The organism is Geodermatophilus sp. SYSU D01036 (genome assembly GCF_054050435.1).
Window position 1 is genome coordinate 1 of sequence record NZ_JBJGZJ010000022.1, and the last position, 55,817, is coordinate 55,817.

55 protein-coding genes (1 of these 55 running past the window's edge) are annotated in these 55,817 nt (G+C 76.6%); 25 read left to right on the plus strand and 30 right to left on the minus strand.

Annotated elements, in window-relative coordinates:
* Positions 1-129: 129 nt before the first annotated feature.
* From ACI8AR_RS18600 to ACI8AR_RS18610, 3 genes are all read right to left on the minus strand, one after another.
* On the minus strand, positions 130-1,011 hold the full coding sequence (locus tag ACI8AR_RS18600; protein ID WP_457052310.1) for a polysaccharide deacetylase family protein: 882 nt from the start codon (positions 1,009-1,011) through the stop codon (positions 130-132).
* 83 nt (positions 1,012-1,094) lie between these two features.
* Positions 1,095-2,081, minus strand: a complete 987-nt coding sequence (locus ACI8AR_RS18605) for an asparaginase (protein ID WP_457052311.1) — start codon at positions 2,079-2,081, stop codon at positions 1,095-1,097.
* A 99-nt stretch (positions 2,082-2,180) separates the two neighbouring features.
* Positions 2,181-2,888 carry a class I SAM-dependent methyltransferase gene (locus ACI8AR_RS18610; protein WP_457052312.1) on the minus strand — a complete coding sequence of 236 codons (708 nt, stop codon included), beginning with the start codon at positions 2,886-2,888 and terminating at the stop codon, positions 2,181-2,183.
* A gap of 175 nt (positions 2,889-3,063) precedes the next feature.
* Between ACI8AR_RS18610 and ACI8AR_RS18615 the strand changes: the two genes are divergently transcribed.
* Together ACI8AR_RS18615 and ACI8AR_RS18620 are read left to right on the plus strand one after the other, a co-directional pair.
* The gene (locus ACI8AR_RS18615; protein WP_457052313.1) at positions 3,064-4,764 is read left to right on the plus strand and encodes a PHP domain-containing protein; all 1,701 of its coding nucleotides are present in this window, start codon (positions 3,064-3,066) and stop codon (positions 4,762-4,764) included.
* Positions 4,757-5,359 (plus strand): hypothetical protein, encoded by a 603-nt coding sequence (locus ACI8AR_RS18620; RefSeq protein WP_457052314.1) that lies wholly within the window; start codon positions 4,757-4,759, stop codon positions 5,357-5,359. The genes ACI8AR_RS18615 and ACI8AR_RS18620 overlap by 8 nt, the downstream gene beginning before the upstream one ends.
* Before the next feature lie 57 nt (positions 5,360-5,416).
* Here the strand turns inward: ACI8AR_RS18620 and ACI8AR_RS18625 are convergent, their stop codons facing one another.
* The 3 genes from ACI8AR_RS18625 to ACI8AR_RS18635 all read right to left on the minus strand — a co-directional run bounded on the left by ACI8AR_RS18625 (position 5,417) and on the right by ACI8AR_RS18635 (position 9,562).
* Positions 5,417-6,835 carry an NAD(P)/FAD-dependent oxidoreductase gene (locus tag ACI8AR_RS18625; RefSeq protein ID WP_457052315.1) on the minus strand — a complete coding sequence of 473 codons (1,419 nt, stop codon included), beginning with the start codon at positions 6,833-6,835 and terminating at the stop codon, positions 5,417-5,419.
* Between the two features lie 201 nt (positions 6,836-7,036).
* The gene (locus tag ACI8AR_RS18630; RefSeq protein ID WP_457052316.1) at positions 7,037-8,539 is read right to left on the minus strand and encodes a diguanylate cyclase domain-containing protein; all 1,503 of its coding nucleotides are present in this window, start codon (positions 8,537-8,539) and stop codon (positions 7,037-7,039) included.
* Positions 8,540-8,623: 84 nt separating this feature from the next.
* On the minus strand, positions 8,624-9,562 hold the full coding sequence (locus ACI8AR_RS18635; RefSeq protein ID WP_457052372.1) for an alpha/beta hydrolase: 939 nt from the start codon (positions 9,560-9,562) through the stop codon (positions 8,624-8,626).
* 78 nt (positions 9,563-9,640) lie between these two features.
* Here ACI8AR_RS18635 and ACI8AR_RS18640 point away from each other — a divergent pair, with 78 nt between their 5' ends.
* Positions 9,641-10,438: an alpha/beta fold hydrolase gene (locus ACI8AR_RS18640; RefSeq protein ID WP_457052317.1), complete on the plus strand. Its 798-nt coding sequence runs from the start codon at positions 9,641-9,643 to the stop codon at positions 10,436-10,438.
* 15 nt (positions 10,439-10,453) lie between these two features.
* Here ACI8AR_RS18640 and ACI8AR_RS18645 read toward each other — a convergent pair whose 3' ends face one another.
* On the minus strand, positions 10,454-12,427 hold the full coding sequence (locus tag ACI8AR_RS18645) for an alpha-amylase family protein (protein ID WP_457052318.1): 1,974 nt from the start codon (positions 12,425-12,427) through the stop codon (positions 10,454-10,456).
* Between the two features lie 176 nt (positions 12,428-12,603).
* Between ACI8AR_RS18645 and ACI8AR_RS18650 the strand changes: the two genes are divergently transcribed.
* Entirely contained in the window at positions 12,604-13,461 is an 858-nt protein-coding gene (locus ACI8AR_RS18650; RefSeq protein WP_457052319.1) for a patatin-like phospholipase family protein, read from the plus strand.
* Between the two features lie 141 nt (positions 13,462-13,602).
* On the opposite strand, the gene ACI8AR_RS18655 is transcribed toward ACI8AR_RS18650, so the two are convergent.
* Positions 13,603-14,886: a PP2C family protein-serine/threonine phosphatase gene (locus ACI8AR_RS18655; RefSeq protein ID WP_457052320.1), complete on the minus strand. Its 1,284-nt coding sequence runs from the start codon at positions 14,884-14,886 to the stop codon at positions 13,603-13,605.
* Positions 14,887-15,024: 138 nt separating this feature from the next.
* Here ACI8AR_RS18655 and ACI8AR_RS18660 point away from each other — a divergent pair, with 138 nt between their 5' ends.
* Positions 15,025-15,387, plus strand: coding sequence for a thioredoxin family protein (locus tag ACI8AR_RS18660; RefSeq protein ID WP_456928508.1), 363 nt, complete (start codon positions 15,025-15,027; stop codon positions 15,385-15,387).
* A 398-nt stretch (positions 15,388-15,785) separates the two neighbouring features.
* Here the strand turns inward: ACI8AR_RS18660 and ACI8AR_RS18665 are convergent, their stop codons facing one another.
* The 3 genes from ACI8AR_RS18665 to ACI8AR_RS18675 are packed head-to-tail and all read right to left on the minus strand — an operon-like array spanning position 15,786 to position 18,711.
* Complete coding sequence (locus tag ACI8AR_RS18665) at positions 15,786-16,406, minus strand: LutC/YkgG family protein (protein ID WP_457052321.1); 621 nt, start codon at positions 16,404-16,406, stop codon at positions 15,786-15,788.
* Entirely contained in the window at positions 16,403-17,914 is a 1,512-nt protein-coding gene (locus tag ACI8AR_RS18670) for a LutB/LldF family L-lactate oxidation iron-sulfur protein (RefSeq protein WP_457052322.1), read from the minus strand. The genes ACI8AR_RS18665 and ACI8AR_RS18670 overlap by 4 nt, the downstream gene beginning before the upstream one ends.
* Positions 17,911-18,711 carry a (Fe-S)-binding protein gene (locus tag ACI8AR_RS18675; protein WP_457052323.1) on the minus strand — a complete coding sequence of 267 codons (801 nt, stop codon included), beginning with the start codon at positions 18,709-18,711 and terminating at the stop codon, positions 17,911-17,913. The genes ACI8AR_RS18670 and ACI8AR_RS18675 overlap by 4 nt, the downstream gene beginning before the upstream one ends.
* 182 nt (positions 18,712-18,893) lie before the next feature.
* On the opposite strand from ACI8AR_RS18675, the gene ACI8AR_RS18680 reads away from it, so the two are divergent.
* The 4 genes from ACI8AR_RS18680 to ACI8AR_RS18695 all read left to right on the plus strand — a co-directional run bounded on the left by ACI8AR_RS18680 (position 18,894) and on the right by ACI8AR_RS18695 (position 23,010).
* Complete coding sequence (locus tag ACI8AR_RS18680; RefSeq protein ID WP_456928512.1) at positions 18,894-19,067, plus strand: hypothetical protein; 174 nt, start codon at positions 18,894-18,896, stop codon at positions 19,065-19,067.
* Positions 19,068-19,153: 86 nt separating this feature from the next.
* Positions 19,154-20,332: a hypothetical protein gene (locus ACI8AR_RS18685; protein WP_457052324.1), complete on the plus strand. Its 1,179-nt coding sequence runs from the start codon at positions 19,154-19,156 to the stop codon at positions 20,330-20,332.
* A gap of 57 nt (positions 20,333-20,389) precedes the next feature.
* The gene (locus tag ACI8AR_RS18690; RefSeq protein WP_457052325.1) at positions 20,390-20,785 is read left to right on the plus strand and encodes a hypothetical protein; all 396 of its coding nucleotides are present in this window, start codon (positions 20,390-20,392) and stop codon (positions 20,783-20,785) included.
* Positions 20,782-23,010, plus strand: coding sequence for a glycoside hydrolase family 3 C-terminal domain-containing protein (locus ACI8AR_RS18695; RefSeq protein ID WP_457052326.1), 2,229 nt, complete (start codon positions 20,782-20,784; stop codon positions 23,008-23,010). Before ACI8AR_RS18690 ends, ACI8AR_RS18695 begins: the two co-directional genes overlap by 4 nt.
* A gap of 48 nt (positions 23,011-23,058) precedes the next feature.
* Here the strand turns inward: ACI8AR_RS18695 and ACI8AR_RS18700 are convergent, their stop codons facing one another.
* The 5 genes from ACI8AR_RS18700 to ACI8AR_RS18720 form a co-directional block, all read right to left on the minus strand.
* Positions 23,059-24,738 carry an MDR family MFS transporter gene (locus tag ACI8AR_RS18700; RefSeq protein WP_457052327.1) on the minus strand — a complete coding sequence of 560 codons (1,680 nt, stop codon included), beginning with the start codon at positions 24,736-24,738 and terminating at the stop codon, positions 23,059-23,061.
* Between the two features lie 70 nt (positions 24,739-24,808).
* Positions 24,809-25,411: an acyl-CoA-like ligand-binding transcription factor gene (locus ACI8AR_RS18705; RefSeq protein WP_457052328.1), complete on the minus strand. Its 603-nt coding sequence runs from the start codon at positions 25,409-25,411 to the stop codon at positions 24,809-24,811.
* Between the two features lie 101 nt (positions 25,412-25,512).
* Complete coding sequence (locus tag ACI8AR_RS18710) at positions 25,513-26,082, minus strand: hypothetical protein (protein ID WP_457052329.1); 570 nt, start codon at positions 26,080-26,082, stop codon at positions 25,513-25,515.
* A 29-nt stretch (positions 26,083-26,111) separates the two neighbouring features.
* The gene (locus ACI8AR_RS18715) at positions 26,112-26,930 is read right to left on the minus strand and encodes an IclR family transcriptional regulator domain-containing protein (RefSeq protein WP_457052330.1); all 819 of its coding nucleotides are present in this window, start codon (positions 26,928-26,930) and stop codon (positions 26,112-26,114) included.
* Between the two features lie 9 nt (positions 26,931-26,939).
* Complete coding sequence (locus ACI8AR_RS18720; protein WP_457052331.1) at positions 26,940-28,433, minus strand: amidohydrolase family protein; 1,494 nt, start codon at positions 28,431-28,433, stop codon at positions 26,940-26,942.
* 212 nt (positions 28,434-28,645) lie between these two features.
* Here ACI8AR_RS18720 and ACI8AR_RS18725 point away from each other — a divergent pair, with 212 nt between their 5' ends.
* The 5 genes from ACI8AR_RS18725 to ACI8AR_RS18745 are packed head-to-tail and all read left to right on the plus strand — an operon-like array spanning position 28,646 to position 32,846.
* A complete protein-coding gene (locus ACI8AR_RS18725; RefSeq protein ID WP_457052332.1) occupies positions 28,646-29,827 on the plus strand; it encodes a CaiB/BaiF CoA transferase family protein in 1,182 nt (393 codons plus the stop codon).
* A complete protein-coding gene (locus ACI8AR_RS18730; RefSeq protein ID WP_456928522.1) occupies positions 29,824-30,645 on the plus strand; it encodes a citryl-CoA lyase in 822 nt (273 codons plus the stop codon). Before ACI8AR_RS18725 ends, ACI8AR_RS18730 begins: the two co-directional genes overlap by 4 nt.
* Positions 30,638-31,501 carry a DODA-type extradiol aromatic ring-opening family dioxygenase gene (locus ACI8AR_RS18735; protein ID WP_457052333.1) on the plus strand — a complete coding sequence of 288 codons (864 nt, stop codon included), beginning with the start codon at positions 30,638-30,640 and terminating at the stop codon, positions 31,499-31,501. The genes ACI8AR_RS18730 and ACI8AR_RS18735 overlap by 8 nt, the downstream gene beginning before the upstream one ends.
* Complete coding sequence (locus ACI8AR_RS18740; RefSeq protein WP_457052334.1) at positions 31,498-31,857, plus strand: hypothetical protein; 360 nt, start codon at positions 31,498-31,500, stop codon at positions 31,855-31,857. The genes ACI8AR_RS18735 and ACI8AR_RS18740 overlap by 4 nt, the downstream gene beginning before the upstream one ends.
* A gap of 17 nt (positions 31,858-31,874) precedes the next feature.
* Entirely contained in the window at positions 31,875-32,846 is a 972-nt protein-coding gene (locus tag ACI8AR_RS18745; RefSeq protein ID WP_457052335.1) for a quinone oxidoreductase family protein, read from the plus strand.
* A 28-nt stretch (positions 32,847-32,874) separates the two neighbouring features.
* Here the strand turns inward: ACI8AR_RS18745 and ACI8AR_RS18750 are convergent, their stop codons facing one another.
* Entirely contained in the window at positions 32,875-33,468 is a 594-nt protein-coding gene (locus ACI8AR_RS18750) for a helix-turn-helix domain-containing protein (protein WP_457052336.1), read from the minus strand.
* A 59-nt stretch (positions 33,469-33,527) separates the two neighbouring features.
* Between ACI8AR_RS18750 and ACI8AR_RS18755 the strand changes: the two genes are divergently transcribed.
* The gene (locus ACI8AR_RS18755) at positions 33,528-35,126 is read left to right on the plus strand and encodes an FAD-dependent oxidoreductase (RefSeq protein WP_457052337.1); all 1,599 of its coding nucleotides are present in this window, start codon (positions 33,528-33,530) and stop codon (positions 35,124-35,126) included.
* Here the strand turns inward: ACI8AR_RS18755 and ACI8AR_RS18760 are convergent.
* From ACI8AR_RS18760 to ACI8AR_RS18775, 4 genes are all read right to left on the minus strand, one after another.
* Positions 35,096-35,878, minus strand: coding sequence for an esterase/lipase family protein (locus ACI8AR_RS18760; protein WP_457052338.1), 783 nt, complete (start codon positions 35,876-35,878; stop codon positions 35,096-35,098). The genes ACI8AR_RS18755 and ACI8AR_RS18760 overlap by 31 nt on opposite strands.
* A 102-nt stretch (positions 35,879-35,980) precedes the next feature.
* Positions 35,981-37,003 carry an acetamidase/formamidase family protein gene (locus ACI8AR_RS18765; RefSeq protein WP_457052339.1) on the minus strand — a complete coding sequence of 341 codons (1,023 nt, stop codon included), beginning with the start codon at positions 37,001-37,003 and terminating at the stop codon, positions 35,981-35,983.
* A 73-nt stretch (positions 37,004-37,076) separates the two neighbouring features.
* Positions 37,077-38,522, minus strand: a complete 1,446-nt coding sequence (locus tag ACI8AR_RS18770; RefSeq protein ID WP_457052340.1) for an APC family permease — start codon at positions 38,520-38,522, stop codon at positions 37,077-37,079.
* Positions 38,523-38,599: 77 nt separating this feature from the next.
* Entirely contained in the window at positions 38,600-39,640 is a 1,041-nt protein-coding gene (locus ACI8AR_RS18775) for an ABC transporter substrate-binding protein (RefSeq protein WP_457052341.1), read from the minus strand.
* Positions 39,641-39,660: 20 nt separating this feature from the next.
* Here ACI8AR_RS18775 and ACI8AR_RS18780 point away from each other — a divergent pair, with 20 nt between their 5' ends.
* Positions 39,661-40,128, plus strand: a complete 468-nt coding sequence (locus tag ACI8AR_RS18780) for a MarR family winged helix-turn-helix transcriptional regulator (RefSeq protein ID WP_457052342.1) — start codon at positions 39,661-39,663, stop codon at positions 40,126-40,128.
* A 144-nt stretch (positions 40,129-40,272) separates the two neighbouring features.
* Here ACI8AR_RS18780 and ACI8AR_RS18785 read toward each other — a convergent pair whose 3' ends face one another.
* Positions 40,273-40,578, minus strand: coding sequence for a hypothetical protein (locus tag ACI8AR_RS18785; RefSeq protein ID WP_387984944.1), 306 nt, complete (start codon positions 40,576-40,578; stop codon positions 40,273-40,275).
* A 134-nt stretch (positions 40,579-40,712) separates the two neighbouring features.
* On the opposite strand from ACI8AR_RS18785, the gene ACI8AR_RS18790 reads away from it, so the two are divergent.
* Complete coding sequence (locus tag ACI8AR_RS18790) at positions 40,713-40,982, plus strand: hypothetical protein (RefSeq protein ID WP_457052343.1); 270 nt, start codon at positions 40,713-40,715, stop codon at positions 40,980-40,982.
* A 9-nt stretch (positions 40,983-40,991) separates the two neighbouring features.
* Here the strand turns inward: ACI8AR_RS18790 and ACI8AR_RS18795 are convergent, their stop codons facing one another.
* Positions 40,992-42,173: an acyl-CoA dehydrogenase family protein gene (locus tag ACI8AR_RS18795; RefSeq protein WP_457052344.1), complete on the minus strand. Its 1,182-nt coding sequence runs from the start codon at positions 42,171-42,173 to the stop codon at positions 40,992-40,994.
* 38 nt (positions 42,174-42,211) lie between these two features.
* Between ACI8AR_RS18795 and ACI8AR_RS18800 the strand changes: the two genes are divergently transcribed.
* Positions 42,212-43,336: a glycerate kinase gene (locus ACI8AR_RS18800; RefSeq protein ID WP_457052345.1), complete on the plus strand. Its 1,125-nt coding sequence runs from the start codon at positions 42,212-42,214 to the stop codon at positions 43,334-43,336.
* Here the strand turns inward: ACI8AR_RS18800 and ACI8AR_RS18805 are convergent.
* On the minus strand, positions 43,309-43,815 hold the full coding sequence (locus tag ACI8AR_RS18805; protein WP_457052346.1) for a mycothiol transferase: 507 nt from the start codon (positions 43,813-43,815) through the stop codon (positions 43,309-43,311). The genes ACI8AR_RS18800 and ACI8AR_RS18805 overlap by 28 nt on opposite strands.
* 99 nt (positions 43,816-43,914) lie before the next feature.
* Here ACI8AR_RS18805 and ACI8AR_RS18810 point away from each other — a divergent pair, with 99 nt between their 5' ends.
* Positions 43,915-44,964, plus strand: a complete 1,050-nt coding sequence (locus ACI8AR_RS18810) for an NAD-binding protein (RefSeq protein WP_456938371.1) — start codon at positions 43,915-43,917, stop codon at positions 44,962-44,964.
* Here ACI8AR_RS18810 and ACI8AR_RS18815 read toward each other — a convergent pair.
* From ACI8AR_RS18815 to ACI8AR_RS18825, 3 genes are all read right to left on the minus strand, one after another.
* The gene (locus ACI8AR_RS18815) at positions 44,935-46,143 is read right to left on the minus strand and encodes a serine/threonine-protein kinase (protein WP_457052347.1); all 1,209 of its coding nucleotides are present in this window, start codon (positions 46,141-46,143) and stop codon (positions 44,935-44,937) included. The genes ACI8AR_RS18810 and ACI8AR_RS18815 overlap by 30 nt on opposite strands.
* Before the next feature lie 40 nt (positions 46,144-46,183).
* Positions 46,184-46,312 (minus strand): hypothetical protein, encoded by a 129-nt coding sequence (locus ACI8AR_RS18820; RefSeq protein ID WP_457052348.1) that lies wholly within the window; start codon positions 46,310-46,312, stop codon positions 46,184-46,186.
* 91 nt (positions 46,313-46,403) lie between these two features.
* Positions 46,404-47,120 (minus strand): hypothetical protein, encoded by a 717-nt coding sequence (locus tag ACI8AR_RS18825; protein ID WP_457052349.1) that lies wholly within the window; start codon positions 47,118-47,120, stop codon positions 46,404-46,406.
* 147 nt (positions 47,121-47,267) lie between these two features.
* On the opposite strand from ACI8AR_RS18825, the gene ACI8AR_RS18830 reads away from it, so the two are divergent.
* Genes ACI8AR_RS18830 through ACI8AR_RS18845 form a run of 4 tightly spaced genes read left to right on the plus strand, consistent with a single transcriptional unit; the run spans position 47,268 to position 53,353 of the window.
* Positions 47,268-49,283 carry a sensor histidine kinase gene (locus tag ACI8AR_RS18830; RefSeq protein WP_457052350.1) on the plus strand — a complete coding sequence of 672 codons (2,016 nt, stop codon included), beginning with the start codon at positions 47,268-47,270 and terminating at the stop codon, positions 49,281-49,283.
* Positions 49,280-49,933: a response regulator gene (locus tag ACI8AR_RS18835; RefSeq protein WP_457052351.1), complete on the plus strand. Its 654-nt coding sequence runs from the start codon at positions 49,280-49,282 to the stop codon at positions 49,931-49,933. The genes ACI8AR_RS18830 and ACI8AR_RS18835 overlap by 4 nt, the downstream gene beginning before the upstream one ends.
* A 26-nt stretch (positions 49,934-49,959) precedes the next feature.
* Entirely contained in the window at positions 49,960-53,118 is a 3,159-nt protein-coding gene (locus ACI8AR_RS18840; protein WP_457052352.1) for a carboxyl transferase domain-containing protein, read from the plus strand.
* Between the two features lie 37 nt (positions 53,119-53,155).
* Positions 53,156-53,353: a hypothetical protein gene (locus ACI8AR_RS18845; protein ID WP_456938345.1), complete on the plus strand. Its 198-nt coding sequence runs from the start codon at positions 53,156-53,158 to the stop codon at positions 53,351-53,353.
* Positions 53,354-53,355: 2 nt separating this feature from the next.
* Here ACI8AR_RS18845 and ACI8AR_RS18850 read toward each other — a convergent pair whose 3' ends face one another.
* The gene (locus ACI8AR_RS18850) at positions 53,356-53,859 is read right to left on the minus strand and encodes a DUF2505 domain-containing protein (RefSeq protein ID WP_457052353.1); all 504 of its coding nucleotides are present in this window, start codon (positions 53,857-53,859) and stop codon (positions 53,356-53,358) included.
* Positions 53,860-53,913: 54 nt separating this feature from the next.
* Here ACI8AR_RS18850 and ACI8AR_RS18855 point away from each other — a divergent pair, with 54 nt between their 5' ends.
* Entirely contained in the window at positions 53,914-54,384 is a 471-nt protein-coding gene (locus ACI8AR_RS18855) for an N-acetyltransferase family protein (protein ID WP_457052354.1), read from the plus strand.
* 16 nt (positions 54,385-54,400) lie between these two features.
* Here ACI8AR_RS18855 and ACI8AR_RS18860 read toward each other — a convergent pair whose 3' ends face one another.
* Complete coding sequence (locus ACI8AR_RS18860; protein ID WP_457052355.1) at positions 54,401-54,904, minus strand: hypothetical protein; 504 nt, start codon at positions 54,902-54,904, stop codon at positions 54,401-54,403.
* A 184-nt stretch (positions 54,905-55,088) separates the two neighbouring features.
* Between ACI8AR_RS18860 and ACI8AR_RS18865 the strand changes: the two genes are divergently transcribed.
* The gene (locus ACI8AR_RS18865) at positions 55,089-55,448 is read left to right on the plus strand and encodes a hypothetical protein (protein WP_457052356.1); all 360 of its coding nucleotides are present in this window, start codon (positions 55,089-55,091) and stop codon (positions 55,446-55,448) included.
* Positions 55,449-55,611: 163 nt separating this feature from the next.
* On the opposite strand, the gene ACI8AR_RS18870 is transcribed toward ACI8AR_RS18865, so the two are convergent.
* On the minus strand, positions 55,612-55,817 hold the final stretch of the coding sequence (locus ACI8AR_RS18870) for an EamA family transporter (protein WP_457052357.1). 709 nt of this gene lie beyond the right edge of the window; 206 of the gene's 915 nt are visible here — the last part of the coding sequence; its start codon lies beyond the right edge, outside the window; it ends in the stop codon at positions 55,612-55,614.

Below are 55,817 nucleotides of genomic sequence, written 5' to 3' on the forward strand. Positions count from 1 at the left end.
CCTAGGCGGGGTGGGGGGGTGGGCCCGTGGCCGGGCGCGGGCGCGCCCGCCCCCCCCCCCAGCCGGGGGCACCGCGGGGGGGGGGGGGGGGGGGCGGCCCCCCCCGGCGGCGGGTGGGGGAGCCGGCCGTCAGGCCGTGCGGGGTCGGCGCGCCACGAAGTCGTCGGCGATCTGGTCGAAGGTCGTCCAGCGGACGCCCTCGTGGCCGTTGACGTGCTCGATGAGGCGCTCGAGCATGAGGAGCACCTGCGGCCGGCCGGACACGTCGGGGTGCACGGTGAAGGTGACCACCGCGTAGTCCATCTCCCGGTGGACCCAGTCGAACTGGTCCTGCCACATCTCCCCGAGGTGGCGGGGGCTGACGAACCCGTGGCTGTTCGGGCTGGCCTTGACGAACATCATCGGCGGGAGGTCGTCGAGGTACCAGTTCGCCGGGATCTCGACGAGGTCGGTCTCCCGGCCCCGGACGAGCGGCTCCATCCAGGTGTCGGCCGGCTGCGAGTAGTCGATCTTCGTCCAGCTGTCGCCGACCCGGACGTAGTAGGGCTCGAAGTCCCGGTGCATCAGCGAGTGGTCGTACTTGATGCCGCGCTCGAGCAGCAGCTCGTTGGTGACGGGGGAGAACTCCCACCACGGGGCGACGTAGCCGGTGGGACGGCGGCCGGCCCGCTCCTCGATCAGCTCGATGCAGCGGTCGAGCACCGCGGACTCCTGCTCGCGGCTCATGGCGATGGGGTTCTCGTGGCTGTAGCCGTGGACGCCGATCTCGTGCCCGGCGGCCACACAGGCGTCGAACTGCTCGGGGAACGTCTCGATGGAGTGCCCCGGCCAGAACCACGTGCTCGGCATCCCGTTGCGGCGGAAGAGCTCGAGCATGCGCGGGACGCCGACCTCGCCGGCGAAGATGCCGCGCGAGATGTCGTCCGGCGAGTCCTCGCCGCCGTAGGAACCCAGCCAGCCGCCCACCGCGTCGACGTCGACGCCGAACGCGCAGAGGATCTCCTTGGGCATGACCTCTCCTCTCGGGTCCCCCGGGCCGCGACCTGCGGCCGGGTCGTTCCTGCCGGCCGGTGCCGGTCAGCCGCCGGTGCCGGTCAGCCGCCGGTGCGGGCCCGCCAGCCGGCGCGGACGGCGTCCGGGTCCCGGTCCAGCCCCAGCAGGACGGCCAGCAGCACCCTCGCCTGGGAGGGGCGCAGCAGGCCGGCGGGGAGCGCCCCGGCGGCGAGCAGGTCGGTGCCGCCGCCGTCGCCGTAGAGGGCGGCGACCGGGCCGGCCGCCACCCGCGTCGAGGTGACCACGACGACGCCGGCGTCGGTGAGCTCGCGGACGGCCCGGCAGACGACGGGGTTGGCGTTGCCGGCGCCGGTGGCCTCCAGGACGATCCCCCGGGCGCCGGCCGCCGCGAACGCGTGCAGCGCCGTGGCGTCGGCGTCCGGGTGGCAGGCGACGACGTCGACGCGGACACCCGCCGGATCGACGCGGGCGAGGTCGAGGGGAGCGGGGCGGCGGGCCGAGCGCTCGAGGAGGAGGGCGCTGTCCCGGACCCATCCCAGCGGACCCGCGTCCGGCGCGGTGAAGGTGTCGGCCGCCAGCGTGTGGCCCTTGCGCGTGCCCCGTGCCGGGAACACCCGCCCGCCGAAGGCGATCAGGGCGCCCTGGTCCCGGGCGGCCGGGCTCGCGGCGACGGTGACCGCGTCTGCGAGGTTGCGCGGCCCGTCGCTGTCAGGAGCGTCCGCCGGCCGCTGGGCGCCGGTGAGCACGACCGGCCGCGGATCGCGGTGGACGAGGTCGAGGAAGAACGCCGTCTCCTCGGTCGTGTCCGTGCCGTGCGTGACGACGACCCCGTCGACCTCCGGGTCGGCCAGCTCGCCGGCCACCGCGGACGCGACGGCGTGCATGCGCTCGAGCGTCATGAGGTAGCTGCCGACCCGCAGCACGTCCCGGACGCGCAGGCGGGTGCCGAGGTCCCCGGCCAGCCGGGCGACCAGGTCCGCCCCGCTGTCCTGTGCCGTCGACACCCCGCTCGCGTCGGCGCGGGTCGCGATCGTGCCGCCGGTCGCCAGCACCGTCACCAGGGACACGGGAGACCTCCGGGGCGCGGGTGTCGGGGACCTGGACGTGGTGCGCTGACGCCGTGTTCGGTGCGCCGGGACGCGGCCCCGGCGCACCCGCTCCGGTGGCTAGACGGCGACGGCGGTGACGAAGGTGCAGACGCCGTCGCCGGAGGTTGCCCGCTGCCGGATGCCCAGCAGCCGCAGGACCGCCATCTCCACGCGGTAGGCCAGCCGCATCGGCCCGGTGTAGAGCGTGTCGCCGGCGGTGGTGACCTCGATCCGGTCGAACCCGGCCAGCCGCACGTGCTCGGTGAGCATCCAGTCCGGCAGCAGGGTGATGTGGCCGGGGGAGTGGTAGTGGCTCGGGCCGAAGATGTACGGGGCCCCGCGCAGCAGGGTGAGCAGCCGCGAGTGCGGGTGCGTGACGTTCGGCGTGCTCACCAGCAGCCGGCCGCCGGGGCGCAGCAGGGCCCGGATCGAGCGCAGCACCTGCCGCGGGTTCTCCACGTGCTCGAGGGTCTCCACGCACACGACCAGGTCGAACGGGCCGCGGGTCTCCTCGGTCCAGTCCGGGTCGTCGAGGTCGAGCCGGGCGATCCAGTCGTGCGGCGGATCGAGGTCGGTGGGGACGACGTCGACGCCCGCGTCGCGCAGCCGCAGCGCCAGCGCGCCGCAGCCGGAGCCGACCTCGAGCACCCGCCCGCCGTCGGGGAGCAGCGTCCGGGCCAGGCCCGCGGCGTACTCGTGCACGCCGGGGGCCGCGTGGATGCCGTGCCCCTGGTAGGTGCGGACGGCGGCCGTGCGGCGGCCGTCGCGGTGCTGGACGTCGGTCACCCGTCCACCCTGGCATCCCCGCGCACGTCCCGCAGACGGCGCGCAGACGTCACGCCGGGCACCACGGTGTGTCACCGGGAGGCCACCCGTCGGTCACCTCGGTCCTGAGTACTGGCCGGGGCCGGACCGCTCCCCGCGGCCGGCCCCTCCTGCCGCCGCTCCCCGAGGAGATGACGTGTCCGGTCCGCACCACCACCACGACCACCACCACGACCACCACCACGACCACCACCACGACCACGACCACGAGCCCGCCGCCTGGACGCCCTACAGCGACGTCTCGGTCCCCGACCAGGACCTCGCGCCCGGCGACCTCTCGCGCCGGCGGTTCCTGCAGGCGGCCGGGGTCCTCGGCCTGGCGGTCGGCGCGACGGTGGCCGGTGCACCGCGGACCGCGCAGGCCGCCCCCCGTGCGGGCAGCGGCAGCGGCGGCGGGTACACCTGGCTCAACGGCGACCACCACATCCACACGCAGTACAGCTCCGACGGCCTCTACACCGTGCGGGACCAGGTGGAGCAGGCCCGCCGCAACGGCGTGGACTGGCTGGTCGTCACCGACCACGGGTCCGCCACCCACGCGCGCCTGGGCGTCGACCTGGTCAACCCCGACGTCCGCGCCGCCCGGACGGCCCACCGGGACGTGCTGGTGTTCCAGGGCCTGGAGTGGAACATCCCGGCCGCCGAGCACGGCACCGTCTTCGTCGCCCCGGGCGACCACGAGGTCACCGTGCTCAAGGAGTTCGAGAACCAGTTCGACGGCGCGGTCCGGAGCACCTCCGCCAGCTCGCCGGCCAACGAGGCGCAGGCCGTCGCCGGCATCCGGTGGCTGGGGCAGCAGATGCTCGCCGGTCGCACCCCGAACGCGCTGTTCCTCGCCAACCACCCGGCCCGCAACGGCCTGGACTCGCCGCACGAGATCCGCGCCTGGCGCGACGCCGACCCGCGGGTGGCGATCGGCTTCGAGGGCGCGCCCGGGCACCAGGCGGCGGGCATCCCCACCCCGCAGGGCCCGGGTGACGCGCGCGGCTTCTACGGCAACTCCCCGAACGCCAACAGCTGGCCGGGCTACCCGCCCGAGTCCTACCGGACCTTCGGCGGGTTCGACTGGATGACGGCGAAGGTCGGCGGGGTCTGGGACTCGCTGCTGGCCGAGGGCCGGCCGTGGTGGATCACCGCCAACTCCGACTCGCACTCCGTCCACCTCGACCGGCTGGTCCGGCCCGCCGGCCAGGACACCAGCGCCTGGTTCGCCGCCGACGGCCGGTACGGCGACCCGGTGGACAGCGGCACCCCGCAGGTCGACCGCGGCGACTACTTCCCCGGCTACTACTCGCGCACCTGGGTGGGGTCGACCGCCCGCGACTACGGCGCCGTCATGGACGGCCTGCGGGCCGGGCGGGCGTTCGTCGTCCACGGCGACCTGATCGACGGCCTGGAGGTCACCGTCCGGGGCGACGGCGGCGGCAACGCGCCGGGGACCCTCGGCGAGCAGGTGCGGGTGGACCGCGGCGAGAACGTGCATGTGCAGATCCGCATCACCCAGCGGCGGCAGCCCAACGCCCACGGCGACGTGCCGCAGCTGCGCCGCGTGGACCTGATCACCGGCCCGGTCACCGGCCCGGCCGCCGACCGGGACACCCAGGCGGCCCCGGAGACGCGCGTCGCGGAGTCCTTCGAGGTCCGCGGCAACGGCCAGGTGGTCATCAACCACGTGATCCGCCGCGTCGACCGGTCGTTCTACCTGCGGCTGCGGGGGACCGACGGCAACGTCAGCGCCCCCGGCAGCATCGAGCCGCGGCAGGACCCGGTCGGCAACAGCGACCCGTGGACCGACCTGTGGTTCTACTCCAACCCGGTGTTCGTCACCGTTGGCTGAGTCCTCCTCCGGCGACTGCTGGGTCGCGCTCTGCGGCGACACCGGCAGCTCGTGGAGCGCGCTGGCCGAGGTCGAGCACCGGCTGCTCGACCTCGGCCGGCGGGTCGGCGCCACGGAGGTCGCCACGCACGTCGTCCGGTCGGCCGAGGGCGGTCACCACGCCGGCACCCTCCGCGCGCCTCGGTCGGCCGGGCTGGCCGACGCCGTCGCCGGCTGGGTCAGCCCCGGTGAGACGGTCGTGCTGGCCGACGCCGACGGCGAGGTCCGGCTCGGCGGGGACGCCCGGCACGGCGACCACGCGGCCGGCGTCGCCCGGGCGCACCGGGACCGGGCCTCCGGACGGCTGGTCCGCTTCCCCGGCCAGGAGGCCCTGCCCGACCGGTTCCCGCTGGCCGAGCTGACCGCGCGGTGCACGATCGAGGCGGTCGACCTGCTCGGCGTGACCGACGCCCCGGACCTGGTCCTGCGCACCCGCGGGCACGTGCGCCCGGAGTACCGCGACGGCGTCCTCGTGCTCACCGTGAACGCGTGGGACGACCGCGAGGTCTGCCCGTTCGAGTCGCCGACCCCGCGGGCCTGCTGCAGCGACCACTGAGGGACGGTGGCCCGAGGCGGACTCGCGATCGACGGGACAGGGAACTCGCCGCCGGGATCAGGCCCGGCCGCCGACAGGACGCGCGGTTCCGTCCCCGGCCTCGGCGGACCCTCCCTCCGGCACCTCACGTGGCCGGGGCACCTCGACGACGGATCTCGGCCGGTCGGCGACGGGTGCAGCGCCCTGGACGGCGCGCCGCTGCGCCAGGAGCACCCTGGCCGCGAGCCGCGGCCGCAGCAACGACTCGGGCCGGTCGATCAGGTTGGCCACCCGGAGGAACGCCGAGCCCACCCCGGCGTCGACCGCAGCAGCGGCCTGGACCCGTGCGACGTAGGCGTTGACCACGCGCACTCTCGCCGAACGCCGTCCGCGGACCGAGGGCTGCCGCAGGTCACTGCCGGCAGCGATGTCCCACGGAACGTCGACGAGACGCGCGGCGCGACGGAAGAACTGCCGGGCGAGGTCGTCGACGCCGGCGTCGAGCAGCTGCCGCAGGACGAGGGCCTCCATGGCCGCCACCGTCATGCCCTGGCCGTAGACCGGGTTGAAGCTGCTCAAGGCGTCACCGGTGACCAGCAGGCCCTCCGGGAACCGGGTCAACCGCTCGTAGTGCCGTCGCGTGCTCCCGACGAAGTGGTACACGTGCGGGCCCTCGATCGGTTCCCGGTCCGCCATGAGCCGGGCGACCTCCGGTGCGGGCAGGCGGGCCGCAAAGGTCCGGAAACCCGCCAGGTCCGTCGGCGCGGCGTCGGGTCGGTAGGCACCCGCGCTGACGATCCAGCGTCCCCCCTCCAGCGCCAGGGCGGCGCCGAACCGGGGGACTGCGGTGGTGGCCCCGATGAGGCAGGCGCGGTCGCCGTCGAGGTCGTCGTCGTACCGGGGGACGACCCAGGTCGTGTAGCGGACGTCCACGTCGATCCGCGACTCCGTCGGCCGGCTGAAGCCGTGCGACTCGAGCCAGGACGGGGTGTGCGATCCGCGCCCGGTCGCATCGACCACCAGGTCGGCGCGGAGTGACTCCTCCTCCGTGCTCCTGGCGACGGGATCGGAGCGACGCACCCGCACCCCGGACACCCGCCCGTCGACCGCTGTCAGGTCGAGCAGTTGCGCCGGCGCGAGCACCTCGACCCCGGGGAGGTCCAGGACGCGGGCCCGGACCCGGTCCTCCACCAGCGGGCGGCTCATGGCGAGACCCTGCATCCCGATCGGGGACCGGTACAGCAGGTGCCCGTCGTTGTACCAGCGGGCGTCGCGCTGCATGTCGCCGATCTCGGCTCCGTGCTGCACCAGTTCCTCGGTGAGGCCGGGGAAGAACTCCTCCAGCACCTCCCGGCCGCGGGCGAGCAGCCCGTGGGGATGCCGTCCCTGGGGTACGCCTCGCCGTGCGGCAGGCTCGCCGGGCAGCACGTCCCGGTCGACCACCGTCACCCGGTCGAACGCCTCGGTGAGCACCCTGGCGGTGAGGAGCCCGCTCATGCTCGCCCCGATGACGACCGCTCGTCCGCCCATCCGTGGCACAGCGATCGCCCCCTGAGTCGTCGTGTCGTCCCGACGCGACGGTCCTCCCGGGGGGCCGGGGACCGACAGGGGCCATGGGCTCTCCGATCGCGCGACGGCCCGAGCAGCCGCCGGGGCACCCCTGACGGCAGTGGCGGAGCCGCAGTCGGGAGGGCGGGCCTAGGCGGCGGCGCCGTGGTGGACGACGCGGCCCTTGCCCGTGCGCTTGGCGGCGTACATCGCCGCGTCGGCGCGGGCCATGAGCTCGTCGGCGCCCACCGCGGCGTCGCCGGCGGTCAGCGCCACCACGCCGGTGCTGGCGCCGACGGCGCGGGTGCGGCCGGCGACGGCGAACGGCACGGCCATCGCCGCCGTGAGGCGGGCGGCGGCCTCCAGCGGGTCGCCGCCGTCCTCGAGCAGCGCGGCGAACTCGTCGCCGCCGAGCCGGGCCACCGTGTCGCCGCCGCGCAGCGCGCCGGTGAGCCGCTCGGCGACCCGCAGCAGCAGCTCGTCACCGGCGGCGTGGCCGAGGGTGTCGTTGACCGCCTTGAAGTCGTCCAGGTCGAGGAAGACGACGGCGACCGGCCGCATGTCCCGGGCGTGCAGGGCCAGGGCGTGCCCGAGCCGGTCGAGGAACAGCGACCGGTTGGCCAGCCCGGTCAGCGGGTCGGAGAAGGCCAGGTGCCGCAGCTGCGCCTCGCGGGCGGCGAGGTCGGCCGCCAGCCGCGCGTTCTCCCGCACGGTCACGTACTGCCGGACCATGAGCGCGGCGATCACCACGGTGGCGGCCAGCATCTCGCCGAGGGACAGCGGCGTGCCGGCGAGGCTGCGCAGCAGGGCGGTGGCCAGCGCGGCCACGACCGGGACGTAGGGCAGCAGCGACGCCGCGGTGCCGGTGTCGCGGACGCCGCCGGTGCGGCCGTCGGGACCGGCGCCCGCGAGGCCGGTGCGGCACAGCCCGGCCACGGCGAGCAGGGCGAACGCGGCCGTCCAGCCGACGTCGGCGGTCCCGCCGTCGTAGGCGCCGGTGGCGGACAGGTAGGTGAAGGCGCTGTCGGCGACGGCCAGGGCGCTGACGCCGGCCGCGACCAGGTTCAGCGGGCGCCGGTCGCCGCGGGTGCGGGTGACCAGCAGGACGGCCAGCACGACCAGGACGACGTCGGTGACCGGGTAGGCGGCCAGCAGCAGCCGGGCGCCGACGGGGTGGCCGGCGTCGTCGCGCAGCACCGCGCCCAGCGCCGTCTGCCAGCTGACCAGGCCGACCGCGCCGGTGGTCATCACCGCGTCGAGGAGCCGCTGCAGGCGGCCGGTCCGCCCGCCGCCGGCCGGGTGCAGGACCAGCGCCGGCACGGCGAACAGGCAGAAGCCGAGGAACCCGACGTCGGCCAGCGACGGGAACGGCGACTCGCCGCGGGCGGCGAGGACGGTCCAGTACGCCTGGCCGGCGCCCCACGACGAGCAGGCCAGGGCCAGCAGCGCCCAGGCCAGCCGCAGCCGCAGCCCGGTGCTGCGGACGGCGAACCGCGCGGTCGCGGCGCCGGCGGCGAGCGCGGCCAGCGTCTGGGTCAGGTCGGAGGCGAGCGCGGCGCCGGACGGCCCGAGGAGCGTGGTGGCCAGCGTCCCGGCGGCGGCGAGGACGACGACGAGCGCCGCCAGGCGCGGGTGCGCCGTCGACCGGACCATGCTGCCGCCCTCGTGCTCGGGAAGGGGTTCTCCTCCTCTGCATCGACCGGTCCGGCCCGCGGGCCCATCACCCGGAGGGGGTGGTCAGCGGCTGAACACCGCCGCCTGCTCCGCGCACAGCTCCGCCAGCGCCTGCGGCGCCGACCGGCACAGCCGCGGGAAGGCGAGGAACCCGTGCGGCATGCCGACGTACTCGGTCAGCCGGACGGGCACGCCCGCGTCCCGGAGCACCGCGGCGTAGCGCACGCCGTCGTCGCGGATGGGGTCGTGCTCGGCCACCTGCACCAGCGCCGGCGGGAGGCCCGCGTGGTCGGTGGCGTACAGCGGCGAGGCGTGCGGGTGGTGCGGGTCGCGGTCGCCGAGGTAGTGGTCGCGGAAGACGAGGCAGTCGGCCCTGGTGAGGATCGGCGCGTGCGCGTTCTCGTCGATCGACGGGCTGCTCATCGTCAGGTCGACCGAGGGGTAGACCAGCCCCTGGTGGGCGATCCGCGGGCCGGAGCGCTCGCGGGCCATCAGGCAGACGACGGCGGCCAGGTTGCCGCCCGCGCTGTCGCCCATGACCGCGACCCGATCGGGGTCGGCGCCGAACTCGGCGGCCCGCTCCACGACGTCGGCCAGGGCGGCGTGGCAGTCCTCGGCCGCGGCCGGCCAGCGGTGCCCCGGGGCGAGCCGGTACTCCACCGAGACGACGACGGCGCCGACGGTGGCCGACACGGAGCTGCAGAGCCAGTCCGCGGAGTCGAGGTTCCCGAGCGCCCAGCCGCCGCCGTGGAAGTTGACGACCAGCGGCAGCGGGCCGGTCGCCCACTCCGGCCGGTACGTGCGCACCGGCACCTTGCCGACCTCGCCGCGCGCGGTCCCGTCGGCGAGCCGCACCCCCGGGGCCACGCCGCCGAGCAACAGATCGGTGACCCGGTTGTGCGGCACACGCCGCTGCTGCGCCTTCCGCAGCCGCTCGTCGTCCATCCTCGTGACCGACGCCCGCGCGGCCAGCCGGCCGAGCAGCCGCACCCTCAGGTCCATCCGTGCCACGTGTCCTCCTCCGTGTCGTGCCGGTCAGTGGTGCCGATGAGTGGTGCGCCGTCCGCCGGTCCCCCCGGCATGACGTACGAGACGGTCCGCTCGGCGGACGGGACGCCCGTCGCCTACGAGGTGTGGGGCTCCGGGCCGCCGCTGGTGACGGTGTGCGGCGCGACCTGCGACCGCGCGCTGATGCGCCCCACCGCCCGGGCGCTGGGCGAGCACGCCACGGCCGTGGCGTACGACCGGCGCGGCCGCGGCGACAGCGGGGACACCCTGCCGTACGCGGTCGAGCGGGAGGTCGAGGACCTCGCCGCGCTGGTGGACGCCGTCGGCGGGCGCGCGTCCCTGTACGGGCACTCCTCCGGCGCCGCCCTGGCGCTGCGCGCCGTCGCCGCGGGCCTGCCGGTGGACCGGTTCGTCCTCCACGACCCGCCCTTCGCCCCCGACGACCCCGCCCTCCGGGACGAGAGCCGCACCTTCGCGGCCGGGATCCTGGACCTGCTGGCCGCCGGGGAGCGGGACGAGGCGGTGGACCGGTGGTGCCGCGGCACCGGCATGCCCGGGGAGGTGGTCGACGCGGTGCGGTCGACGCCGCGGTGGGCGGAGCTGGTCGCGCTCGCCCCGACGCTGGCGTACGAGATCGCGGTGCTCGACTCCGTCGAGACCGGCGGCGCGGTGCCCGAGGACGTCGCCCGCCGCGCGGCGCGGCCCGGCCTCGTGCTGGTCGGCGGCGACAGCCCGCCGTTCATGCAGGAGGTGGCCCGGCGGGTGGCGGAGCTCCTCCCGGCGGGCGCGCTGCGGGTGCTCCCCGGCTCCGGCCACGTCGTCGCGCCGGAGGTCCTGGCGCCGCTGGTCGCGGAGTTCCTCCGCGGCTGACGTCGTCCGCACCGGTCAGGGCTCGGCGAACCAGGCGTGGCCGAGGCCGGGGACCAGCAGCAGGCCGTCCCGGACCGGCAGGGGACCGTCGCTGCCGTGCACCTGCGCGAACGCGCCGAACCCGGTGACGGTGTCGGCGTCGACCCGCTGCGGGTGCGGCGAGAAGTTGGCCACCCCGACGAACGCGCCGCTGCGCGGGTGCTTGCGCCGCCAGACCAGCACCGCGTCGTTGCCGACGTCGACCACCGTCGACTCCACCCCGCCGCGCAGCGCCAGCAGCGACCGGCGCACCTCCCCGAGCCGGCGGATCCCGGCCCACACCCGGCCCTCCACCGTGGTGGGGTCGCCGCGGCGGGCCGCGGCCGCCCAGTCCATGGGCGGGCGGTGCATCCAGCGGTTGTCCGGCGCCCGCTCGGGCTCGGCCAGGTAGGAGGCGTCGTTGCGCTGGGCGAGCTCGTCGCCCATGTAGAGCAGCGGGACGCCGCCGAAGGCGTAGGCGACCGAGTAGAGCAGCAGCAGCCGGCGCACCCCGGCGTCGAGGGCGACCGGGTCGTCGCGGTCGAGGGCGTCCTCGATGCCGCACAGGGACGCCGCCGACCCCGAGATCCGCGCGTCACCGGTGGCCTCGTTCTCCTGGAACAGCGCCCCGCGGGCGAACGAGCCGGGGAAGCGGCCGGCGTAGAAGTCGTTGAGGAACCGGCGGTGGGCGAACCCGTCGAGCCCGACCGCGGCGGCGTCCTCGTCGGTGACCGCCCAGCCGATGTCGTCGTGGCCGCGGACGTAGGTGCACCAGGTGGCGGTGGGCGGGATCGGCCGCATCCGGCGCAGGGCCTGCCGGGCCAGCCGGACGTCCTGGGTGGCCAGGCTGCTCCACAGCAGCACCATGAGGGAGTTGTGGTAGGCCAGCTCGCACTCGGGCCGGTAGCGGTCGTGGCCGCCGAGGTAGGCGACCAGGTCGTCGGGGGAGACGATCGCCTCGGCCTTGAACACCACGCCCGGCGCGGCCAGCCGGGTCAGCGCGTGCAGCAGCTGCAGGAGGGTGTGCCCCTCGGGCTGGTTCTGGCAGCTGGTGCCCAGCCGCTTCCACATGAACGGGACGGCGTCCATGCGGAAGACGTCGACGCCGCGGTTGGCCAGCCAGGCGATCTCGCCGGCCATCGCCAGCGTCACCTCGGGGTTGGTGTAGTCGAGGTCCCACTGGTACGGCCAGAACGTCGTCCACACCCAGCCGCCGGCGCCGCCGCGCGCCTCGGGCACCCAGCTGAACGAGCCCGGCGCCCGGTCGGGGAAGACCTCGGGGATCGTCGCGTCGTAGGCGTCGGGCATCTCCCGGTCGGGGAAGGCGGTGTAGAAGCCGGCGTACGCGGGGTCGCCGGCCAGCCAGCCCTGCGCCCAGGGGTGCTCGCGGGCGGTGTGGTTGAGCACGAGGTCGATGCACAGCGCCATCTCCCGCTCGTGCAGTGCCGCCGCCACCGCCTCGAGGTCGGCCATGGTGCCCAGCCGCGGGTCGACGGCGCGGTAGTCGGCCACCGCGTAGCCGCCGTCGTTCTCGCCCTCGCGCGGTCGCAGCAGCGGCATGAGGTGCAGGTAGGTGGTGCCCAGCTCGGCGAGGTGGCCGAGCCGGCCGGGCAGCTCGGCGAGCGTGCCGCAGAAGCGGTCGACGTAGCAGACGTAGCCCTGCACCCGGGCGCGCTGGAACCACGCCGGGTCGATCTCCCGCCGCCGGTCGATCCGCCGCAGCCGCTCCGGGCGCTCGGCCGCCGCGGCGAGCGCGGCGCGCAACCCGCGGGCGAACAGGTCGTCGGCGGCGTCCCCGTAGAGGATCGCCAGCGGCTCGTGGACGTCGTACAGCGCCAGGTCGGCGCGGGCGAGGAAGGCGTCGGCCTCCGCCTCGCCGAGGGCGGCGACCGCTTCGTCCGCGAGGACCGGCCGCAACTCCGCCCACGCCCGCCGGGCCCCGGCCCGCAGCTGTTCGGCCCCCGCGCTCATGTGCCCTGCGTATCGCGTCCAGGCCCCGCGTGCACCTCGGTGGGGCGGCCCGCACCCCGACGGCGTCGCCGGGTCCCGCAGACTGGCGCCCGTGTCCGCCACCCCGCTGCCCGTGCAGTCCACCTGGCCCGGGGACGTCGCCGACGTCCTCCCGTTCCTCGCCCCGGAGTCCTGAGGTGAGCGGTTCCACGGTCAGCAGGGCACTCGTCCTCGGCGGCGGTGGCATCGCCGGGATCGCCTGGGAGATCGGGCTGCTGTCCGGGCTGGCCGACGCCGGGGTCGACGTCCGGGACGCCGACCTGGTGGTGGGCACCTCGGCCGGCTCGATCGTCGGCACGCTGCTGCGCACCGGTCACGACCTCGAGGAGCTCTACGCCGCCCAGCTCGGCCCGGTGCCGGCGACCGAGCGGGCGGTGGAGTTCGACGGCGCGGCCTTCCTCGCCTCGTTCGCCGCCGCGCTGGCCGGCGCGGCCGGCCAGCAGGACGCCCGCGCCCGGATCGGCGGGCTCGCGCTGCGGGCGCAGACCATGCCCGAGTCGGAGCGGCGCGCGGTGATCGGCGCGCGGATCGGGTCGCCGGAGTGGCCCGCGCAGCGGCTCGTGGTGACCGCCGTCGACACCGCGGACGGGGAGTTCCTCGCCGTCGACCGCGACACCGGCTTCCCGCTGCTCGACGCCGTCGCCGCGTCCTGCGCGGTGCCCGGCGTCTACCCGCCGATCACGATCGGGGAGCGGCGGTTCATGGACGGCGGGATGCGCTCGGCCACCAACGCCGACCTCGCCGCCGGCTGCGACACGGTGCTCGTCGTCGCGCCGATGGCGGGGATCGCCGGCAGCACGCTGGGCCCGTCGCTGGACGACGAGCTGGCGGCGCTGCGCCGCGGGGGGAAGGCGCACCTGGTGCTCGCCGACGAGGACGCGGTGCGCGCCTTCGGCACCAACCCGCTCGACCCCGCCACCCGGGAGCCCTGCGCCCGCGCCGGCCGCGCCCAGGCCGCGCGGGTCGCCGACGAGGTCCGCGCGTTCTGGGGCTGACGCCGCCCGTCGTCGACCTGGTGTCTCCTTCCGCGGCGCGAGGCGACACCAGGTCGACATCCGGCGTCCAGTGGTCGTCCAGCGGGGTCACCGCGGCCCGGTGACACCGGCAGCCGACCACTCGAGGGACGTCGGGCGGCGTCAGTCCAGCAGGACGCGGACGGCGAGCACGGCGACGTCGTCGTCGGAGCGGCCGGGCAGGGCGCGGGTGAGCAGCCGGTCGCACAGGGCGTCCGCGGTCAGCCCGGACAGCCCGGACAGCGCCTCGGCGGCGGCCGCGAGCCCCTCGTCGATGCCCTGCCGGCCCACCTCGACCAGCCCGTCGGTGAGCAGCAGCAGCGTCTCGCCGGGCGCGAGCGCCGCCTCGTGGTCGCGGCGCAGGCCCGGCTCGTCGGTGCCGAGCAGTCGCTCGGGCGGGGTGTCGAGCTGCCGCACCGCGTCGTCGGCACCGAGCACCAGCGGCGGCAGGTGACCGGCCGACGACCAGCGCAGCACCCGGCCGGAGCCGCCGGGCGCGGGCGCCAGGTGGGCGACCAGCGCGGTGGCCAGCGTGCCGACGTGCAGGCCGGCCAGCACCCGGTCGACGCGGTCGAGCGTCCGCGCCGGCCCGTCGGGGGAGTCGTAGGCGAGGGTCCGCACCGCGCTGCGCAGCTGCGCCATCGCCGCGGCGGCCTCGACGCCGTGCCCGGCCACGTCGCCGATGACCAGCACCGTGGTCCCGTCGGGACGGGGGAACGCGTCGTACCAGTCGCCGCCGACCAGGTGCTGCGACACCGCGGGCCGGTAGCGGACGGCGACCTCGAGGCCGGGCGGCTGCGGCGGCGGGGTGAGCAGGCTGTGCTGCAGCGTCTCGGCCACCCGCAGCTGGCGGCCGTAGAGCCGGGCGTTGTCCAGCGCGAGCGCCCCGCGGCGGGCGACCTCGACGGCGAGCGCGACGTCGGCGGGCCCGGCCGGCGGCCGGTCACCGCACCGGACGAGGGACAGGACGCCGAACCCCGTCCCGCGCGCCTGCAGCGGCACGAACAGGCTCGACCGGGGGTCCAGCCGCTCCCAGGCCGCGCGCACCGGGCCCTCGGGCATCGACTCCGGACCCAGGTCCGCCTCGATGCGCTCCAGCTGCACGGGCTCGCCGGACGAGAGGACCGAGGCGAGCGCGGCCTGGTCGCGCGGGGCGGTGACCCGGCCGGCGAGGTAGGTGTCGACGTCGGCGAGGCGCTCGGGGTCCCGGTGCGCGCGGGCGGAGCTGCCGGGGGCGCCGTCGCCGGCGAGCAGGGTGACGGTGGCCCAGTCGGCGAGGACGGGCACGACCAGGCGGGCGAGCCGGTCGGCGGCGGTGCCGGTGTCCAGGCTCTGGGTCAGGGACTCGGTGACCTCGGCGAGGTAGCGGTAGCGCTCGACGTCACCGGTCCCGTCGTGAGTGCTCACCCCGGCTCCGTCCCGGCTCCCTGTGCGAGGGTGCCGAGTACGGAGCGTACGGCAGCCGTCACCCGCGGATCCGCAGGTCGCACCCGCTGTGCGGCGGTGCACCCCGGGCCACACTGGGGGAGGGGGCGGGAGGCGGACATGGCGACGGCGAGCATCGGCGCGGCGGACTTCGCGACGACGGTGTCCGCGCCGGGCATCGTGCTGGTCGACTTCCGGACGTCTCGGTCGGGCACCAGCCGGGCGTTCACCGCGGTGTTCGACCAGGCCGCGGCGCGGCACCCGGACCTGCGCTTCACCGCCGTCGACACCGAGGCCGAGGCCGCGCTGGCGGCCGAGCTGGGCGTGCGGTCGGCGCCGACGCTGCGGGTCTACCGCGACGGCGTGCTGGTCTTCGCCGAGCCCGGCTGGATCCCCGCGGACTCGGTCGACCTGCTCGTGGACACCGTCCGGGCCCTGGACATGCAGGCGGTGCGGGCGACCTACCCCGAGCCGCTCGACTGAGCGGGGCCCGCAGCACCGGGTGGCGCTGCGGGCTGCGGCCCCACGCCGGCCGGTTCGTCGAGCGCGGTGTCGACGAACGCGGCCCCGCCGAAGCCGAGGACGGCCGCGACGACCGCGGCGGTCGCCCGTCCGGCCCGGTTCGCGTGCCAGCCGCCCGGACCCTCCGGTCCTGCCGTCGCCATCCGGCTGCCCTCTCGCCGTCCGTGCGGACGCCGGAGGGACGCCGCTGACGGGCGGGACCCTCACACGGGCCGGGGCCATCCGTATCTGGACGAACACGTCCGGTGACTCGGACGGGGGACAGCCGGTCCTCTCCGCGCCGGGTGTCGACCTGCTGCTGCCCCCGGGCGCGGGAGACGACCGCAGGTCGACGACGGGCACGTGACCGGGCGGCCGGGTCAGCCGGCGAGGACGACGACCAGGGTGCGCGGGCCGTGCACGCCCTCGACCCGCTGCAGCTCGATGTCGCTGGTCGCCGACGGGCCGCTGACCATCGTCAGCGGGGCGACCGGGTCCAGCCGGGCCAGGGCGTCGGGCACGTCGGGCACCACCTGCGCGGCCTCGACCACGCAGACCAGGACGTCGGGCAGCAGCGACAGCGCCCGCCGCCCCGACAGCGGCGACCCGTCGAGCACCAGCGTGCCGGTCTCGGCGACCGCCGCCGCCACGCCGGTCAGCGTCGCGGCGAACGCGGCGAGCTCGACCGCCGGCCGGCCGTCGTCCTCGGCCGCGCCGGCGGGCCGCCACGCGGCCGGCACCCCGGGGGCGACGACGACGCCCCCGGGGTCCCAGCCGACCCCGAGCGCCGCATCCAGGCCGCGGACGACGGTCGCCGGGACGTCGGCCGGGGCGCAGCGGAGCACCGTGGCGCGGTAGTCCTCCACCCGCTCGGCGAGCAGGTCCAGCAGCTCGGCCACCGGCAGCTCGCGCGGCGCCGGCACCGGCGGGACGGCGACCGGCGGCCGCTCGGGGCCCAGCGCCGTCCGGATCCGGCCGAGCACCTCCTCGCGCGCGCTCACCGGCCGCGCTCCTCGTTCCACTGCTGCACGAACGTCCTCGCGGGCGGGGTGGGCAGGTCGCGGGTGCGGGTCCAGGCGCTGGCCGGGGGCGGCAGCGCGGCCGGCAGCGTCGGCTTCCCGCGCGCGAACAGCCGCCCGAGCCCGGCCGCGCGCTGGGCGAGGTGCCACAGCCGCGGGTTGCTCATCACCCGCGCCAGCCCCCGGAAGGCGACCGCCTCTGCCGTCGGCCGCTCCTGCGCCTCGACGTGCTCGGCGCGCAGGTGCACGAGGATCGAGGGGATGTCGATCGCCACCGGGCACACGTCGTAGCAGGCGCCGCACAGCGACGACGCGTACGGCAGGGAGGCGTTGTCCTCCACGCCGGTCAGCTGAGGGGACAGCACCGCGCCGATCGGGCCGGGGTACACCGAGCCGTAGGCGTGCCCGCCGGTGCGCTCGTACACCGGGCAGACGTTGAGGCAGGCCGAGCAGCGGATGCAGTGCAGCGCCTCGCGGCCCACCTCGTCGGCGAGCACCGCCGTCCGGCCGTTGTCGAGCAGCACGAGGTGGAACTCCTGCGGCCCGTCGCCGGGGGCCACGCCGGCCCACAGCGAGGTGTAGGGGTTCATCCGCTCGCCGGTGGAGGAGCGGGGGAGCAGCTGCAGGAAGACGCCGAGGTCCTCCCAGCGGGGCACGACCTTCTCGATGCCCATGACGGTGATCAGCGTCTGCGGCAGCGTCAGGCACATCCGGCCGTTGCCCTCGCTCTCGACGACGGCGAGCGTGCCGGTCTCCGCGACGGCGAAGTTGGCCCCGCTGACGGCGACCCGGGCGCGCAGGAAACGCTCGCGCAGGTGGGCGCGGGCGGCCATGGCCAGCTGCCGCGGCTCGTCGGTCAGGCCGTGGGAGGCGCCGGGACCTTGGAGGTGCGGCAGGGTGCGGCTGAAGATCTCGCGGATCTCCGAGCGGTTCTTGTGGATCGCCGGCACGAGGATGTGCGAGGGCGTGTCCTCGCCGAGCTGCACGATCAGCTCGGCCAGGTCGGTCTCGATCGCCTCGATGCCGGCGCTCTCCAGGGCCTCGTTGAGGCCGATCTCCTGGGTGGCCATGGACTTGACCTTGACCACCTCGGAGCTGCCGGTGGCCCGCACCAGGTCGGTGACGATGCGGTTGGCCTCGGCGGCGTCGCGCGCCCAGTGCACCGTGCCGCCGCGCGCGGTGACCTGCCGCTCGAGCTCCTCGAGGTGCTCGTCGAGCCGGGCCATGGTGGCGGCCTTGAGCGCCTTCCCGGCCTGGCGCAGCTGCTCCCAGTGCGGCACCTCGGAGACGACGGCGGCGCGCTTGCCGCGGATCGTCGTCGTGGCGCGGCCGAGGTTCGCGCGCAGCTGCCCGTCGCGCAGGGCCGTGCGGGCGGCGTCGGGGAAGGGCTGCGTGCCGCGCAGGTGGCCCACGCCGCGGGGCGCCGTCGGCAGGCCGAGGAACGTCGTCCCGGAGCGGGGGGCGCCCGGCGCGAGCGGCGTCGCGCTCACGCCCGCACCGCCGGCCGGGTGGACTGGGAGGGGCTCACGTCGGCCGCCGGGGTGGTGGGGTGGGTGGACTGCTCCGTCGAGGCGAGGATCTCGGCCAGGTGGACCGTGCGGGTGCCCGAGCGCAGCCGGGACAGCCCGCCGCCGATGTGCATCAGGCAGGACGCGTCCCCGGCGGTGCACACCTCGGCGCGCGTGGAGAGCACGTCGGCCATCTTGTCGGTGAGCATCGCCGTCGAGGTGTCGGCGTTCTTCACCGCGAACGTGCCGCCGAACCCGCAGCAGGACTCCGCGCCCGGCAGTTCCACCAGCTCCAGCCCGCGGACGGCGCGCAGCAGCTGCAGCGGCCGGTCGCCCACCCGCAGCAGGCGCAGCGAGTGGCAGGTCGGGTGGTAGGTGACCCGGTGCGGGTAGTAGGCGCCGACGTCGGTCACGCCGAGCACGTCGACGAGGAACTGCGACAGCTCGTACGTGCGCGCGGCCAGCGCCTCGGCCTCGGCGGCCAGCCCCTCCTCGCCGGCGCGGCGGGCGACGGCGGCCTGCTGGTGGTGGATCGAGGCCACGCACGACCCCGACGGCGCCACGACCGCCTCCGCGCCGGCGAACGCCCGCACGTGGTTGGCCACGATCGGCACCGCCTCGCGCCGGTAGCCGGTGTTGACGTGCATCTGCCCGCAGCAGGCCTGCGTCGGCGGCACGACCACCTCGTGGCCCAGCCGCTCCAGCAGCCGCGCGGTGGCCAGGGCGACCTGCGGCACCACCGTGTCCACCAGGCAGGTGGCGAACAGCGCGACCCTCACCCGGTCCCCCTCCCTGTCCCGCACGACCATGCTCGACTCCTGCACCGGTGCGCAATGCGCTGCGGGTCCGGCCCGCCGCCGGTACCCGCCGGCTCGGGGGAGCCGCGGCGGCGGCCCTTGCCCGCGTCCCGGCCGGGCGCGGACCATCGGCCGCACGTTCCCGACGGCGTGGAGGAGGGGCCGTGACCCAGCCGGCTGAGCGTTCCGACGGCGACTACGGCTACGACATGGCCCACGAGGCCGCGGCCGGGGCGGCCCGCGCGCCGGTGCCCCCGGTGGGCGCGGAGCCGGCCGACCGGACCGGGCACGACGACCCCGGCGGCGACTACGGCTACGACGAGGTGCACAGCTCCTGAGGTCCGTGGGTTCCCCTGAGCGGGTGCCGCCGGACGCCGGCGTGTCCCGCGAGTGAGTCGCGCTCCCGCGCGGGTAGTGGGGGCCAATGCGCCTGCCCGACCCCGCGGACCTGTTCGACCTCCCCCGGACCCTCGTCGAGTCGGTCCGCACGCTCGGCGCCGCCCTGCCGCGCGCGGAGAACCTGCTGCCGATGGCCGACGACGTGCTCCGGAGCACCCGGGCCCTGCTCGACGGCGTCGGCCCCGCGGTGGTGCGGGCCGCGGCCGCGGCGCCCGACGTGGTCGACACGGCCACCGGCGTGGTGCAGCGGCTCTCCGGCGTCCTGACCCCCGAGCGGGCGGCCGCGGTGGCCGCGTTGACCGACCGGCTGGTCGCCGTCCTCACCCCCGACCGGATCGCGGGGATGTCCCGGGTGGCCGACTCGGTCCGGGCGCGGGCCGACGTCGTGCCGCGGGCCCTCGACGCGCTGGACGGGCTGCTCTCCTCGGGCCGGCTGCAGCGGCTGGGCGCCGGGATCGACCGCCTCGCCGCCCCGGACCGGGTGGACCGGCTCGACGCCCTGCTCGAGCTCGTCACCGGCGACCGGGTCGCCAAGGCGCTGGACCTGGCCAACGACGAGCGCATCGGGCGGCTGCTGGACCTGGCGGCCGACGAGCGGATCGGCCGGCTGCTGGACCTCCCCGCCGACGAGCGCTTCGGCCGGCTGCTCGCCCGGCTCGACCTGCTGCTCGCCGACGACCGCCTGCCGCGCGTCGTCGACCGCGCCGGCGAGGTCCTCGACGACGGCCGGGTGGAGCGGGTGGCGGCCGGCCTGGACCGGGTGCTGGCCGAGGAGAACCTCGACCAGGCCGGCGAGCTGCTCGGCAACGGGCGCGGCGCGGCCGCGGTCCGGGCGCTGCTGCGCGTCGGCCGGGCGCTCACCGGCCAGGGGCCGCAGGCGGTCGCCACGCTGCTCGAGCGGCTGCCCGACCTGCTCACCGAGGAGCGCGTGGAGTCGCTCGGGGCGCTGGCCGACCGCGCGCCGGAGGACATCGACACCGCCCTGGACGTCCTCGAGGACCTCTACACCGTCATGGCCGGCCCGGCGGACGAGTACGAGGACGAGGCGGGTGAGGACGAGGCGGGCGAGGACGAGGCGGGCGAGGACGAGGCCGGCGACGGCGGGCAGCAGGACGACGAGCCGGCCCAGGACGACCAGCAGGGCGACGACGAGCAGGGCGACGAGGACGAGGACGACGACGAGGAGGAGGAAGCGGCCAGCTGAGGCCGCTCAGCCGCCGGGGCGCTCCCGCCACTGCCGCACCCAGGCGCGGCGGTGCGGGTGGACGGCGTCGGCGGGCTCACGCTGCGGATCGACGCCCGGCACCACCTCGACGTCGAGGTCGACGGCCACCGGGTGCGGGCCGTGGCGCAGGTCGGCCCGCTGCCCTCGGTCCTGGGCGAGGCGGCCGCGGGGCCGGAGGCGGTGCTGGAGATCCGCACCGGACCGGCCGCCGGCCACTTCTCGTCGACCGCGCCCGGCCCGGACGTCGTCGTCGCCGGCGTCGTCCGGCCCGGCGGGTCCGCCGAGCTCGGCCGGCTGGACGGGCGCTACCTCTCCACCGAGGTCGCCGGCGGGATGACCGGCCGGCTGGGCGGCGTGTGGTGCGCCCGCGGCTCGCTCGTGGTGCGCTCGTTCGCGTACGCCGGCGCCGACGACCCGCAGGAGCTCCCGTGACCGACCTCGACGGCCTGCCCCTCGAGCGGAGGGCGACCCTGCTCTCCGGTCAGGACTTCTGGTCGACCCCGCCGGTCGAGGAGGCGGGGCTGCCCTCGCTCGTCCTGACCGACGGCCCGCACGGCGTGCGCCGCCAGGAGGGCGACTTCGGCGGCCCCGGCATCACCCGCAACCTGCCGGCCACCTGCTTCCCGCCCGCGGTGGCGGTGGGCAACAGCTGGGACCCCGCGGTCGCCGAGCGGATCGGCGCGGCGATCGGCCGGGAGGCGCGGGCGCTGGGCGTGCACGTGGTGCTCGGGCCGGGGGTCAACATCAAGCGGTCACCCCTGGGCGGGCGGAACTTCGAGTACTACTCCGAGGACCCGCTGCTGTCCGGGGTCCTCGGTGCGGCGCACGTGCGCGGGCAGCAGGCCGCGGGCGCCGGCGCCTCGGTCAAGCACTTCGCGGCGAACAACCAGGAGACCGAGCGCATGCGGATCAGCGCCGAGGTCGACGAGCGGACGCTGCGCGAGATCTACCTGCCGGCCTTCGAGCGGGTGGTCACCGAAGCGGCGCCGGCCACGGTCATGTGCGCCTACAACAAGGTCAACGGCGTCTACGCGTCGCAGAACCGGTGGCTGCTCACCGAGGTGCTGCGGGAGCAGTGGGGCTTCGACGGCGTCGTCGTCTCCGACTGGGGCGCCGTCGACGACCGCGCCGCGGCGCTCGCCGCCGGGCTGGACCTGCAGATGCCCGGCGACCGCGGCGCCGGCAACCGGCGGGTGGTCGAGGCGGTGCGGGCCGGGGAGCTCGACGAGGCGCACGTCGACGCGAGCGCCGCCCGGGTGGCCGCCCTCGCCCGCTACGCCGGCGGGCCCGCCGGGGAGGTCGACGTCGAGGCGCACTGCGCCCTGGCCCGCGAGCTGGCCGCGGAGTGCGCGGTGCTGCTGCGCAACGAGGACGGCACCCTGCCGCTGGCCCCGGGCACTCGCGTGGCCGTCGTCGGGGAGCTCGCCCGCACGCCGCGCTTCCAGGGCGGCGGCAGCTCGAACGTCACCGCCACCCGGGTCGAGTCCGCGCTCGACGCGATGCGCGCGCTCGCCGGCCGGGAGCTCCCGTTCGCGCCCGGCTTCGGACCAGGCGACGACGCCGCGGCGCTGCGCGAGGAGGCCGTGGCGCTGGCCCGCGACGCCGAGGTCGCCGTCGTCTTCCTCGGCCTGGCCGACGCCGACGAGTCCGAGGGCTTCGACCGGACGACGATCGACCTCCCCGCCGAGCAGGTCGAGCTGGTCCGCGCGGTGGCCGCCGCGGCGCCGCGGACGGTCGTCGTCCTCTCCCACGGCGGGGTGGTGTCGCTGGAGGGCTGGCACGACGACGTCGACGCGGTCCTCGACGGCGCGCTGCTCGGGCAGGCCGGCGGCGGCGCGCTGGCCGACCTGCTCTACGGCGTCGCGAACCCGTCGGGCCGGCTGGCCGAGACCGTGCCGCTGCGGCTGGAGGACTCCCCGAGCTCCCTGTCCTTCCCCGGCGAGCAGGGGCGGGTCGTCTACGGCGAGGGCGTGCTGGTCGGCTACCGCGGGCTGGTCACGCAGGGCCGCGCGGTGCGGTACCCGTTCGGGCACGGGCTCTCGTACACGTCGTTCGCGACGTCGGACCTGCGGGTCGAGGTCACCGGCGCGGACACCGCCACCGCCGCGGTGACCGTGACCGACACCGGCGACCGGGCCGGGAAGCACGTCGTCCAGGTGTACGTGTCGACGACGGCCGGGCCGGTGCGCCGCCCGCTGCGGGAGCTGCGCACGTTCACCAAGGTGGCGCTGGAGCCGGGGGAGAGCCGCGAGGTGACGCTGGAGCTCGGCCGGCGGGCGTTCGCGTACTGGGACGTCGTCGAGTCGGGCTGGGTGGTGGCGCCGGGGGAGTACGCGGTGCAGGTCTGCGCCGACGCGGAGACCGTGCTCGCCGCGGAGACCGTGACGCTGGCCGGGGACGACCTGGTGCGGGTGCTGACGATGGAGTCCTCGGTCGGCGAGTGGTTCACCCACCCGGCCGCCGGCCCCGCGCTGGTGGAGGCGCTCACCGCGACCATGCCCGCCGACGCCGCCTCACCCGCCGAGCAGGCGGTGGTGCTGCAGATGATCGGCTCGATGCCGATGCGCCGGTTCGCCACCGACTTCGGCGCCGCGCTGCCGCAGGACCTGCTCGACCGGCTGATGGCCGAGACCGCCGCCGCCCGCGCGAACCGTTGACGTGCACTTCCGCGGATGTGCACGGAGCACATCCGCGGAAGTGCACGGTCAGACGGGCAGCGGGTCGTCGTCCCGCTTGGACAGCGTCGGCTCGGGCGCCGGGACGGCGGCCTGCGCGCCAGACCGCAGCAGGGTCGCGAGCTCCTCCTCGGACTCCACCGCCTCGCCGCGGGCGACCATGCCGGCGTGCTCGGAGAGCGGGATCTCCCGCAGCACGAACGACAGCAGCAGTGCGACGGCGAGGATCGGCACCAGGTACCAGAACACCGGCGCGAGCGAGTCCGCGTACGCGTCGACGATCGCCGTCCGCAGCGGGTCGCCGGCGGCGTCGACCGCCGACGGCACCAGCGTGTCCGGCGAGGTGATGCCCGCGGCGGCCGCCTGCTCGGCGTTGCCGGTCAGCGCGCCGGTGAGGTTCTCGGCCAGCCGGCTGGTGAACAGCGTCCCGAAGACGGCGACGCCGAGGGTGGCGCCCACCTCGCGGAAGTAGTTGTTGGTCGAGGTGGCGGTGCCGATCTGCGTGGCCGGGACGGCGTTCTGCGCGGCCAGCACGACGTTCTGCATGATCAGCCCGAGCCCGCAGCCGAGCGCGAAGAACATCGCGCCGATCGTCCACAGCGAGGTGTCCCCGGCCAGCGTGGTCATCCAGACCATCGTCGCGAGGATGACCGCGACCCCGGCGATCGTGAACCGCTTGTACCGGCCGTCCTCGAGGATCAGCGCGGCCGAGGACTGGATGGTCAGGATGATCCCGGCGGTCATCGGCAGCATGAGCAGGCCCGAGTTCGCGGCCGAGAGCCCCGAGCTCATCTGCAGGAACGTCGGCATGAACGCGATCGCCGAGAACATGCCGAGGCCCACGGCCATGCCGAGCGCGGTGGCGACGACGAAGGTGCGGTTGCGGAACAGCGACAGCGGCACGATCGGCTCGACCGCGCGCCGCTCGACCAGCACGAAGACGACGGCGCAGACGGCGAACGCGGCGGCCAGCGCGAGGGTCAGCGGGTCGGTCCAGCCGTCGCTGCCGCCGAGGTCGGTGAACAGCACCAGCGACGTCGTGGTCGCCGACAGCGCGACGATCCCGGCGATGTCGAGCGGGGTGGTGCTGCGCCGGCGCGGCAGCGACAGCGCGAACCAGCCGACGAGGAAGGCGCCCACGCCGACCGGCACGTTGATCCAGAAGCACCACTCCCAGCCCAGGGCGGCGGTGTCGGTGAAGAAGCCGCCGACGAGCGGCCCCGCGACGGCCGACAGGCCGAACAGCGCGCCGATCGGGCCCATGTACTTGGCGCGTTCCCGGGCCGGGACGATGTCGGCGATGATCGCCTGCGACAGGATCATCAGCCCGCCGCCGCCGAGGCCCTGCACCCCGCGCCAGACGACGAACCAGGTGAAGTCCGGCGCGAGCGCGGCGCCGACGCTGGCCACGGTGAACAGGCCGATGGCGACGAGGAACAGCGTCCGCCGGCCCCACAGGTCGCCGAACTTGCCGTAGACGGGCATGACCAGCGTGGTGGCCAGCAGGTAGGCGGTGGTCACCCACGCCATGTGCGAGACGCCGCCGAGCTCGCCGACGATGGTCGGCATCGACGTCGCGACGATCGTCTGGTCGAGCGCGGCGACGAGCATCCCGGCGAGCAGCGCCGAGAAGACCAGGTTGATGCGGCGCCGGGTCAGGACGATGGGCGGGGCGGTGCCGTCGGGCGGCGGGTTCACGTCGTTCTCCACGGGTCGTTCGGCGGTGCCGCGGGCGCGCGGCACCGAGGGGGAGCGGACGGCGCCGGCCGCTCGGGAGGGGTCAGGAGCGCGGGGCGGGGAGCCCGGCGGCGAGCGCGTCCCAGGCCTCGTCGACGAGGCGGGGGAGCGGCACGGCGAAGTCGGCGGCCAGCCAGCGGTGCAGCGCGGTGCGCAGGGCGGCACCGGCGACCGCGGCCAGCAGCGTGGGGTAGGCGTCGACGCCGACCCGCGTGCCGGTGCGGGCGGCGACGGCGTCGGCCAGCGCGCGCTCGGACGCGCCGAAGGCGGCGTGCAGCCGGGCGAGCAGCACGGGGTGCTCGTCGATGACCCGCAGCCGCAGCGGCCACACGCCCGCGGGCTCGTCGGCCATCGCGGCGGCCTGCTCGGCCTGCACGGCGCGCAGCGCGGTGACCGGGTCCTCGTCGGCCGGGCGCGCGGTGAACCGCTCGGCGAGGAGCGCGGCGTCGGCGGGATCCAGGCCGAGGACGGCGTCGTCCTTGGTGGGGAAGTAGTTGAAGAACGTCCGCGGGCTGACGCCGGCGCGCTCGGCGACGTCGTCGACGGAGACGCCGTCCAGCCCGCGCTCGGCGACCAGGTGCAGCGCCGCGGCGTGCAGCGCCGAGCGGGTGGCGAACTTCTTGCGCTCGCGCAGGCCGGAGGTCACCGGGCCATGGTCACGCGGAACGTGCAGTTCGTGCAAGCTTGCGCGTGGTGCAGGGCGTGTCGGGGCGGCGGAAATGGCCATTTCTGCCGCCCGGGCCCGGGTCAGTTGCGGTCGCGCTGCCGTTCGATCGCCTCGAGCACCGTCTTGCGGCCCTTGCCGAGGTCCCGTTCCGCCTTCTCGGCGCGGTCGAGCTGCGAGTCGCCGCGCATGCGGCCCACCTGCCGGCGGGCCTCGTCGGCCTTCGCGTCGAGCAGCTCCGCGGCCTTCCGGGCCTCCCTGGCGGCGTCGGTGTCGGCCACGTGCTGCTCGTCGGAGCCGCGCTTGCGCGCGTCGGTGGCGCGCTTCTCCTCGTCGGAGAGCAGCTCCCACGCGGCGTCGGGCAGGTACCGCTTCGTCCCGCCCTCCCCGCGGGCGCGGTCGCCGCCGTCGGCGGTGTGCCAGTCCTGGCCGGTCCAGTCCTGCAGGTGCCGCTGCGCCTCGCTGCGCTCGCCCTCGTGCCGGTAGCCGCCGCCGGCCGCCTCGTACTCGTGGGTCAGCAGCTGGCTCTTGCGGGCGCTCCACTGGCCGGGTCGCCCGCCCCGGTCCCCGGCCTTGATCTCCTCCTTGAGCCGCTCGCGCAGCTCGGGCTCCGTGTAGTCCCGGGCGTACTCCTCCGCCGACGTGCCGCTCATGGGACGGGCTTACCCGATCCGGTGGCGTCTCATCCGGCGGTGCGCGACCGGTCCACCTCCACGTGCGGGCGCGACTGCCAGCGCGACCAGTCGGCGCTCACCTCGCCGGCGGTGCGCAGCAGCGCGGGCAGGTGCTCGGCCAGCAGCCGCTCGGTCGAGGTCTCCGCGGCGTGCACGGTCACGTTCATCGCTGCGCGCACCGCGCCGGTTCCGTCCCGCACCGGGACGGCGACCGAGCGGACGCCGGGGGCGAGCTCCTCGTCGGCCAGCGCCCAGCCGCGGGCGCGCACCTCGGTGAGCTCCTCGGTCAGCTGCTCGGCCGTGCGCCCGATGTAGGGCGGCAGCCCCGAGCGGCTGGGCTCGGCGAGGGTGGCGTCCAGCCGGTCGGGCGGCAGGGCGGCGAGGAGCACCTTGCCCTGCGAGGTCTGCACGGCGGGGAAGCGCGTGCCGATCTCGACCCGCAGCGCGATCAGCTTGGGCACCGACACCCGTGCCACGTAGACGATGTCGGACCCGTCGAGCTGCGCCATCGACGACGACTCGCCGGTCCGCGCGACCAGCGCCTCCATGTGCGGCCGGGCGAGGTCCCACAGCCCGAGCGCCCCGACGTAGGCCATCCCCAGCGAGAGCACCCGCGGGGTCAGCGAGAACACCCCGCCGGCCGACCGCACGAAGCCCAGCTCCTCGAGCGTGAGGAGCAGCCGCCGCGCGGTCGGCCGGGCCAGCCCCGCGGCGGCCGCCACCTCCGACAGCGTCATGGCCGGGTGGTCGGCGTCGAAGCAGGTGAGCACGTCGAGCCCCCGCGCCAGCGCCTCGACGAAGTCCGGCCCCTCACCGCGTCCGGCCACGGTGGCCCCTCAGCGCTCCCCGGCCAGGTGCCGCTCGAAGGCCTCCTCGCGGGCGGTGTGCGTGGTCTCCGACCGGTAGTCGGTGTACTGGTACGGGTTGTCCAGCACCTCGGCCGACGGCAGTTCCGGGTCCATGCCCAGGAGCCAGACGTCCTCGCCCATGTCGGCGCGCAGGTGCTCCACGGTCGCCTCCACCTCGCGCCGGACCGCCGCCAGGTCGACGCCGACCAACCGGTGCTGCCACTTCACGACCCGCCCGTCGACGAGCACGGTGTGCACGTCGCCGCGCTGCGCCTGGAACGCCACGTGGCCCCAGGGGTTGAGGAGGGGGAAGGACACCGGCGAGGCGTCGTTCTTGATCAGCACGACGTCGGCCTTGGCGCCGGGGGTGAGCCGGCCCAGGTCGTCGCGGCCCAGCGCCGTCGCCCCGCCGCGGGTGGCCCACTGCACGACGTGCTGCGCCCGCAGCGCCAGCTGGGTCACCGTGTCGCCCTTGAGGTGGGCCTCGAAGTGCTCGCGCGAGCGGTCGGCGCCCAGCGTGCTCCGCATCGCGGAGAACAGGTCGCCGCTCCACCACACGCTGGTGTCCATCGACAGCGACACCGGGATGCCGTGCGCGCGCACCTGCCAGGTGGGCGGGTAGCCCTGCCCGGCGCTCTGCTCGGACTCGGTGGAGACCGAGATCGACCCGCCGGTGGCCGCGATGCGGTGGTAGCTGTCGGGGGACAGCGACGCGGCGTGCACGTAGACCGTCTCCGGCGTCGCGAAGCCGTGCTCGTGCATGAGCCGGATGCCGTCGTCGTTGGTGGCGCCCCAGACGCCGGCGTGCGTGGTCACCGGCAGGCCGAGCTCGCGGGCCACCTCGAACGCGGCCTTCTCCGGGAACGCGGGGTCGCCGGTGACGTCGAAGGCGAGCTGGAAGCCGAGCAGGTCGCCCGCGCCGGTGCGGCGGCGCTCGAGGAAGCCCTGCACCGCCTTGTCGGCCGTCCACTCCCACGGCGCGGCCTGGATGTTGCCGTAGGCGAGCACGTACCGGCCGGGCACCGACTGCAGCGCGTCGACGGCGGCCTCGGCGTGGTCGACCGTCTGCAGGCCGTGGGACCAGTCGACGACGGTGGTGACGCCGGCGTCCAGTGCCTCGACGGCGGCCAGCCGGTTGCCCGCGGCGACGTCCTCCGGGCGGAAGCGCCGGCCGTGCTCGAGGTAGTACCAGACGAAGTACTGGGTGAGGGACCAGTCGGCGCCGTAGCCGCGCATCGCGGTTTGCCACATGTGCCGGTGGGTGTCGATCATCCCGGGCATCACGATGCCGTCGGTGGCGTCGACCTCCTGGGCGCCGTCGGGTGCCTCCAGCGCCGGGCCCACGGCCGCGATCCGGTCGCCGACGACGAGGACGTCGGCGTCGCGCAGCACCGTGCCCGCGTCGTCCATCGTCAGCACCGTGCCGCCGCGGAGGACGACGGGGCGCCCGGCCTGCGGTGCCGGGGTCTGGGGGTCGGTCATGGTGCTCTCCTCGGACGTCGCTGGCTCGACGGACACCTGTCCGCTGGCCGGACAGAGGATGCGGACGCGGCCACCCTGCTCGTGACCTGCCGCACGTGTCAAGACGGACTGCGTGCAGTTGACACAGGTCCGCGGCGGTGTCGAGACTCGGCGCGACCGGCGGACGACTGTCCGCTGGCACCAGCCCCGATGCCGAGGAGCGCGACGCGACGATGACGGCAGCACCCGGCGCGCCGAACCCCGAGGGCCCCCTCGCCGGCCTGCTCGTGGCCGACTTCTCCCGGATCCTCGCCGGCCCCTACGCCACGATGCTCATGGCCGACCTCGGCGCCGAGGTGGTCAAGGTCGAGGGCCCGCGCGGCGACGACACCCGCACCTGGGCACCACCGGTCCGGGACGGCGTCTCGACCTACTACCTGGGCGTCAACCGCAACAAGCGGTCGGTGGCCCTCGACCTCACCGACGACGCCGACCTGGCCGCGGCGCGCGAGCTCGCCCGCCGCGCCGACGTCCTGGTGGAGAACTTCAAGCCCGGCGGCCTGGCCCGCTTCGGCCTCGACTACGACAGGGTGGCCGCCACCAACCCCGCCGTCGTCTACGCCTCGATCAGCGGCTTCGGCAGCGGCCCCGGCGGGCGGTCGCTGCCCGGCTACGACCTCATCGTGCAGGCCATCTCCGGGCTGATGAGCCTCACCGGCGACCCGGGCGGCGACCCCTACCGGGCCGGCGTCGCCGTCTTCGACGTCATGGCCGGCCTGCACGCCACCATCGGCGTGCTGTCCGCGCTGAACCTGCGGCACGCCACCGGCCGTGGGCAGCACGTCGAGGTCAACCTGCTCTCCAGCGCGCTGTCCGGGCTGGTCAACCAGACCTCGGCGTACGTCGCCGGCGACGTCGTCCCGTTCCGGATGGGCAACAGCCACCCCAGCCTGTTCCCCTACGAGCCGCTGCCCTGCGCCGACGGCGACCTGATCGTCACCGCCGGCAACGACGGCCAGTTCCGCAAGCTGTGCGAGGTGCTCGGCGTGCCCGGGCTGGTGGAGGACCCGCGGTTCCTGCACAACGAGGACCGCACGGCGAACCGCGAGGAGCTGCGCCCGCTGCTGGTCGAGCGGCTGAAGACCCGCACGAAGATGGAGTGGTTCCGCGACATCATCGCCGCGGGCGTGCCGTGCGGGCCGATCAACACCGTCGACCAGGGCGTCGCCTTCGCCGGGGAGGTCGGCCTGGACCCCGTCGTCACGGCGGGGGAGGGCGACGCCGCCGTGCCGTCCATCCGCAACCCCATCCGGTTCTCCGGGACGGCGGCGCGGTACCGCTTGCCACCGCCCGCGCTCGACGAGCACGGTGCGGAGATCCGCCGGTGGCTGGCCGAGGGCGAGGAGGCGCCGTGAGCGAGGACGGGTACCCCACCGCGCTGGGTGCCTCGAGCCGCGAGTCGATCACCCTGCTCGGCACCGACCTCGCCCGCGACGTCATGGGCACGGTCGGCTTCGGCGAGCTGGCGTTCTGGCTGGCCACCCAGCGCCGGCCCACGCCGGGGGAGACCCGCGTGTTCGAGGCGGTGCTCGCCGCGCTCGCCGACCACGGCTTCACCCCGACGGCGATCGTCACCCGGCTGACGTACCTGTCCGCCCCCGACTCGATCCAGGGAGCGCTCGCCGCCGGGCTGCTCGGCGGCGGTTCCCGCTTCCTCGGCGTCACCGAGGACTGCGGGCGGTTCCTGCACGAGGTCCTGGTGTCGGCGGGCGAGCTGCCGGCCGACGACGCCGGCTGGGACGCCCTCGCCCTGGAGACGGTCACCGCGCAGCGCGCGGCCGGCCGGTTCGTCCCGGGCCTGGGCCACCACGTGCACAAGGACGGCGACCCGCGCACGCCGCGGCTGTTCGAGATCGCCGGCGAGGAGGGCCTGGTCGGCCCGCACCTGGCGCTGTTCGCCGCGATCGGCCGGGTGCACCCGCAGGTGCTCGGGAGGACGCTGCCGCTCAACGGCGCCGGCGTCTGCGGCGCCGCGCTGGCCGACCTCGGCCTGCCGCTGGAGCTGCTGCGCGGCTTCGCGCTGCTGGCCCGCACCGCCGGGCTGATCGGCCAGCTCGCCGAGGAGCTGCGCCACCCCGTGGCCAACCGGGTCTTCCTGTCGGTCGACCTGGACAACCGCTCCGTCCCGCCAGACCCCTACGAGCCCGAGACCCTGGGAGGCAGTCATGGCTGAGGTGGCCGCGGTCATCGCGTCGACCCACCACCCCTTCTACTACCGCGCGAGCACCTCGACCGGCGCGGACCGGCCGCCGTTCGCCGACGAGTGGGTGGCCAAGATCGAGCGGTTCCGGGAGACGCTCACCCGGGCCGAGCCCGACGTGCTGGTGATGGTCGGCAGCGACCACTTCCACCAGCTGTGGCTGGACAACATGCCCCAGTTCCTCGTCGGCAAGGCGCCCTTCTTCGACGCCAACTGGTACAACGAGGAACGCGAGTTCGGCCTGCCGCGGATGACGCTGCGCGGCGAGGAGGACCTGGCCGCGCACCTGCTGCGCGACGGCCTCGACCGCGACTTCGACCTGGCCTTCTCCAACGAGCTGCGGATCGACCACAGCATCACGTGCCCGATCATCACGCTGCGCCCGCAGGCCGACCTGCCGATCGTGCCGGTCTACACGAACATCTTCGCCCCGCCGCTGCCCCAGCCCCGGCGCTTCGTGCAGCTGGGGAAGGCGATCCGGGAGATGGTCGAGTCCTGGGAGTCGGACAAGCGGGTGGCGATCATCGGCACCGGCCACCTGTCGCTGGAGCTCGGCGGCCCGCGCCAGTTCGGCGAGCACGGGCCCGACCCGGAGTTCGACCGCAAGGCGGTCGAGTGGATCGCCTCCGGCGACATCGAGGGCTGCCTGGCCGAGGTGTCGCTGGACTCGCTGCACGCCCCGGGCAACGCCACCCACGGCTTCATGGACTTCATGCTGATGATGGGCGCCGCCGGCGAGGGGCAGAAGGCCGACCACGTCGACACCCTCGACCTGTTCCACACGATGGAGGCCTACTTCACCTGGTACCCGAACGGAGCCCCGGCGTGAGCAAGTACCTGCTGGACAAGTTCCTCTTCACCGTCGACCGCGACCCCGCCCTCGTCGAGCGCTACCGCGAGGACCCGGCCGGCACGGTCGAGTGGTGGGAGGCCGAGATGGCCAACAAGATCCTCAACTGCACCGACGACGAGCGGTCGACCTGGCTGGAGTTCACCGAGGACGAGCGGCGCGCGCTGCGCGAGCACGACCACGTGACGCTGTTCCAGATGGGCGCCCACCCGTTCCTCACGCTCACGCTGTTCATCGCGATGTTCGAGCGCGACCACGGGCCGCTGGAGTACCAGAAGGCCTACGGCAGGGCGATGGAACACATCACGCTGCCCTATCCCGACATCACCACCTGACGTGCGGGCCACCTGACGTGCTCGCCGCCGTCGTCCGCGCGCCCGGGACGCCGCCCGAGCACGCCGAGCACCCCGACCCCGCCGCCGGGCCGGGTCACACGCTGGTGCGGGTCACCGCCGCGCCGATCGTGCCGCTGGACCTGCTCTGCGCGTCCGGCACGTCCTACCTCGGCGCGCCCGCGGTGCCGTACGTGCCGGGGGTGCAGGGCGTCGGCGTCGTCGAGGAGTCCGGCCGGCTGCCGGCCGGCACGCGGGTCTGGTTCGCGACGTCGGCCGGCATGGCGCCCGGCGATGGCAGCCTGGCGCAGCGGTGCGCCGTCGACGACGAGGACCTCGTGCCGCTGACCGCCGACCTGCCCGACGCGGCGGTCGCGGCGATCGGCCTGTCCGGCGTGGCCGCGTGGATGTGCCTGACCTGGCGCGGGCGGCTGCAGCCGGAGGAGACCGTCGTCGTCCTGGGGGCCGGCGGCGCGGTGGGGCAGGTGGCGGTCGGCGCGGCGCGGGTGCTCGGCGCCGGGCGGGTGGTGGCGGTCTGCCGCTCGACCACGGCGCGGGAGCGGGCCCGCGCCGCCGGCGCCGACGCCGTCGTGCCGCTGACCGGCGACGTCGACGCGCTCGCCGCCGCGCTGGCGCAGACGTGCCCGGGCGGCGCGCACGTCGTCGTCGACCCGGTGTTCGGCGTCGCGGCGACCGCGGCGTCGCGGGTGCTGGCGCCGGGCGGGCGGCTGGTCAACCTGGGCGGGGCGTCCGGCGACGAGGCGGTGTTCTCCTCGGCGGTGCTGCGCGGCCGGTCGGCGGAGGTGCTCGGCTACACCAACAACGCGCTGACCCCGCAGCAGCGCCGCGACGCGCTCGGCGCGGTCCTCGCCGCGGCCGCCACCGGCCGGGTCGCCGTCGCGCACGAGACGGTGCCGCTGGCCGACGTCGGCGGCGCCTGGGCGCGGCAGGCCGCGGGCGAGGCGAACGTCCGGCTGGTCGTCGTCCCCTGAGTCCGCCTTCCGCGCGCGAAAGGCGGACTCAGCGGCCGCGGGGGGCGGCGCGCACGTGAATGCGCTCGCCCTGCGGGCCGAAGAGGGCGAGCACCTCGGCGGCCCGGTCGTCGGGGTTGCCCAGCCAGTGCGGGGTGCGGGTGTCGAACTCGGCCACCTCGCCGGGGGTCAGGACGACGTCGGCGTCGCCGAGCAGCAGCCGCAGCCGCCCGGACAGCACGTAGAGCCACTCCCAGCCCTCGTGCGAGCGCTGCTCGCCCGGCTCCCCGCCCCAGCGCGGCGGGAATACCATCTTGTAGGCCTGCAGCCCGCCCGGGCGGCGGGTGAGCGGGATGAACGTGGCGCCGTGCCGGGTGATCGGCCGGAGCCGCACCCGGGGGTCGCCGGTCTCGGGGGCGTCGACCAGCTCGTCGAGCGGCACCTGGTGGGCGCGGGCCAGCGGCAGCAGCAGCTCGAGGGTGGGCCGGCGCCGCCCGGACTCCAGCCGGGACAGCGTGGACACCGAGATGCCGGTGTCCTCGGACAGCTGGGTCAGCGTCGCGCCCCGTTGCCGGCGCAGCTCGCGCAGCCGCGGGCCCACCGCGTCGAGGACGGCGTCGAGGTGCGCGTCGGGATCGGTCACGTTGCCAGTGTGGCAAAGGTGTTTGCCTGTTCCGCGACGGCGGGTGCACCGTGGGCGGCATGGACGAGACGTACGACGTGGTGGTCATCGGCGGGGGAGCGGCAGGCCTGTCCGGCGCCCTCGCCCTGGGGCGGGCGCGGCGCTCGGTCGCCGTCGTCGACGAGGGGACGCCGCGCAACGCGCCGGCGCACGAGATGCACAACTACCTGGGCCGTGACGGCACGCCCCCGGCCGACCTGCTCGCCGCCGGGCGGGCCGAGGTCGCCGGCTACGGCGGGGTGCTGGTCGACGGCACGGTCACCGCGGTCGGCGGGGCGGCCGGCGCGTTCACCGTGGAGCTCGCCTCCGGGCGGGTGCTCGGCGCGCGGCGGCTGCTGGTCACCACCGGCCTGACCGACGAGCTGCCGGACGTCCCGGGCGTGCGGGAGCTGTGGGGCACCGACGTCCTGCACTGCCCGTACTGCCACGGCTGGGAGGTGCGCGACCGGGCGATCGGCGTGGTCGCCACCGGCCCGATGTCCCTGCACCAGGCCCAGATGTGGCGGCAGTGGAGCGCCGACGTCGTGTTCTTCCTGCACACCGCGCCGGAGCCGGACGACGCCACCGCCGAGGCGCTGGCCGCGCGCGGGATCCGGGTGGTGCGCGGCGAGGTGGCGGCGCTGGAGACCGACGGCGGCCGGCTGACCGGCGTGCGGCTGGCCGGCGGCGAGGTGGTGCCGCGCGCCGCCGTCGTCGTGGCCCCGCGGTTCACCGCCCGCTCGGCGGTGCTGACCGGGCTCGGGCTGGAGGCCCAGCCGTTCCGCATGGGCGAGGCGGTCGTCGGGTCGCACGTGCCGGTCGACGCCCGCGGCGCCACCGCGGTGCCCGGCGTGTGGGCGGCCGGCAACGTCGCGGACCCGAGCGCCCAGGTGATCGGCGCCGCGGCCGCCGGGCTGATGGCCGGCGCGCAGGTCAACGCCGACCTGGTCGCCGAGGACACCCGGGCCGCGGTCGACGTGATCCGCGCGATGAGCGACCCGGAGTACGGCGAGCAGTGGTGGGAGGAGCGCTACCGCACGCACGCCTCCGGCGTGTGGAGCGGCCGGGTCAACGACGTCCTGGCCACCGAGGCCGCCGACCTGCCGCCGGGCCGCGCGCTGGACGCCGGCGCCGGCGAGGGCGGCGACGCCGTCTGGCTGGCCCGCCGCGGCTGGGCGGTGACCGCGCTCGACCTCTCCCGCACCGCGCTCGACCGGGCGGCCGCGGCGGCCGAGGCGGCCGGGGTGCCGCTCGAGACCCGCAAGGCCGACGTCTCCTCGTGGCATCCCGGCGACGAGCGCTGGGACCTGGTGACCGCCTCGTTCCTGCACTTCCCACCCGGCACCCGCGACGGCGTGCTGCGGACGCTGGCGTCGGCGGTCGCGCCCGGCGGCACGCTGCTGGTGACCGTGCACGACGGCAGCGACGCCGCCCACGGCATCCAGCGGCCGGGCCTGCCCGACTGGTACGCGACCGGCGAGCAGATGGCCGCGGTGCTCGACCCCGGCGACTGGGAGGTGCTGGTGGCGGAGGCGCGGCCGCGGGAGGCGCGCGGGCACGAGCACGGCTCGGCGCACGCCGCCGACGCGGTGCTGCGGGCGCGGCGCCGTCAGCCGGTGACGTCGTCCTCGCTGGTGTAGAGCAGCCGCAGCCGGGCCGGCGGCGTGAACGGCCGCCAGCCGTCGCGGGTCTGCGCCAGACGGTCGGCCACCAGCCACAGCACCGCCGGGTCGTGGCCCATCCCGAGGTGGCTGGCGTGCACGCCGACGTTCTCCGCGCGCGGGCCGGGCGTCTGCCGGCAGGCCCGCCAGTCGACGACGCCGTCCCAGCGCGAGTACACCGCGGTGCTCGGGACCGGCAGGCCGCCGGCCAGGCCGCCCCGCCCGCGCGGCACCGCGTGCAGGTGCCGGTAGCGGGCGTAGGCGCGAGCGCCGGGGCTGTCGTCGGGCGGGCCCCCGGCGAGCCCGAACGGCGAGCCGAGGCTGATCACCTGGCGGACCAGGCGCGGCACCCGCAGCGCCAGCCGCCGGGCGTAGATGCCGCCCAGGCTCTGCCCGACGATGCTCACCGGCCCGGCGTGCTGGTCGGCCAGCCGCTGCACCAGGCGGGGCAGCTCGTCGGTGATCTCCTTGGTGGGGCCGCGGTTGCGGCCGAGCTCCCAGCCGACCACCGGGTAACCCAGACCGCGCAGCCAGCGGCGCAGGGTCGCGGTGGAGACGTCGGAGGCCATCAGGCCGGGCAGCACGAGCACGCCGTGCGGCTCGCCCCGGGGGGCGCCGCGCAGCAGCGGGTAGGTCAGCGCGAGCGCGCCGGCGCTGGCCGCGGCCCGCACGGGCTCGGTGGCGGCGAGCAGGCGGCGGCGGGCTTCCGGGCTGTTCGGGGCGTCGGTCACGGTCTTCCCTCCGACGGCGGTGACGGGTCTGCGACACCGCTACCCGGCCGGGCGCCCGGGACTCGCCTTCCGCGCGCGAAAGGCGGGTCCCGGGCGCCGGTCTCAGCGCTCCTGCAGGTACGCCGCCGCGGTGGCGCGCAGCCGCTCGTGCACGCCGTCGGCGGCGACCGCGCCGGGCAGGTACCGCTTCGCCAGCTTGGCCACCATCGTGTAGTTGGTGTCGACGACGTTGCCCGCCGGCGCCAGCCCCGCCTGGCTGACCAGCTGCAGCGCGTCGAGCCGGTTCCAGCCGGCCAGCTCGGCCGCCCAGGTCACCAGGTCGTGCTGGCTGATCCGGTAGGCGTCCTCCAGCGGCCGGACCGAGCCGGTCGACATGAGGAACTCGTCGGTCTCCAGCCGCGGCCAGGCGGGCCCGCCGCCCTTGACCAGGTCGACGACGACGACCGTGCGCATCGCCGACTCGACCGCGGTGCCGCAGACCTCGCCCTCGCCCTGCCGGCAGTGCCCGTCGCCGAGGGAGAGCATCCCGCCGGGCACGTTGACGCCGAAGTAGACGGTCGTGCCGGCCCGCACCTCCGGGGTGTCCATGTTCCCGCCGTGCGCGCCGGGCGTGATGCTGGCGAACACCTCGCCCGCGGCCGGCGCGACGCCGATCGTGCCGTGCATCGGGTCGAGCGGTAGCTCCACCTCCGGGCCGCCGCGGCGCGGGCGGAACAGGCAGGTGCCCCGCTCGCGGTCGATCTCGTAGAGCCAGACCAGCTCCTCGAGCGGCTCGTGCAGCATCGCCGTCGAGTGGGTGGTGGTCAGCGCGCCGAAGTGCGGGAACGTGCTGGACACCGCCCAGTCCCGCGCCGGCGCGACGTCGACCAGGTGCACCGCCAGGGTGTCCCCGGGCTCGGCCCCCTCGACGGCGATCGGCCCGCTCACCGGGTTGAGGAAGGGGAAGTCGCACACCTGGCTCGGCAGGTCGTCCACGCTGCGCACCTTGCCGCCGTAGCAGTCCTCGGTGGTCAGCTCGACCACCGTGCCCGGCGCCACCGTGAGCAGCGGCTCGCCGCCGCCGAACGAGTAGCGCAGCTGGTCGGGGGTCGGCTCCAGGGAGACGACCTCGAGGGACGCGGTCACCGGTTCTCCTCGCTGGCGCTCGTCGCACCGGCGACCGCCGGTGCTGTGTTCATCGGTGAGCTCGCGAGCTCGCTCACAGGTTCTCCTCCGCGCGGATCTCGGGCCGCCGGCCCGTGGCGATCAGGACGATCATCAGCAGCACCCCGATGGCCAGCCACACGAAGCCCAGCTCCTGGGCGGCCACCTGGGCGTTGTAGACGACGTAGGCCAGGATGCCGAACCCGAGGACCGGCACCGCCAGGTGCAGCCACCAGTTGCGGCTCTTCAGCCGGCCGACGAAGTGCACGACGACGGCGACGTGCAGCAGCAGGAACGCCGACAGCGCGCCGAAGTTCACCAGGGTCGACAGCAGCGTGATGCCGTCCTCGCGCTGCTCCATGTAGAGGCCCAGCACGAGGGAGACGACCGCGACGAGCAAGGTGGCGTTGACCGGCACGCGGCGGGTCGGGTGCACCTTGCGGAGGAACCCGGGCAACTGGCGGTCGCGCGCCATGGCGAACAGCAGCCGCGAGGTCGCCGCCTGGGCCACCAGCGAGTTGGCGAAGCCCCACGCGATGGCGGTGGCGATCGCGGTCAGGGTGCCCAGCCAGGCGCCGCCGGCCACCTCCGCGGCGTCGTAGAACGCGGTGCCCGCGGCGTCGCCCTCGGCGATGAGGGTGTCGGGGTCGGGCACGAGCAGCGCGGCGACCCAGGTCTGGACGATGAACAGCGTCCCGGCCAGCGCCAGCGCCGCGATCATCGCCTTGCCGATGGAACGCGCGGAGTCCCGGTTCTCCTCGGCGAGGGTGGAGATGCCGTCGAAGCCGAGGAAGCTCAGCACCGCGATCGACACCGCGCCGAAGACCAGCTCGAGGGAGAACGTGTCGCTGTTGTAGATCGGCGTGAAGTCGAAGCCGCGGCCCTCGCCGGAGACCAGCGCGACGACGCCGATGACCAGGAAGATCGCGAGCACGATCAGCTCGGCGACCAGCATGATCTTGTTGACCCGCGCGGTGAACTCGATGCCGAAGTAGTTGACGACGGTGTTGAGGACGACGAAGCCGATCAGCCAGACCCACACCGGGATCGACGTGACGATCGAGTTCATGGCGATCGCGGCGATGAGGTAGAGCAGCGCCGGGACCAGCACGTAGTCGAGCAGGATCATCCAGCCGGCGATGAACCCGACCGGCTGGGCGATGCCGCGGCCGGCGTAGGTGTAGACCGAGCCGGCCATCGGGAACGCCCGCGACATCTGCGAGTACGACGCCGCGGTGAAGGCCATGGCCAGGCCGCCGATCGCGTAGGCGAGGGCGACCATGCCGCCGGAGCCCTGGAAGACGCTCCCGAAGATGCCGAACGGCGCGATCGGCACCATGAAGACCAGGCCGTAGACGAGCAGGTCGGTGAACGTCAGCGAGCGCTTGAGCTCCTGGCGGTAGCCGAACTCCTCGACGCCGGCGGCTCCGGCTGCCGGGGCCGCGCCGGCACCGGTGGTCCCGGTGGCGTGCGCGGACGGGGTGGTGCGGGGGTCGGTCACGACTCCTCCTCTCGGCCGGCTCGGAGCCGGACGCGGGGAGGGTAGGCCCCATTGCTTCCGATCGGAAACATCGGGGGTCAGTCGCGCGCGCCGACCTCGCGGAACACCAGCCCGTCGGCGCGCGCCAGCCGCGGCCGGGGGATCGGCGGCGGCCCCGGCGTGCCGGTCTCCAGCAGCCGCGCGGCGGTGCGGACGCCGGCGTGCACGCCACGCGCGTAGGCGCAGACCACCGGCGCGCTCGGCCCCACCCGGGCGGCCAGCCGCTCCTGCAGGGCGAGCTGCCCCTCGTCGCCGGCGCCGTCGGCCGCCGCGAACGAGGGCATGCAGGCGTAGAGCTCGCCGGTGCCGTCGCCGCCGACGGCGTACAGGCCGTTCTCCTCGAGCGCGCCGGACAGCCGCACGACGCGGCGGTCGAGCCCGGCGCGGGCGAACGCGCGGTTGAAGGCGACCAGGTCACGGCCGACCAGGCTGAGCAGCACGGCGTCCGCTCGGGTGCGGCGGACCAGGTCCAGCGCCGGGCCGGGGTCGGCCGGGCCGAACGGGACGAGCAGCTCGCCGGCGACCTCGGCGCCGAGGTCGTGCAGCACCGACCGCGCGGCGCGGTGCACCGCCTGCGGCCACACGTAGTCGGTGCCCAGCAGCACCCAGCGCCGTGCCCGGCGGTGGCGCACCAGCCAGGTCAGCGCCGCGGCGTGCTGGGCCAGCGGGGAGGCGCCGATCCGCAGCGCCCCGCGGGACCCGCGCCCGCCCTCGTGCGGCGGGGTGAACACGTAGCCCGCGCGCCCGGCCAGCGCGGCGGCGACCGCCCGGGAGACGTCGCTGGTGGAGAAGCCGACGAGGACGTCGACCGCGCCGGCGGCGTGCAGGGCGGCGACGTCGGCGGCCACCTCGGCGGGCCGGCGCCCGGCGTCGACGGTGACCAGTTCCACCGCGCGGCCGCGGACCCCGCCGGCCTCGGTGACCTCGTCGGCGGCGAGCGCGGCCAGGTCCAGCGCCGAGGGCGCGGTCATCGCCAGCGGCCCGGTCAGCGGGACGGCCAGCCCGATCCGGACGACGTCGGGGGAGCGGTCGACGACGGCCGCCTCCCACGCCTCCATCGGAGCGGTCGGTCCGGGCACCTCCTGAGTATGGTGCGGCCATGGCGGTCGAGCAGCAGGCCACGGGTACCGCGGTGCCCGCCGCGCGTTCCGCGCCCGCCGCCTCGCTGGTCGAGCTGCTGGCCGTCGTCTCGCGGCGGGTCGCCCGCGGCGTCGGGACGGTGCTCGCCGAGGACGGCGCGACGCTGGAGGCCTACCGGCTGATGCGCGCGCTCGCGTCGGGTCCGGGGCGCACGATGAGCGAGCTGTGCGCGGCGCTGTGCGTCCCGGCGCCCACCGCCACCCGGATGGTCGACGGGCTGGTCGACGCCGCGCTGGCCTACCGGCTGCCCGACCCCGAGGACGGCCGCCGCGTGCGGGTGCACCTGTCCGCCCGCGGCCGCACCCGGCTGGACCGGCTCGAGGCGCTGGTGTCCGCGCACGAGGCGGCGCTGACCACCGAGCTCGGCCCGGCCCGGGTCGCCGCGCTGGTCGCCGCGCTCACCGACCTCGCCGACCCGCCCGCCTGACCCCCGCGAGCGCCGTCGGGCCCCATGACCGGCCGCCTCCCGCCGCGATCATGGAGTTCCCGTGGCGACACGCCGTCGGCCCTCGGCGCGTCGCCACCGCGACTCCATGATCGGGGCGGGACGGCGTCCGGACCGGCGACGGCCTCAGTCGGACGGCGGGAGGATGCGGGGGACGAAGACCTCGTCGATCGGGCGCGGGCCGACGTACTGCCGGCAGGTGCACGGCACCCAGGTGTGACCGGCGAACCGGCCGCGCCGGTCGAAGGTGTCCCGGCGCAGCTCGGCGTAGCAGGTGTTGGTCTCGGTGTCGTGCTGGCTCAGCGTGTGCCCGCAGCCGCACACCGGCGTCGGGTTCGGCGGCGGCCCCGCGGGACGCCGGCGCCCGAGCCGGCCGGCCACGAACCCCGCGGCCAGCAGTGCCGCACCGATGACCAGGCTGACAGGTTCCACCGTCGTCGCTCCTCCGCTCCGCAGACCTCCCGACGGTAACGCCGCGGGCGCGCTCGGGGTGCCGCGCGCGGGCGCGTTCCGGGTTCACCCGGACGGGCGGTTAGATACGAGACCGTCCAGGGCACCTGCAGCTCGTGGACTCTCTCGCGGTCGGATTCGCCCGCCCTGACCGCTGGAAGCAGGGCAGTCCGGCCGCCCAGCGGACCCCGTGGCACGCCGTCCCGTCGGTGCGCCCGGCGGGGGAGCGCGACGGCGAGGTGGAGCTGGCCCTCTGCGGGTCCATCGTGCAGATCTGGGGCCACCAGCGGTGGGAGCGCATCGGTGCCGGGCGCACCGGCTGCCCGGACTGCCGCCGGCTGTCCGGGCTGGCCTGGGAGCAGGTCCTGCTCAGCCGCGCCGGCTGACCGCGGCGGTCAGCGCCGCCGGCCGCTGATCGCCGACAGGCCGGTGATCTCCCGGCCCACGATCAGTGCCTGCACGTGGTCGGTGCCCTCGAAGGTGTAGATCGCCTCGATGTCGGCGTGGTGCCGGGCGATGTGGTGCTCGAGGAGGATCCCGTCGCCGCCGAAGAGGTCCCGCGCGTCGGCCACGATCCGCCGGGCGGTGGCGCAGCAGTGCCGCTTGGCCAGCGACGCCATCGCCGCGGTCATCCGGCCGGCGTCGGCGAGGCTGGACAGCCGCCAGCACATCAGCTGCATGGTGGTGATCTCGGCGAGCATCGTCGCGAGCTTCTCCTGCACCAGCTGGTAGCCCGCGATCGGCTGCCCGAACTGCTCGCGGTGCAGGCAGTGCGCCAGCGCCAGCTCGTAGGCCGCCGTCGCCACGCCCAGCGCGCGCCACGCGACGGTGTACCGGGTGCGGTCGAGGACCGTGGAGACGTCCTTGAACGAGCGGCAGTTGGCCAGCTTGTTCTCGGCCGGCACGCGGACGCCCTCGAGGGTGATCTCGGCCTGCCACACCGCCCGCAGCGCCGTCTTGCCGGTCATCACCCGCGTGCTGAAGCCGGGCGTGCCCTTCTCGACGACGTACCCGCCGACCGCGCCCTCCTCGTCGCGCGCCCAGATGAGCACGTAGTCGGCGATCGTGCCGTTGCCGATCCACTTCTTCTGCCCGTCGAGGACGAAGACGTCGCCGTCGCGGCGGGCGCTGGTCTCCAGGGCGACGGCGTCCGACCCGTGCTGCGGCTCGGTCAGGCCGAAGGCGCCGATCTTCTCCATCCGCGCCATCTCGGGGAGGAAGCGCTCCTTCTGCTCCTCGGAGCCGAGCATCGCGATCGACTGCATCGCGAGGAAGCTGTGCACGCCGTTGAAGGTGCCGACGCTGCCGTCGGCGCGGGCGAGCTCGGCGGCCACCAGGCCGGCGGCGACGGCGCTCATCCCCGGCGAGCCGTAGCCCTGCACCGTGCCCCCGGCGATGCCGAGCTCGGCGAACCCGGGCACCAGCTCGAACGGGAACTCCGCGCGCTCCCAGTAGTCGTTGATCCGCGGCGTCACCTCCTTGTCGCACCAGGCGCGCACGCGGTCGCGGATCCCGACCTCCTCGGGGGTGAGCAGCTCCTCGAGGGCGTAGAAGTCGGTGCTCGCGGTCTCAGGCACGGCCCGACGCTACGCGCGGGCAGGGCATGCTGCCGGGCGTGCGGATCGTCGTCGCCCCGGACTCCTTCAAGGGCACGCTGACCGCGGAGGACGCCGCCGACGCCGTCGCCCGTGGGCTGGCCCGGGTGCGCCCGGACGCCGAGGTGCTCGCCCGCCCGGTGGCCGACGGCGGGGAGGGCACGGTGGCCGCCGCCGTGCGCGCCGGGTACCGCCCGGTGACGACGACGGTCGGCGGCCCCGACGGCCGGCCGGTGCGCGCCACCTTCGCCGTCGAGGGGACGACGGCGGTGGTCGAGCTCGCCGCCGCGGCCGGGCTCGGGCTGCTGGACCGACCGGCGCCCACGACCGCGACCACCCGCGGCGTGGGGGAGCTGCTGCGCGCCGCGCTCGACGCCGGCGCCCGGCGGGTGGTGCTGGGCCTGGGCGGCAGCGCCACCACCGACGCCGGCGCGGGACTGCTGCAGGCGCTGGGCGTGCGGCTGCTCGACGCCGGCGGCAGGGACGTCCCGCCCGGCGGCGCGGGGCTGGCGCGCCTCGCGCGGATCGACCCCGGCGCCCGCGACCCGCGGCTGCAGGGCCTGGAGGTCCGGGTGGCCACCGACGTCGACAACCCGCTCACCGGCCCGTCCGGCGCGGCCGCGGTGTACGGGCCGCAGAAGGGCGCCACGCCGGCGCAGGTCGCGCAGCTCGACGCGGCGCTCGCGCGGTTCGCCGCGGTGGTCCGCCGCGACCTCGGCGTCGACCTGGAGGGCCGGCCGGCGATGGGCGCGGCCGGGGGGACGGCGGCCGGGGTGGCCGCCGTCCTGACGTGCTCGGTCGGGTCGGGTGCCGAGCTGGTCGCCGACCTGGTCGGGCTCGACGCGGCGCTGGCCGGCGCGGACCTCGCGATCACCGGCGAGGGCTCGCTGGACGCGCAGTCGCTGCGCGGCAAGGCGCCCGCGGTGGTCGCGGCCCGGGCCCGGCGGGCCGGTGTCCCGTGCGTGGCGCTGGCCGGGCGGGTGGCGCTGAGCGACGACGAGCTGCGCGGGGCCGGGTTCGCCGCCGCGCACGCGCTGACCGAGGCCGAGCCCGACCTCGCCCGGTGCCTCGCGGAGCCCGCGGCCGTCCTCGCGGAGCTCGCCGCCCGGGTCCTGGCTCAGGCGCCGAGCAGCCCCCGCACGTAGGCCGCCTGCCCCACGTGCTGCAGGTCGTCGGACAGCACGCTGACCAGCCGGACGCCGAGGGTCACCGGCGGGTCCCACCGCCGGTCGACGACGCGGTCGAGGTCGTCGTCGGACAGGTCACCGAGGAACTCCGCGCTGCGGGCGGCGACGGCGTCGGCGTACTCGAGCAGCAGCTCCGCCGAGGGCACCCGGACCGACGCGACCTCCTCGGCGCTCATCCCGTAGCCGGTGGCGGCGTCGTCGACGGGCAGGCCGAACCGGCTCGCGAACTCCTGCGCGGTCCACACCTGCTCGGTGCCGGCGACGTCGGCGAGGTGGTCGTCCTGCACCCGCAGCAGGTGCCAGGCCAGCCAGCCGACCGGGTTGGCGCCGGGTCCGACGCGCTCGGCCAACTGGTCGGGGGACAGGCCCTCGACGGCGGCGTGCAGGGTCTCGCCGATCTGCGCGTAGGCGTAGGTGAGCAGGTCACGGGTCCGCATGACCGGCCGCTACCCGTCCCGCTCGCGGGGGACGCCTGCGGGCGCCGGCCGACGGTAGGTTGCGGTGTCCGCCCGGCCGTCGAGGGAGCCAGATCGTTGGTGTTCTTCCTGCAGCGGCTGCTGCGCTCCCTCCGCGTCCGGCTCTCGGGCTGGCGCCTGCCGCTGGCGGTCATCCTGCTGGTGTTCCTCACCAGCTGGGCGGCGATGGCGCTGGTCGAGCCGGCCGGGACCGGGATCGCGGCGCCGGAGAGCTACTGGTGGTACTTCGTCATCACCGCCGCGACCGTCGGCTACGGCGACCTGTACCCGTCGTCGGTCGGCGGCCGGGTCGTCGGCGCCTACGTCGTCGTCGGCGGGATCGTCACGCTGACGCTGCTGTTCACCGAGCTGGCCACCGCCCTGCAGACCGCGCGGGGCAGGCGACTGAGAGGAGTGGTCGGCCTGGACCTCCGGGACCACGTCGTCGTGCTGGGCTACACCCCGGGGCGGACCGAGCGGATCGTCACCGAGCTGACCGTCGAGCCGGGCACCCGCATCGCGCTGTGCGCGCACGACGACGTCGCGGTCAACCCGATGCCCGAGGAGGCGGCGGTCTCCTTCGTCCGCGGCGACCTCACGCACGCCGACGTCATGGACCGCGCCGGCGTCGCCCGCGCCCGCACGGTCGTCATCGACGGCCGCGACGACAACGAGACCCTGGCGATCGCGGTCGCCGTCGACCACGCCAACCCGCGGGTGCACATGGTCGCCGCGGTCCGCGACCTGGGCCGGCGCGACACCCTCCGCTACGTCAACCCCGGCGTGCAGGTCGTGCAGTGGCACATGCCGTTCCTGCTGTCGGAGGAGGCCGCCGACCCCGGGCTCACCGAGATCTACAACGAGCTCATGACGGCGGGCGGGCACGGCAACACCTACTCGCTGCGGGTGCCGGCCGGTGCGCGGCCGCGGACGTTCGGCGAGTGGCAGACCGCCCTCGGCCGCGACCACGGCGCCACGGTGCTGGCACTGCGGACCGCCGAGGACCTGCGGGTCAGCCCCGCCTGGGACACCCCGGTGCCGGAGGGCGCGACGCTGTACTACGTCGCGGCGCACCGGCTGGACGTCACGCGGCTGGACCGGTCACCACACGCCGAACGCGGCGGCCACTAGCGCCAGCACCCCGCCGATCGCGGCCAGCACGGCGAGCACCGCGATCAGCACCGGCACGACCACCCAACGGCGCCGGAACCGCCGCCGGGGCCGGGGCGGTGGCGGCGGTGCCGGCGGGGGAGCGGCGGCCCGGGCGTGCCGCTCGGCGCGCCGCTCCCGGTGCCGGTCGGCCAGGTGGCGGGCCTGGTCCCGGGCGTCCCGGGCGACGGTGCCGAGCACCGAGGCCAGCCCCCGCAGGTCGTCGAGGTCGAAGCGCTCGACCCGGTCCCCGGGGGCGAGATGCGGACCGGCGGGGCGCGGATCGGCGGCCCGCGGGCCGCCGGCGGCGGGGGGCCACGCCGGCGCCGGCCCGGCCCGCTCGGACAGGGCGCGCAGGGCGGCCCGCGTCCGCGCGACGTCCCAGCGCCGCGCGGGGTCCTTGGTGAGCAGCCCCTCGAGCACCGGCGCCAGCGGGCCGGCCCGCTGGGCCGGCGCGGGGTCCTCGGAGACGACGGCCAGCAGGGTGGCCATCGACTCGGGCCGGTCGAAGGCCCGCCGGCCCTCGACGGCGGTGTAGAGCGTGGCGCCCAGCGACCACAGGTCCACGGCGGGGCCGGGCTCCTCGCCCCGCGCCCGCTCCGGCGCCATGTAGGACGGCGAGCCGATGATCGCCCCGGACGTGGTGATCGACGGGCCGCCCGTGGCGACCGCGATGCCGAAGTCGGTGAGGTGCGCCGAGCAGTCGCGGCCGACGAGCACGTTGGCCGGCTTGACGTCGCGGTGCACGATCCCGGCGGCGTGCGCGGCCTCCAGCGCGGCCAGCACGTCGAGGCCGATGCGGGCCACCGCCGGCCAGGGCAGCGGACCCTGCCGCTCGACGATCTCCTGGAGGCTGCGGGCGTCGACGAGCTCCATGACCAGCCAGGGCCGGCCGTCCTCCTCGACGACGTCGTACAGCGTGGTCACGCACGGGTGCACGAGCCGCGCCGCCGCCCTGGCCTCGCGCAGCGTGCGGTCGCGCAGCGTCCCGCGCTCGTCGTCGCTGAGGTGGGCCGGGAAGGTGACCTCCTTGAGCGCCACCGGCCGGCCCAGCACCTGGTCGGTCGCGCTCCAGACCACGCCCATCCCGCCGCGGCCGAGCATCCCGGTGACCGCGTAGCGGCCGGCGACCAGCCGCCCTGCACCCGTGTCGGCGGACATGGGCGGACGGTACGCCCGGGAGGGAGCCGGCGTCCCGCCCTCAGTCGGTCCCGTCCTGCGGCGGCTCCGGCTCGCTCTGCGCCTCGAGGGAGGCCTCGGTCTCCGCGTCCTCCATCTCGAGGGCGATGTCGCGCGGCTGCGGCTGGTCGGGCTGCGACGGCGTCGTCATGACCGCAGCCTGCCCGCCGACGGCGCGGTCCGCTCGCCCGGGACGGCGCCGGCCCCCGTCCCGCGGGGGACGGGGGCCGGCGGCCGGGAGCTCAGGGGCGCAGCGCGGCCCGGACGACCGGCACGAGCGCGGCGAGCACCAGCGCCTCGCCGAGGACGCTCACCGCGACCGGGAACTCGCCGCTCGCGAGGACGAACCCGGCCAGGTAGGCGGGCGCCGCCCAGACGGTGACGTCGGCACGGGCGCGGACCAGCGCGACGGCGGCCAGCAGCGTCCCGGCGATCGCCATGCCGACCAGCGGGCCGAGGACGAGGAACGGCGGGCCCTGCTGCACCGACGTCCAGGTGCCCGCCGCCGACGGGCCCCCCTCGCCGGCCAGGACGACGGCGATCAGCCGCATCCCGGCGAACCCGCCGCCGCCGACGCTGCCGGCCGCGAGCAGCGCCGCGGCGACGCCGGACAGCCACGGGGCGCGGCGGCCGCAGGCCAGCGCGATCGCCGCGGCGCCGGCGATCCCGGCGACCATCGCCACGAGGTAGACGACGACCGAGGCGACCTGCGCGGTCGGCGACTCGGCGAGCCCGGCCAGCCACGGGCCGGCCTCGTCGCGGGGGAGGCCCTCCGACGAGAGCACGTACTGGGCCGCGAGCGCGACCGGGCCGAGCAGGGCGGCGCCGGCCAGCAGCCGCCGGCGGGGGTGCGGCGCCGGGGCGGCCGCCGGAGCGGAGGCGGTGGCGTCGGGGGCGGGGGTCTCGGCGGCGGTGGTCTCGGGGGCGGTGAGGCCGGAGCCGAGGCGGGTGGTGGTCACGGTGTTCCTCCTGGGGGTCCGGCTCCGTCGGCCGGGCACCGGAACCGTCGCGGCCCGGGCGTCCCGGCGGCATCGGACGGGTGTCCCGACACGGCGCGGTGCCGGAGTCCCTGGGTCCCGGGACGACTGCGCTGCCACCATGTCGCGGTGCCCGCCGCCCGGACCGTCGTCGCCGCCGGCCTCGCCGCGGCGGGGCTGGCCGCCGCGGTCGCCGCGCTCGTCCTCGCTCTGACCCGGGTGCCCGACCCCGACGCCGCCGCGGTCGCGTGGGGGCTGGCCGGCGCCGGCGGGTCCGGCGTGCTGGGCGCGGTGGTCGCCGCGGCGCGGCCGCGGCTGCTCGCCGGCTGGCTGATGCTGCTCGTCGGCGTGTGCAGCGGCGGGGTGGCGCTGGCCACCACGCTCGCGGCGGCCGCCGTCGCCACCGACCCGTCGTCGTCGCTGACCGCCGGGGCGTTCTGGGTGTCCTCGTGGCTGTGGGTGCCGGCCTACGTGCCGGTGGCCGCGCTGCTGCTGCAGGTGCTGCCCGGCGGGCGGCTGCCCGGGCGCGGGTGGCGGGCGGCGGCCGCCGTGGGTGCCGCGGCGGTCGTCCTGGCGCCGGTCGGCTGGGCGCTCACCCCGTACGACCAGCAGGACCGCCCCGTCCCCGCCGCCTACGCGCACCTGACCAACCCGGTGGGCGTGGACGGCTCGTTCGCGCTGGTCGGCGTCTCGCTGGTGCTCGCGCTCGCGGGCACCGCGGCGGGCGTGGCCTCGCTCGTCGTGCGGCTGCGGCGCAGCTCCGGGCAGGCCCGCGAGCAGGTGCTGTGGGTGCTGGCCGGCGCGCTGGGCACCCTGCTGCTGCTGGCCCTGGCGTGGACGGTGCCGACGGCGGAGACCGCGCTGATCGCCGCCGCCCTGCTGCCGCTGCCGGCCGCCGCCGCGTGGGCGCTGACCCGCACGCGGCTGTGGGACCTGGACCCGGCGCTGGGCCGCACGCTGGTCTACCTCTCGCTGACCCTGCTGGCGCTGGTCGTGCACGGGGTCCTGCTCGTCGCGGCCGGCGCCCTGCTCGGCGGCCTCGCCCGGCGCTCGGACCTGCTGGTGTTCGCGCTCGCCGCGGTGCTCGTCCAGCCGGCCCGCGACGTCCTGCAGCGCGGGGTCAACCGGCTGCTGTACGGGCAGGACGCCGACCCGGGCACGGTGGTCGGCGAGCTCGGCCGGCAGGTGGACTCGGCGACGACGCCCGCGCAGGTGCTGCCGGGCGTGGTCGGCGTCCTCGCCCGCACGCTGCGGCTGCCGTCGGTGGCGCTGCGGCTGCCCGGGCGGGCGCCGGTGACCGCCGGGCGCGCGCCCGAGCCGGGGGAGGAGGTGCGCACCCTGCCGCTGGTGCACCAGGGCCGCGGCGTCGGCGAGCTCGACGTCGTCCTGCCGGCGGGCGGCCTCGGCCCGCGGCTGCGCGGCCTGCTCGACGAGCTGGTCCGGCAGACCGGCCAGGCCGCGCACGCCGTCCTGCTGCAGGAGGAGCTGCAGCGCTCCCGCGAGTCGATCGTCACCTCGCGGGAGGAGGAGCGCCGGCGGCTGCGGCACGACCTGCACGACGACCTCGGCCCGGTGCTCGCGGCGACGGCGATGCAGCTGGAGGCGGCGGCCGAGCTGGTGCCGGTCGACCCGGCCCGGGCGACCGCGATGCTCGACCGGGCCGCGGAGCACCTGCGCGGCACGGTCGCCGACGTCCGGCGGATCGTCGACGACCTGCGCCCGGCCGCGCTCGGCGACCTCGGCCTGGCCGGCGCGGTCCGCGCCCACGCCGCCCGGCTCGCCGACGCCGGCGTCGAGGTGGCCGTGCACGTCCCCGACGACCTCGGCCCGCTGCCGGCCGCCGCCGAGGTGGCCGCCTTCCGCATCGCCGGCGAGGCCCTGACCAACGTGGCGCGGCACGCCCGCGCCGGCCGGGCCTCGGTCGTCATCACCCACCGCGACGGTTCCCTGGAGGTCTGCGTGCAGGACGACGGCGTCGGGGTCCGGCCGGGCAGCCGCACCGGCGTGGGCCTGGGCTCGATGCACCAGCGCGCCGCCGAGCTCGGCGGCAGCTGCGAGGTCACCGGCGGCCCGGGGACGACGGTCCGGGCGGTGCTGCCCACGGCGGCCCTGCCCACGGCGGCACTGCCGGCGGTGTCCTCGTGACCACCGTCCTCGTCGTCGACGACCACCCGCTGTTCCGTGACGGGCTCGTGGCGCTGGTCGGCTCGCTGCCGTGGGCGGAGGTCGTCGCCGAGGCCGGGGACGCCACCGGCGCGGTCGCCGCGGCGCTGGAGCACCGGCCCGACGTCGTCCTGATGGACCTGCACCTGCCCGGCGGCAACGGCCTGGACGCCACCGCCCGGATCACCGAGGCGCTGCCGGACACCGCCGTCCTGGTGCTCACGATGGTGGAGAACGAGGACGCCGTCGCCGCGGCGCTGCGGGCCGGCGCCCGCGGCTACCTGGTCAAGGGCGCGTCGCGGGCGCAGATCGCCCGGGCGATCGAGGCGGTCGCCGACGGCGAGACGATCCTCGGCCGCGGCGTCGGGTCGGCGCTGGCGCACCTGCGGCCCCGCGGCGACGCGCTGTCGGCGTTCCCGACCCTCACCGAGCGGGAGCGGGAGGTGCTGGGGCTGCTCGCCGGCGGGCTGTCCAACGGCGACATCGCCCGGCGGCTGTTCCTGTCGGACAAGACCGTGCGCAACGTGGTCTCCACCGTCCTCGCCAAGCTGGAGGTGGGCAGCCGGGCCGAGGCCGTGGCCCGCGCCCGCGACGCCGGGCTCGGCGGGGCGGCGCCGGGGCTGGGAGCGTGACCGGCGCCACCTAGACTCCGGCGCCGATGAGCATCACCCGCCTGCTGGTGGCCAACCGCGGCGAGGTCGCCGCCCGGGTGTTCCGCAGCGCCGCCGCCCTGGGCCTGTCCACCGTCGCCGTCGCGCCGGAGGACGACGCCGGGAGCCTGCACACCCGTCGCGCCGACGAGGTCGTCCGCCTCCCCGGGACCGGGCCGGCGGCCTACCTGGACGTCGGCGCCGTCGTCGGGGCCGCCGTCCGCGCCGGCGCCGACGGGCTGCACCCCGGCTGGGGCTTCCTCGCCGAGAGCCCCGACCTGGCCCGCGCCTGCGCGGACGCCGGGGTCGCGTTCGTCGGACCGGACGCCGCCGCGCTCGCCCTGCTCGGTGACAAGACCGCCGCCCGCGCCCGCGCCGGCGAGCTGGGCCTGCCCGTGCTGGCTGCCACCGACGGCGACACCGACCTCGCCGCCGCGACCGCCTTCCTCGCGGGGCTCGGCGACGGCGGCGCGGTGATGGTCAAGGCGGTGGCCGGGGGCGGTGGCCGCGGGATGCGCCCGGTGCGCGACGCCGCCGAGCTGCCCGCCGCGCTGGAGCGGGCCCGCTCGGAGGCGCGGGCGGCGTTCGGCGACGGCGCGGTCTACGTCGAGCGGCTGCTGACCGGCGCGCGGCACGTCGAGGTGCAGGTGGCCGGCGACGGCGCGGCCGTGGTGGCCCTCGGCGACCGCGACTGCTCGCTGCAGCGGCGGCGGCAGAAGCTGGTCGAGGTCGCCCCCGCGCCGGGGCTCGACGACGGCCTGCGCGCCCGGCTGGCCGCGCACGCCACCGCGCTGTGCGGGTCGCTGGCCTACCGCGGGCTGGCCACCGTGGAGTTCCTCGTCCGCCACGACGGGGTCCGCGGCGACGAGGTGGCCTTCCTCGAGGTCAACCCGCGGCTGCAGGTCGAGCACACCGTGACCGAGGAGGTCACCGGGCTGGACCTCGTCGAGGTCGGCATCCGGCTGGCCGAGGGCGCGACGCTCGCGGACCTGGGCCTGGCCACGCCGCCGCCGTCGCGCGGGGCCGCCGTCCAGGCGCGGGTCAACGCCGAGACGCTGCTGCCCGACGGGACCGTGCACCCCGGGGCCGGGCGGCTGGAGCGGTTCGTGCCGCCGACCGGGCGCGGCGTGCGGGTGGACACCGGCGTGGTCGCCGGCGACGAGGTCGGCCCGCGCTACGACTCGCTGCTGGCCAAGGTGGTCGTCGCCGACCGGGACCTGCCGCGGGCGCTGGCCGGCTGCCGCCGCGCGCTGGCCGAGCTCGACGTCGTCGGGGTGCCGGTGAACGCGGACCTGCTCGCGGCGCTGCTCGACCTCCCCGAGGTGGCCGACGGCCGCGCGACCACCGACGTCGTCGACGCGCGCCTGGCCGGGCTGGTGCCCGACCGCCCGGCCGAGGTCGCGGCGGCCGTCGACGGCGTGCTGCCGGTGACCGCGCCCCTGTCGGGCGCGGTGGTCGAGGTGGCCGCCGCCGAGGGCGACGCCGTCGCCGCCGGGGCGGCGCTGCTGGTGCTCGAGGCGATGAAGATGGAGCACGTCGTGGCCGCGCCGGCCGCCGGCGTGGTCACCGGCCTGGCCGTGCGCGTCGGCGACGTCGTCACGGCGGGGACGGTGCTCGGCGGGGTCGTCCCCGGTGAGGCCGGCGGCGCCGACGGCGGGCCGTCCTCCGAGGACCCCGGTGCGATCCGCCCGGAGCTCGCCGAGCTGCAGGAGCGGCGCGCCGCCACCCTCGACGACGCCCGGCCCGAGGCGGTCGCCCGCCGCCACGCGGCGGGGCGGATGACCGCGCGGGAGACGGTGGCCGCGCTGGTCGACGAGGGCACCTTCGTCGAGTACGGCCAGCTCGGCATCGCCGCCCAGCGCGCGCGGCGGACGCTGGCCGAGCTGGTCGCGCGGACGCCGGCCGACGGCATGGTCACCGGCATCGGCGAGGTCGGCGGGGTGCCGTGCGCGGTCCTCGTCTACGACTACACCGTGCTGGCCGGCACCCAGGGCCGCACCAACCACCGCAAGACCGACCGGCTGCTCGAGGTCGCCACCGAGCGCGGGCTGCCCGTGGTGCTGGTCGCCGAGGGCGGCGGCGGGCGGCCCGGCGACACCGACGGCGGCGGCTTCTCCCGGCTCGACGTCCCGACCTTCACCACGATGGCGCGGCTGGCCGGGAAGGTGCCCACGGTCGCCGTCGTCTCCGGGTACTGCTTCGCCGGCAACGCCGCGCTGGTCGGCTGCTGCGACGTCGTCATCGCCACCGAGGACAGCAGCATCGGGATGGGCGGCCCGGCGATGATCGAGGCCGGCGGGCTGGGCGTCGTCGCGCCGGAGGACGTCGGGCCGACGGCGGTGCAGGCGGCCAACGGCGTCGTCGACGTCGTGGTGCCCGACGACGCCGCGGCCGTGGCCGCCGCGCGGCAGGCGGTCGGGCTGCTGACCGGGCGGGTCGTGCCGGCGGAGGCCGCCGACCAGCGGCCACTGCGGACGGCGCTGCCGGCCAACCGGGTGCGCAGCTACGACGTGCGGCCGGTGGTCGCCACGCTCGCCGACCCCGGCAGCGTGCTGGAGCTGCGGCCGTCGTTCGGGCGGGGGATCGTCACCGCGCTGGCCCGCCTGGACGGGCGGCCGGTGGGGTTCGTGGCCAACGACCCGCGGCACCTCGGCGGGGCGATCGACGGCGAGTCGGCGGACAAGGCCGCGGCGCTCCTGCGGCTGTGCTCCTCCACCGGGCTGCCGGTGGTCTCGCTGGTGGACACCCCCGGGTTCATGGTCGGTCCGGAGTCCGAGCGCACCGGCACCGTGCGCCGCTTCGGCGGGCTGTACGTGGCCGGGGCGCAGCTCGGCGTCCCGCTGCTGGCGGTGGTGCTGCGCAAGGCGTACGGGCTGGGCGCGATGGCGATGCTCGGCGGCGACCTGCAGGTCCCGCTGCTCACGCTGGCCTGGCCGACCGGCGAGTTCGGGCCGATGAGCCTGGAGGGCGCGGTGCGGCTCGGGTACCGGCGCGAGCTGGATGCCCTGCCGCCCGGGGAGCGTGACGCCCGGTTCGCCGAGCTGGTCGCCGCCTCCTACGCGCAGGGCAAGGCGCTCAACGTGGCGTCGGCGTTCGAGGTGGACGACGTCGTCGACCCCGCGGACACCCGCGACGTGCTGGTCCGTGCCCTGGCCGGGCTCGCGTGAGCGGGCGGCCGGCGGCGCCCGCGGCTACCGTCCGGCCATGCCGCAGTTCCGCCTGACCACCGGAGACGGCGCCGTCCTGCAGGAGTGGGACGCCGCCGACGCGACCGCCGCCGAGACCGAGGCCGTCGACGTCGTCGCCCGGCACCGCGCGGACGACCCGCCCGGTGCCGCGGAGTACGTGCTCGTCGACGACGCCGGCGGCGACGTGGCGCGCTGGGGCTCGAACGCGCCCTGAGCTCAGCCCTCCCCGAGGCGGCGCTGCAGCACCTCGTGCTCGCGCCGCAGCACGACCTGGGTGACCAGGTCGCGGACCGCGCCCTCGGCCTGGCGGCCGATGAAGGGCGCGTCGACCTTGGCGTCGCCGGTGACCGTGGCGCGGGTGCCGCCGCCGGATGCGGGGGTCAGCCGGCGCTCGCAGGTGACCCGTGCCTCGCGGCCCAGGATCTCGGCGCGCAGGTCGAGGGCGCCGCGGTAGCCGCCGTCGCCGTCGGGCTGCCAGGTGGTGGTCTCGGTGACCGGGACGGTGCTGCCCACGAAGCGGGCGAAGACCGGCGGGATGCCCGTCGTCGGCGCCGACAGCCGCACGCGGGTGGTGTTGCCCGTCCCGTTCGCCCGGCTCGAGACCTCGTGCACGTCGGCGTCCAGGGCCTGGGCGACCTCGCGCAGGAAGACCTCGTCGGTGAGCTCGGCGAACACGCGGTCGGGGGCGGCGGTGTAGTTCGTGGTGGCGTCGATGGGCACGCCCCATCCTCGGCTGCGGCCGCTCGGGCCGCCCGGCGGGGTCAGACTGCCGTCGTGGGCGAGGTGGTGATCCGGCCGGCGGGGCCCGCGGACGCCGCCGCCGTCGCGAGGGTGCACGCGCGGGCCGGGCGGGCGGCGTGGTCGGCGTTCCTCGGCGACGTCCTGGCCGAGCCGGACGTGCCCCTCTGGCGGGAGCGGGTCCCCGCGGACGGGTTCCTCGTGGCCGAGCGGGACGGCGTCGTCGTCGGGTTCGGGCGGGCCGACGTCGCGACCGGTGAGGTCGCGCTGCTCTACGTGGACCCCGACGAGCAGGGCAGGGGCACCGGGCGGGCGCTGCTGGCGGCCGTCCTGGACCTGCTGCGGACGGCCGGGTGGGACCGGGCCCGGCTGCGCACCGAGGAGCGCAACGCCGGCCCGCGCGCCTTCTACGAGCGGGCCGGGTGGCGGCCGACGGGCGAGGTGCTCGAGCGGGACTGGGCCGGACGGCGGCTGCGCGAGGTCTGGTACGTCCGGGACCTGGGTTGAGGCACCCGCGCCCGGCTCAGGGAGCCGGGACGTCCTCGGTGGCGGAGGGCTCCGCCGCGGTGCACTCCTCCGGCGCCGTCGGCTCGGGGGACTCCGCGGTCGCCGGGGCCGTCGTCGCCTCCGTGGCCGGGGCGGCCGCAGGGTCGGGAGCCGGGGCGGTCGAGGTCCCGGCGTCGGCGTCCCCGCACGACGGCTGCTCGGCCGGCGGTTCCTCGGCCGGCGGCTCTTCGGCCGGCGCTTCCTCGGCGGGCTGCTCCCCGACGGGCGGCTGCTCGACCGGGGCCGGCTCGACCGCGGGCTGCTCGACCGGCGGCTGGTCCGCGGGCAGCTCCTCGGCAGGCTCCGACGCCGGCGGGGCGGGGTCCGCCGGCGCGGGCGTCTGCTCGGCGGGCGTCTGCTCGGCGGGCGTCTGCTCGGCGGGCGTCTGCTCGGCGGGCGGTTGCCCGGCGGGCGGTTGCCCGGCCGGCGGCTGCTCGACCGGAGGCGGCGGGGGCGCCGGCGCCTCGGCCGCGGGAGCCACGGGAGCCACGGGAGCCGCGGGAGCCACGGGAGCCGGGGCGGGGAGGCTGGGCGCCGGCGCGGCAGGAGCCGGGGCGGCGGGTGCGAGGTCGAGAGGAACGGGGTCGAGGGGAGCGGGGGCGAGGGGAGCGGGGGCGACCGGCGCGGGTTCGGCCGGGACCTCCGTCGGCAGGGACCGGTGGTCGGTGGACGACCCGCGCGGGAAGGAGCCCCGGGGGAGGAAGCTCGGGGAGGAGTCGTCGGCGTCCTCGTCCGGCGCGGGCCGGGTGGCGGCCGCGGGGGCCCAGCCGTCCTCGAACCCGGGCGCGGTGACGCCGATGCTCGGCATCACGAGCGGGCCGCCCTCGCCCGGCCCGTCGCCGGCGCTGCCCCGCCGAGCCTCGGCCGACGTCGTGTCCGCCCCGACCGCGCCCGCGACCGGCGGCCCGGAGACCGCCGCCAACGCGGCCGCCATCCCGAGCGCGCACGCGCTGGCGCCGAGCCCCGGGATCAACCGGGCGGACCGGACCCCGCGCCGCTTCCTGTCCATGGATGCTTCCCCCTGAGCTGTCACAGCCCGCCCATCCTGACCCGGGGCGTTCCGTTCGTCCATGCATCCCGGCGCCGTTCACCCGTGTGTCGCGAGATCTCCCCGGTGGCGGCCCGGGACCGGGCGCCCGGGACGCGGCCGGTCGAGTCGGCCCGGAGCCCGGTGCAGGGTCGGTCCGGTCAGGCGGTGGAGTGCTCCAGCACGCGAGGTGCCGGCCGCGTCCGGGGCGGCCGGCTGCCGAACAGGACGCCGGCCACCACGAGCGCGCCGCAGGCCAGCTCGACCAGCGGCGACCGCTCGCCGAAGAACAGCCACGCCGAGCCCATGCCGACGACGGGCACCAGCATCGAGAACGGCGCCACGGTGCCCGAGGGGTGCCGGCTCA

Bases quoted from the DNA above. Each gene is read 5' to 3' on its own strand.
- ACI8AR_RS18780 (WP_457052342.1), top strand. From the start codon at position 39,661: ATGGCGGTCGAGCAGCAGGCCACGGGTACCGCGGTGCCCGCCGCGCGT.
- ACI8AR_RS18720 (WP_457052331.1), bottom strand. From the start codon at position 28,433: ATGACCGACCCCCAGACCCCGGCACCGCAGGCCGGGCGCCCCGTCGTC.
- ACI8AR_RS18630 (WP_457052316.1), bottom strand. From the start codon at position 8,539: ATGGTCCGGTCGACGGCGCACCCGCGCCTGGCGGCGCTCGTCGTCGTC.
- ACI8AR_RS18660 (WP_456928508.1), top strand. From the start codon at position 15,025: ATGGCGACGGCGAGCATCGGCGCGGCGGACTTCGCGACGACGGTGTCC.
- ACI8AR_RS18645 (WP_457052318.1), bottom strand. From the start codon at position 12,427: ATGAGCGCGGGGGCCGAACAGCTGCGGGCCGGGGCCCGGCGGGCGTGG.
- ACI8AR_RS18725 (WP_457052332.1), top strand. From the start codon at position 28,646: ATGACGGCAGCACCCGGCGCGCCGAACCCCGAGGGCCCCCTCGCCGGC.
- ACI8AR_RS18820 (WP_457052348.1), bottom strand. From the start codon at position 46,312: ATGACGACGCCGTCGCAGCCCGACCAGCCGCAGCCGCGCGACATCGCC.
- ACI8AR_RS18755 (WP_457052337.1), top strand. From the start codon at position 33,528: ATGGACGAGACGTACGACGTGGTGGTCATCGGCGGGGGAGCGGCAGGC.
- ACI8AR_RS18710 (WP_457052329.1), bottom strand. From the start codon at position 26,082: ATGAGCGGCACGTCGGCGGAGGAGTACGCCCGGGACTACACGGAGCCC.
- ACI8AR_RS18640 (WP_457052317.1), top strand. From the start codon at position 9,641: ATGACGTACGAGACGGTCCGCTCGGCGGACGGGACGCCCGTCGCCTAC.
- ACI8AR_RS18625 (WP_457052315.1), bottom strand. From the start codon at position 6,835: ATGAGCGGGCTCCTCACCGCCAGGGTGCTCACCGAGGCGTTCGACCGG.
- ACI8AR_RS18635 (WP_457052372.1), bottom strand. From the start codon at position 9,562: ATGGACCTGAGGGTGCGGCTGCTCGGCCGGCTGGCCGCGCGGGCGTCG.
- ACI8AR_RS18845 (WP_456938345.1), top strand. From the start codon at position 53,156: ATGCCGCAGTTCCGCCTGACCACCGGAGACGGCGCCGTCCTGCAGGAG.
- ACI8AR_RS18685 (WP_457052324.1), top strand. From the start codon at position 19,154: ATGCGCCTGCCCGACCCCGCGGACCTGTTCGACCTCCCCCGGACCCTC.
- ACI8AR_RS18735 (WP_457052333.1), top strand. From the start codon at position 30,638: ATGGCTGAGGTGGCCGCGGTCATCGCGTCGACCCACCACCCCTTCTAC.
- ACI8AR_RS18815 (WP_457052347.1), bottom strand. From the start codon at position 46,143: ATGTCCGCCGACACGGGTGCAGGGCGGCTGGTCGCCGGCCGCTACGCG.
- ACI8AR_RS18600 (WP_457052310.1), bottom strand. From the start codon at position 1,011: ATGCCCAAGGAGATCCTCTGCGCGTTCGGCGTCGACGTCGACGCGGTG.
- ACI8AR_RS18805 (WP_457052346.1), bottom strand. From the start codon at position 43,815: ATGCGGACCCGTGACCTGCTCACCTACGCCTACGCGCAGATCGGCGAG.
- ACI8AR_RS18840 (WP_457052352.1), top strand. From the start codon at position 49,960: ATGAGCATCACCCGCCTGCTGGTGGCCAACCGCGGCGAGGTCGCCGCC.